At 60.6% G+C, this 56,054-nt stretch carries 57 protein-coding genes and 1 pseudogene (1 of these 58 running past the window's edge); 29 read left to right on the top strand and 29 right to left on the bottom strand.

Features of this window, described 5'->3' with window-relative positions; all coding sequences use genetic code 11:
* The 4 genes from mobF to ACZ9HU_RS20030 all read left to right on the top strand — a co-directional run.
* Positions 1-1,887, top strand: partial view of a MobF family relaxase gene (gene mobF, locus ACZ9HU_RS20045; RefSeq protein WP_476107613.1) — the 3' portion only. 1,194 nt of this gene lie to the left of the window's left edge; only the last 1,887 of its 3,081 coding nucleotides appear in the window; its start codon lies off the left edge, out of view; its stop codon occupies positions 1,885-1,887.
* A 296-nt stretch (positions 1,888-2,183) separates the two neighbouring features.
* Complete coding sequence (locus tag ACZ9HU_RS20040) at positions 2,184-3,098, top strand: hypothetical protein (RefSeq protein ID WP_476107612.1); 915 nt, start codon at positions 2,184-2,186, stop codon at positions 3,096-3,098.
* On the top strand, positions 3,095-3,742 hold the full coding sequence (locus ACZ9HU_RS20035; RefSeq protein ID WP_476107611.1) for an RES family NAD+ phosphorylase: 648 nt from the start codon (positions 3,095-3,097) through the stop codon (positions 3,740-3,742). Before ACZ9HU_RS20040 ends, ACZ9HU_RS20035 begins: the two co-directional genes overlap by 4 nt.
* Before the next feature lie 346 nt (positions 3,743-4,088).
* Positions 4,089-4,316: a hypothetical protein gene (locus tag ACZ9HU_RS20030; protein ID WP_476107610.1), complete on the top strand. Its 228-nt coding sequence runs from the start codon at positions 4,089-4,091 to the stop codon at positions 4,314-4,316.
* Between the two features lie 34 nt (positions 4,317-4,350).
* On the opposite strand, the gene ACZ9HU_RS20025 is transcribed toward ACZ9HU_RS20030, so the two are convergent.
* The 20 genes from ACZ9HU_RS20025 to ACZ9HU_RS19930 form a co-directional block, all read right to left on the bottom strand.
* Entirely contained in the window at positions 4,351-7,038 is a 2,688-nt protein-coding gene (locus ACZ9HU_RS20025; RefSeq protein WP_476107607.1) for a conjugal transfer protein TraG N-terminal domain-containing protein, read from the bottom strand.
* Positions 7,039-7,051: 13 nt separating this feature from the next.
* Entirely contained in the window at positions 7,052-8,431 is a 1,380-nt protein-coding gene (locus tag ACZ9HU_RS20020; RefSeq protein WP_476107633.1) for a conjugal transfer protein TraH, read from the bottom strand.
* A 110-nt stretch (positions 8,432-8,541) separates the two neighbouring features.
* The gene (gene traF, locus ACZ9HU_RS20015; RefSeq protein ID WP_476107605.1) at positions 8,542-9,414 is read right to left on the bottom strand and encodes a conjugal transfer protein TraF; all 873 of its coding nucleotides are present in this window, start codon (positions 9,412-9,414) and stop codon (positions 8,542-8,544) included.
* Between the two features lie 4 nt (positions 9,415-9,418).
* Entirely contained in the window at positions 9,419-12,532 is a 3,114-nt protein-coding gene (locus ACZ9HU_RS20010; protein WP_476107604.1) for a conjugal transfer protein TraN, read from the bottom strand.
* Entirely contained in the window at positions 12,529-13,275 is a 747-nt protein-coding gene (trbC, locus tag ACZ9HU_RS20005) for a type-F conjugative transfer system pilin assembly protein TrbC (protein WP_476107600.1), read from the bottom strand. The genes ACZ9HU_RS20010 and trbC overlap by 4 nt, the downstream gene beginning before the upstream one ends.
* Positions 13,276-13,283: 8 nt before the next feature.
* Complete coding sequence (gene traU / locus ACZ9HU_RS20000; RefSeq protein ID WP_476107597.1) at positions 13,284-14,321, bottom strand: conjugal transfer pilus assembly protein TraU; 1,038 nt, start codon at positions 14,319-14,321, stop codon at positions 13,284-13,286.
* The gene (locus ACZ9HU_RS19995) at positions 14,314-14,622 is read right to left on the bottom strand and encodes a hypothetical protein (protein WP_476107596.1); all 309 of its coding nucleotides are present in this window, start codon (positions 14,620-14,622) and stop codon (positions 14,314-14,316) included. Before ACZ9HU_RS19995 ends, traU begins: the two co-directional genes overlap by 8 nt.
* The gene (gene traW / locus ACZ9HU_RS19990) at positions 14,619-15,314 is read right to left on the bottom strand and encodes a type-F conjugative transfer system protein TraW (RefSeq protein ID WP_476107595.1); all 696 of its coding nucleotides are present in this window, start codon (positions 15,312-15,314) and stop codon (positions 14,619-14,621) included. The genes ACZ9HU_RS19995 and traW overlap by 4 nt, the downstream gene beginning before the upstream one ends.
* Positions 15,314-15,850 (bottom strand): S26 family signal peptidase, encoded by a 537-nt coding sequence (locus ACZ9HU_RS19985; RefSeq protein ID WP_476107592.1) that lies wholly within the window; start codon positions 15,848-15,850, stop codon positions 15,314-15,316. Before ACZ9HU_RS19985 ends, traW begins: the two co-directional genes overlap by 1 nt.
* The gene (locus ACZ9HU_RS19980) at positions 15,834-16,439 is read right to left on the bottom strand and encodes a TrbI F-type domain-containing protein (protein WP_476107591.1); all 606 of its coding nucleotides are present in this window, start codon (positions 16,437-16,439) and stop codon (positions 15,834-15,836) included. The genes ACZ9HU_RS19985 and ACZ9HU_RS19980 overlap by 17 nt, the downstream gene beginning before the upstream one ends.
* The gene (locus ACZ9HU_RS19975) at positions 16,436-16,777 is read right to left on the bottom strand and encodes a hypothetical protein (protein ID WP_476107590.1); all 342 of its coding nucleotides are present in this window, start codon (positions 16,775-16,777) and stop codon (positions 16,436-16,438) included. The genes ACZ9HU_RS19980 and ACZ9HU_RS19975 overlap by 4 nt, the downstream gene beginning before the upstream one ends.
* The gene (locus ACZ9HU_RS19970; RefSeq protein ID WP_476107588.1) at positions 16,774-19,386 is read right to left on the bottom strand and encodes a TraC family protein; all 2,613 of its coding nucleotides are present in this window, start codon (positions 19,384-19,386) and stop codon (positions 16,774-16,776) included. The genes ACZ9HU_RS19975 and ACZ9HU_RS19970 overlap by 4 nt, the downstream gene beginning before the upstream one ends.
* A gap of 6 nt (positions 19,387-19,392) precedes the next feature.
* Entirely contained in the window at positions 19,393-20,199 is an 807-nt protein-coding gene (locus ACZ9HU_RS19965; RefSeq protein WP_476107585.1) for a hypothetical protein, read from the bottom strand.
* Positions 20,196-21,134, bottom strand: a complete 939-nt coding sequence (locus tag ACZ9HU_RS19960) for a DsbC family protein (protein WP_476107582.1) — start codon at positions 21,132-21,134, stop codon at positions 20,196-20,198. Before ACZ9HU_RS19960 ends, ACZ9HU_RS19965 begins: the two co-directional genes overlap by 4 nt.
* 11 nt (positions 21,135-21,145) lie before the next feature.
* Entirely contained in the window at positions 21,146-22,540 is a 1,395-nt protein-coding gene (locus ACZ9HU_RS19955; RefSeq protein ID WP_476107580.1) for a TraB/TrbI/VirB10 family type IV secretion system protein, read from the bottom strand.
* The gene (locus ACZ9HU_RS19950) at positions 22,537-23,328 is read right to left on the bottom strand and encodes a type-F conjugative transfer system secretin TraK (RefSeq protein WP_476107578.1); all 792 of its coding nucleotides are present in this window, start codon (positions 23,326-23,328) and stop codon (positions 22,537-22,539) included. Before ACZ9HU_RS19950 ends, ACZ9HU_RS19955 begins: the two co-directional genes overlap by 4 nt.
* Positions 23,328-23,930: a type IV conjugative transfer system protein TraE gene (locus ACZ9HU_RS19945; RefSeq protein WP_476107577.1), complete on the bottom strand. Its 603-nt coding sequence runs from the start codon at positions 23,928-23,930 to the stop codon at positions 23,328-23,330. The genes ACZ9HU_RS19950 and ACZ9HU_RS19945 overlap by 1 nt, the downstream gene beginning before the upstream one ends.
* Positions 23,894-24,178 carry a type IV conjugative transfer system protein TraL gene (gene traL / locus ACZ9HU_RS19940; RefSeq protein ID WP_476107576.1) on the bottom strand — a complete coding sequence of 95 codons (285 nt, stop codon included), beginning with the start codon at positions 24,176-24,178 and terminating at the stop codon, positions 23,894-23,896. The genes ACZ9HU_RS19945 and traL overlap by 37 nt, the downstream gene beginning before the upstream one ends.
* Positions 24,179-24,373: 195 nt before the next feature.
* The gene (locus ACZ9HU_RS19935) at positions 24,374-24,784 is read right to left on the bottom strand and encodes a hypothetical protein (protein ID WP_476107574.1); all 411 of its coding nucleotides are present in this window, start codon (positions 24,782-24,784) and stop codon (positions 24,374-24,376) included.
* Between the two features lie 74 nt (positions 24,785-24,858).
* Positions 24,859-25,137 carry a hypothetical protein gene (locus ACZ9HU_RS19930; RefSeq protein ID WP_476107632.1) on the bottom strand — a complete coding sequence of 93 codons (279 nt, stop codon included), beginning with the start codon at positions 25,135-25,137 and terminating at the stop codon, positions 24,859-24,861.
* An 838-nt stretch (positions 25,138-25,975) separates the two neighbouring features.
* Between ACZ9HU_RS19930 and ACZ9HU_RS19925 the strand changes: the two genes are divergently transcribed.
* Both ACZ9HU_RS19925 and ACZ9HU_RS19920 read left to right on the top strand, forming a co-directional pair.
* Positions 25,976-26,518 (top strand): hypothetical protein, encoded by a 543-nt coding sequence (locus ACZ9HU_RS19925; protein WP_476107572.1) that lies wholly within the window; start codon positions 25,976-25,978, stop codon positions 26,516-26,518.
* 327 nt (positions 26,519-26,845) lie between these two features.
* On the top strand, positions 26,846-28,234 hold the full coding sequence (locus tag ACZ9HU_RS19920) for a hypothetical protein (RefSeq protein ID WP_476107569.1): 1,389 nt from the start codon (positions 26,846-26,848) through the stop codon (positions 28,232-28,234).
* Here the strand turns inward: ACZ9HU_RS19920 and ACZ9HU_RS19915 are convergent.
* A complete protein-coding gene (locus ACZ9HU_RS19915) occupies positions 28,201-28,623 on the bottom strand; it encodes a lytic transglycosylase domain-containing protein (RefSeq protein ID WP_476107630.1) in 423 nt (140 codons plus the stop codon). The genes ACZ9HU_RS19920 and ACZ9HU_RS19915 overlap by 34 nt on opposite strands.
* A 534-nt stretch (positions 28,624-29,157) precedes the next feature.
* Between ACZ9HU_RS19915 and ACZ9HU_RS19910 the strand changes: the two genes are divergently transcribed.
* Positions 29,158-29,508: an antitoxin Xre/MbcA/ParS toxin-binding domain-containing protein gene (locus ACZ9HU_RS19910; RefSeq protein WP_476107567.1), complete on the top strand. Its 351-nt coding sequence runs from the start codon at positions 29,158-29,160 to the stop codon at positions 29,506-29,508.
* A 9-nt stretch (positions 29,509-29,517) separates the two neighbouring features.
* The gene (locus ACZ9HU_RS19905) at positions 29,518-30,015 is read left to right on the top strand and encodes an RES family NAD+ phosphorylase (protein ID WP_476107564.1); all 498 of its coding nucleotides are present in this window, start codon (positions 29,518-29,520) and stop codon (positions 30,013-30,015) included.
* 864 nt (positions 30,016-30,879) lie between these two features.
* On the opposite strand, the gene ACZ9HU_RS19900 is transcribed toward ACZ9HU_RS19905, so the two are convergent.
* From ACZ9HU_RS19900 to ACZ9HU_RS19890, 3 genes are all read right to left on the bottom strand, one after another.
* The gene (locus ACZ9HU_RS19900; RefSeq protein WP_476107561.1) at positions 30,880-32,001 is read right to left on the bottom strand and encodes a replication initiator protein A; all 1,122 of its coding nucleotides are present in this window, start codon (positions 31,999-32,001) and stop codon (positions 30,880-30,882) included.
* Between the two features lie 82 nt (positions 32,002-32,083).
* Positions 32,084-33,187, bottom strand: coding sequence for a ParB/RepB/Spo0J family partition protein (locus tag ACZ9HU_RS19895; protein WP_476107560.1), 1,104 nt, complete (start codon positions 33,185-33,187; stop codon positions 32,084-32,086).
* 6 nt (positions 33,188-33,193) lie between these two features.
* Positions 33,194-34,390 (bottom strand): AAA family ATPase, encoded by a 1,197-nt coding sequence (locus ACZ9HU_RS19890; protein WP_476107559.1) that lies wholly within the window; start codon positions 34,388-34,390, stop codon positions 33,194-33,196.
* Between the two features lie 327 nt (positions 34,391-34,717).
* Here ACZ9HU_RS19890 and ACZ9HU_RS19885 point away from each other — a divergent pair, with 327 nt between their 5' ends.
* Positions 34,718-38,941, top strand: coding sequence for a strawberry notch-like NTP hydrolase domain-containing protein (locus ACZ9HU_RS19885; RefSeq protein WP_476107558.1), 4,224 nt, complete (start codon positions 34,718-34,720; stop codon positions 38,939-38,941).
* Positions 38,942-39,078: 137 nt separating this feature from the next.
* Here ACZ9HU_RS19885 and ACZ9HU_RS19880 read toward each other — a convergent pair whose 3' ends face one another.
* A complete protein-coding gene (locus ACZ9HU_RS19880) occupies positions 39,079-39,936 on the bottom strand; it encodes a nucleotidyl transferase AbiEii/AbiGii toxin family protein (RefSeq protein WP_476107557.1) in 858 nt (285 codons plus the stop codon).
* Between the two features lie 13 nt (positions 39,937-39,949).
* Positions 39,950-40,570 carry a type IV toxin-antitoxin system AbiEi family antitoxin domain-containing protein gene (locus ACZ9HU_RS19875; RefSeq protein WP_476107556.1) on the bottom strand — a complete coding sequence of 207 codons (621 nt, stop codon included), beginning with the start codon at positions 40,568-40,570 and terminating at the stop codon, positions 39,950-39,952.
* Between the two features lie 114 nt (positions 40,571-40,684).
* On the opposite strand from ACZ9HU_RS19875, the gene ACZ9HU_RS19870 reads away from it, so the two are divergent.
* The gene (locus ACZ9HU_RS19870; protein WP_476107554.1) at positions 40,685-41,302 is read left to right on the top strand and encodes a hypothetical protein; all 618 of its coding nucleotides are present in this window, start codon (positions 40,685-40,687) and stop codon (positions 41,300-41,302) included.
* A gap of 54 nt (positions 41,303-41,356) precedes the next feature.
* Here the strand turns inward: ACZ9HU_RS19870 and ACZ9HU_RS19865 are convergent, their stop codons facing one another.
* On the bottom strand, positions 41,357-41,983 hold the full coding sequence (locus ACZ9HU_RS19865) for an SOS response-associated peptidase (protein ID WP_476107629.1): 627 nt from the start codon (positions 41,981-41,983) through the stop codon (positions 41,357-41,359).
* Between the two features lie 179 nt (positions 41,984-42,162).
* On the opposite strand from ACZ9HU_RS19865, the gene ACZ9HU_RS19860 reads away from it, so the two are divergent.
* From ACZ9HU_RS19860 to ACZ9HU_RS19775, 18 genes are all read left to right on the top strand, one after another.
* Positions 42,163-42,423 carry a type II toxin-antitoxin system Phd/YefM family antitoxin gene (locus tag ACZ9HU_RS19860; RefSeq protein WP_476107553.1) on the top strand — a complete coding sequence of 87 codons (261 nt, stop codon included), beginning with the start codon at positions 42,163-42,165 and terminating at the stop codon, positions 42,421-42,423.
* A gap of 280 nt (positions 42,424-42,703) precedes the next feature.
* Positions 42,704-43,117 (top strand): MbcA/ParS/Xre antitoxin family protein, encoded by a 414-nt coding sequence (locus ACZ9HU_RS19855; RefSeq protein WP_476107551.1) that lies wholly within the window; start codon positions 42,704-42,706, stop codon positions 43,115-43,117.
* Positions 43,114-43,827 carry an RES family NAD+ phosphorylase gene (locus tag ACZ9HU_RS19850; RefSeq protein WP_476107628.1) on the top strand — a complete coding sequence of 238 codons (714 nt, stop codon included), beginning with the start codon at positions 43,114-43,116 and terminating at the stop codon, positions 43,825-43,827. Before ACZ9HU_RS19855 ends, ACZ9HU_RS19850 begins: the two co-directional genes overlap by 4 nt.
* Before the next feature lie 167 nt (positions 43,828-43,994).
* Entirely contained in the window at positions 43,995-46,142 is a 2,148-nt protein-coding gene (locus ACZ9HU_RS19845) for a ParB/RepB/Spo0J family partition protein (protein WP_476107550.1), read from the top strand.
* Positions 46,143-46,278: 136 nt separating this feature from the next.
* On the top strand, positions 46,279-47,187 hold the full coding sequence (locus ACZ9HU_RS19840) for an ArdC family protein (RefSeq protein ID WP_476107549.1): 909 nt from the start codon (positions 46,279-46,281) through the stop codon (positions 47,185-47,187).
* Positions 47,184-47,621 carry a hypothetical protein gene (locus ACZ9HU_RS19835; protein ID WP_476107548.1) on the top strand — a complete coding sequence of 146 codons (438 nt, stop codon included), beginning with the start codon at positions 47,184-47,186 and terminating at the stop codon, positions 47,619-47,621. Before ACZ9HU_RS19840 ends, ACZ9HU_RS19835 begins: the two co-directional genes overlap by 4 nt.
* A 28-nt stretch (positions 47,622-47,649) precedes the next feature.
* The gene (locus ACZ9HU_RS19830; RefSeq protein ID WP_476107546.1) at positions 47,650-48,063 is read left to right on the top strand and encodes a hypothetical protein; all 414 of its coding nucleotides are present in this window, start codon (positions 47,650-47,652) and stop codon (positions 48,061-48,063) included.
* 91 nt (positions 48,064-48,154) lie between these two features.
* Positions 48,155-48,844, top strand: a complete 690-nt coding sequence (locus ACZ9HU_RS19825; RefSeq protein WP_476107544.1) for a hypothetical protein — start codon at positions 48,155-48,157, stop codon at positions 48,842-48,844.
* Entirely contained in the window at positions 48,841-49,272 is a 432-nt protein-coding gene (locus ACZ9HU_RS19820) for a hypothetical protein (RefSeq protein WP_476107542.1), read from the top strand. Before ACZ9HU_RS19825 ends, ACZ9HU_RS19820 begins: the two co-directional genes overlap by 4 nt.
* Positions 49,269-49,535 (top strand): DUF5983 family protein, encoded by a 267-nt coding sequence (locus tag ACZ9HU_RS19815; RefSeq protein ID WP_476107539.1) that lies wholly within the window; start codon positions 49,269-49,271, stop codon positions 49,533-49,535. The genes ACZ9HU_RS19820 and ACZ9HU_RS19815 overlap by 4 nt, the downstream gene beginning before the upstream one ends.
* A gap of 105 nt (positions 49,536-49,640) precedes the next feature.
* Positions 49,641-50,597, top strand: a complete 957-nt coding sequence (locus tag ACZ9HU_RS19810) for a hypothetical protein (RefSeq protein ID WP_476107535.1) — start codon at positions 49,641-49,643, stop codon at positions 50,595-50,597.
* Positions 50,598-50,944: 347 nt separating this feature from the next.
* A complete protein-coding gene (locus ACZ9HU_RS19805; RefSeq protein WP_476107531.1) occupies positions 50,945-51,289 on the top strand; it encodes a hypothetical protein in 345 nt (114 codons plus the stop codon).
* Positions 51,290-51,315: 26 nt separating this feature from the next.
* A complete protein-coding gene (locus ACZ9HU_RS19800) occupies positions 51,316-51,693 on the top strand; it encodes a DUF3768 domain-containing protein (RefSeq protein ID WP_476107529.1) in 378 nt (125 codons plus the stop codon).
* Positions 51,694-51,724: 31 nt separating this feature from the next.
* Positions 51,725-51,922 carry a hypothetical protein gene (locus ACZ9HU_RS19795; RefSeq protein WP_476107527.1) on the top strand — a complete coding sequence of 66 codons (198 nt, stop codon included), beginning with the start codon at positions 51,725-51,727 and terminating at the stop codon, positions 51,920-51,922.
* Positions 51,923-52,050: 128 nt separating this feature from the next.
* On the top strand, positions 52,051-52,326 hold the full coding sequence (locus ACZ9HU_RS19790; protein ID WP_476107525.1) for an HU family DNA-binding protein: 276 nt from the start codon (positions 52,051-52,053) through the stop codon (positions 52,324-52,326).
* 125 nt (positions 52,327-52,451) lie between these two features.
* Positions 52,452-52,772, top strand: coding sequence for a WGR domain-containing protein (locus ACZ9HU_RS19785; RefSeq protein WP_476107524.1), 321 nt, complete (start codon positions 52,452-52,454; stop codon positions 52,770-52,772).
* A 55-nt stretch (positions 52,773-52,827) separates the two neighbouring features.
* Positions 52,828-53,100 (top strand): DUF4172 domain-containing protein, encoded by a 273-nt coding sequence (locus ACZ9HU_RS19780; RefSeq protein WP_476107523.1) that lies wholly within the window; start codon positions 52,828-52,830, stop codon positions 53,098-53,100.
* A gap of 161 nt (positions 53,101-53,261) precedes the next feature.
* Positions 53,262-55,058, top strand: a complete 1,797-nt coding sequence (locus tag ACZ9HU_RS19775; protein WP_476107522.1) for a hypothetical protein — start codon at positions 53,262-53,264, stop codon at positions 55,056-55,058.
* 331 nt (positions 55,059-55,389) lie between these two features.
* On the opposite strand, the gene ACZ9HU_RS19770 is transcribed toward ACZ9HU_RS19775, so the two are convergent.
* Both ACZ9HU_RS19770 and ACZ9HU_RS19765 read right to left on the bottom strand, forming a co-directional pair.
* Positions 55,390-55,581, bottom strand: a complete 192-nt coding sequence (locus ACZ9HU_RS19770; protein WP_476107521.1) for a hypothetical protein — start codon at positions 55,579-55,581, stop codon at positions 55,390-55,392.
* Positions 55,582-55,669: 88 nt separating this feature from the next.
* A complete protein-coding gene (locus ACZ9HU_RS19765) occupies positions 55,670-55,798 on the bottom strand; it encodes a cupin domain-containing protein (RefSeq protein ID WP_476107520.1) in 129 nt (42 codons plus the stop codon).
* Positions 55,799-55,865: 67 nt separating this feature from the next.
* On the opposite strand from ACZ9HU_RS19765, the pseudogene ACZ9HU_RS19760 reads away from it, so the two are divergent.
* A pseudogene (locus ACZ9HU_RS19760) lies at positions 55,866-55,961 on the top strand (transposase); the annotation flags it as partial.
* Positions 55,962-56,054 lie beyond the last annotated feature (93 nt).

The following is a 56,054-nucleotide window of genomic DNA, read 5'->3' as shown; positions in this document are numbered from 1 at the left end:
ATTCTAGGGCAGCGGGAGGCTGCCTTTGGCGTACAGGAGATCTCCAAGACCGCGCTCGATCTGGGCCTTGCCAATGTCACCATCACCCGCGCCGAGAGCCGGGTGCGCCAATTGCTCAAACTTGGGCAGTTAATCCCCGGCAAGAGCGAAAGGCTCGATGGGGTGGTGACGCAGGTGACCACACCGGAGCATTTGCAGCAGGAGCGTCAGCTGCTAGCCGCCATCGATGTTGGACGTGAGCAGGGTCATGCATTGTTTGACCCGCAGGAATCCTCGCACAAGCTGGCCTCGGTGGAACCAGAGTTGTTGCAGAACCCGGCACCGCTGACCGATGAGCAGATGCGGGCGGCAACTCTGGCGCTTTCCTCATCGGATCGCGTGGTTCTGGTGCAGGGTGTGGCTGGCGCCGGTAAATCGACCATGATCGACCGCGTAGCCCGTGTTGCGGAGAGCGAGGGGCGCGAGGTTCTTGGGCTGGCCTTTGCCAACAAGATGGTGAACCAGCTCCGTGATGATGCCGGGATCAAGGCGCAGACCGTTTCCTCCTTTATCCATGCGCATCTGGCCAATGCCCTGCGCGGGCAAGGGGCGGGCTTTGAGGCATCGCGCGAGGCTTTGGCGGGCAAGTTCCTGTTGCTCGATGAGGCTTCGCTGGTGGCCAATGAGGCGATGGTCCACCTCACCACGATCGCCAATGCCTTTGCGGTCGAGAAGCTGGTGATGGTGGGCGACCGGCATCAGCTTTTGCCGATTGATGCGGGCAAGGCCTTCGTGCTGCTGCAGAGCCATGCGCCCAGCATGGCCCAAATGCCCACCAGTCTGCGGCAGCGCAGTGAGGCGATGAAGCAAATTGCCAATCTCACGCGGCGTGGGGAAGTGGGCAAAGCGATGGAAGTCCTGCGCAAGCAGGAAGCGTTTCATGAGCATAAGGACGATTATCTCGAGCAGGCTGCGCAGGCATGGCTGGCCCTGTCTCCCGAACAGCGTGAGCGGACCGATATTTACACCTCGGGGCGCCTTTCGCGGGCAACCCTCAATAGGCTGGTTCAGGACGGGCTGCGCGCTGAGGGACGGCTGACCGGGCGAACGATCAGTCTTGAGGTTGCCGCCACAGTCCATGCTACCCGGGAGGAGTTACGCTATCCCCAGACCTATCGCGCGGGGCAGATCCTTAATGTCTCCCGTCACAATGCAGTGTCGGGTCTCGCACGCGGGACCTATGCTGTGGTGGGGCATGACAAGGGCGATAGAGTCCGCCTACGTCAGGAGAACGGCAAGATCGTCACGTTCACGCCCAGCACCATCGATCCCCATGATCGGCGCGAACTGATCCAATTGGCCACGCGCGAAAGCCTTTCGCTTCAGACCGGGGATCGCATCCGCTGGGCCGCCTCGGACAAGGTGCGGGGTATCTTCAATTCTGATGGCGCGCGGGTGCTGGCGGTGTCCGATGCCGGTGTTGAGGTGGAACTGGCCAACAAATCCACCTTGCTGCTCGCGCCGGGGGACCGCATCCTCGAGCGCCTTGGCCTTGGCTATGCGATCAACATGCATCAGGCGCAGGGGATGACGCAGGACTTTGCCATTGGCGCGATGCATTCGGCCGAGAAGTATCTTTCCAATGCCCGCCTCTTTCATGTGATGGCGACGCGTGTGCGGGAGGGGTTTGAGCTTTTCACCAATGATGTGGCGGCGCTTACTGGCGCTATTGCGCGCAATGCGGGGGACAAGGCCAGTGCGCTGGAGGTGATTGGCGAGAAGAACCTCAAGGCCCCGACTGCTGAGCCAAAGCAAGGCCTGTCAGAAGCCTCGTTCCGGGCCGAACCGGGGAGGCATGTTGGGCCGCAGCTTCCTCTCCCGGAAAAGTCCATCGAACTTGGGTTTTGATGAGCTGATTCGAATTTACGCGCAAGGATGCGGGATCGTGGGCATGGCATGATTCCTGGAAATTCGGCGCTTCCAGCCAATCTAGGCAAGATCTAATGGTTCTGTGCTCTGTCTTGAGGCTTTGCCAACCCACACCTGAAGCCATGGATCAGATCCATGCGCTCTTGCAAGAGGGCGACAATCGCCCGAGATTGATCGGCTCGGAATGATCGCGCCCGCTTGCCCGTCGGCCTTGAACGGGAAATTTGGTGAATTACGTTATTGGTTTGTCAAACTAACCATGCTAACGAAAACCTATGGCCATCGTAATTCAAACGCCCGAGTCTGCAGACAGCAGCAAAAGCGGTGATCTCGAGCAGGTTCTCGCCGCCACTCTCGTAGTTGCAATTTCCGAGCAGGCAGTTCAGCTTAACGCAGAGGTCAAAAAGCACCGTTTCGGCCATCTTCATACCAAGCATGTCTTAAAGCGCCGCGTTCACAAGCGGAAAGGAAACGCGCGCCATTTGACACACAAAACCGACCCTCAACTCGATAGATGGCTCCACAGTCATAAGCCGCTCGACGCGACCGAAAAAGACATCTGGTCAATTGAACTCCTGATGGCGGCAGAGGCGATGGAAGGCGCCGTGAAGCGTACAATCAAGGAGTTTCTTGCGGAAGTCGGAGCGAAACTCACCGTCATGGACCCGAGCGTGCTCCATATTGCAGAGATCGTCCATCGCTCGCTGCCATCGGCGCGCGCGCGCGCATCAGATGCAACCATCGAAAAGCTCGTCGAAGCGCTCGTCGAAACTCAGGACCCGTTGGCCGCAGTTGGCGCGCAGATCGATGCCGCCAATGCCGAAGCGCGGGTGCAGTTCATGCGCGAAATCCCGACATTGACCGGGGAACAGGTGACGACTGCCTCGGGAAGCACTGCGCGCAACCGCAGCCAGACTGCGAGCCGATGGAAAGCCGAGGGCAAGATCTTCTCGGTGGGTTGGCAGGGGCATGAGCGTTATCCCGCATTTCAATTCAAGGACGGTCGCCCACACGGCACAATTGCAAAAATCCTTTATGAATTACCGATCAGCATGTCGCAGTGGGAGGTGGCTTTCTGGTTCGTTTCTACCAATAGCTGGCTTGGCGACGACGCTCCCTGCGAGCGTTTGGATGACATTGACGCAGTCGTCATGGCAGCGCGCAATCTAGCCGGTGCCGTCGTTGGATGAGCGCCACCCCAGCGGCACTTGTGCCCCCACCCCCCTCGTCACTGGTGTGCGGCAGCTATCAGCTGCCGTCCGGTACAATTCTTCATCGCATTTATGATCAGCGTTTCACTGCATGCTCATTCAACCCTGGCATGGGCAATTCGCGCTTCGCGCCATTCGAGGTTGATGGGAAGAAGGTGCCGACGGCCTATTGCGCCACCAGCCTCGAATGTGCCGTTTTCGAGACGCTGTTCCACGACATCAAGGCGGATGCGCACTTCAAATCTGTGCCCGGGTCGTCACTTGAACCCCTGCGCTATTCGAAGATCGAGCTCACGCGGGACGTAACGCTTGCCCCATTGTTCTCTGCTGACCTAATGAAACTCGGACTTGAGCGCAATCAACTGATCGATACCCCGAAATCGACCTATGCAGCAACGCAGGTTTGGTCACAGGCAATCCATGCCAGCGAAGGCGCACCTGAAGGGCTCATCTGGACCTCGCGGCGTTACGATCAGGAAAAGGCCTTGATGTTCTTTGGTGATCGCGTCTCGGAGTCGAGCGACCTCAGGCTAGTAGAAACAGTCGGAGTGGCAACAGACGCCGCGACGCTACAAGTAGTCGCCGGATTGGCTCAGCGTGCAGGCATTCTCATCGCCAGATGACCAGAGGCAGCCACGCAGCAGGCCAAAACGGTCCCCTTTCCAGATCAAATCCAACAAATTGCGCACAAGTTTTCATCCACCATTCTCACTCGAGAGACCGTATATGCGCGGCCATTGAGGTTTTTTACCCCCGTTGAGAATTTTCTCCAATCAGTTTTCAAATTACTGAGCGGCAAGCTGATTGATTGAAAGTGACCCCGCCTCCCTGTAATCACTTTTGGACAAACATAGAGCCCCAAATTGCATTTGAGGCTCGGGCTCAGATCTTCAACGCACTTGTCTTTAAGCGTCTCATGCCCTTCACAAATTCCTTTCCTTCAGCCATAAGGCAGGAAAGGAATTTGTGATGGATATCCGCGCTAGAAATTTGGGATTGGCCCCGCTTACCGACACTGGTGATCCAGCGGATTGTTCGTGGCTGACCAAGGCCGCCGCCATGGGCGCATTTGACGATTGCCATGCTGCGAGCGAATTTCCTCTTGAGCATTATTCGCGGTCGCAACGTATTGCAGTTGCAATTGTCGGCGTGTCTGCACTTTCGACGCTGCTCTATCTCTTTTTTCGGCCCTTCTGAAACCCAATCAGCTAACCTGTCGAAAGGCTGAGCCTTAGCGCTGATGGGTCTCCCCATTCGCCAAATCATTAGCTTGACGAAGTTCGGCCCGCCCTTTCTGATGCTGTTCAGACAGGCGGGCCTTGCCGCCTACTACCCCACCTTCAGATCGAGCGATTTCAGCAGGCCGACCAACGCTTGCTTGCTGCCTCATTGGCCCGACTTGCTTCTCCACAACAGAACTGCGCAAGGACGCCTCGGTAAATGGCTTGGGCGGTGCAACAAAAGCCCCCATTTCGCTCCCCTTCTGCGGCGCCTCCATCCCTGCCATCCCGCTATAATCTTGCAGAATGTCTCCCACGATCGCGTTGCGAAGTTCTCGCTGCCTCGCCGTCAGATCCACCTGATTGAGCGAAGGTGCGCCAAGCCCGGCATAGCGGGAACTGGCCAGGGCATTATAACGACTGGCAATCACCTGGCTCATATCGTCCGTTAGCTGCCAGCCACGATGTTGCGCGTCGGACACCACATGATCGAGGCGATTGCCCTGCTCTTCACTTCGGGCGGCCTGCTTTTCCAGGGATTGTGCTTCGGAGAAACGTTTCTCCAATGAATCCCGCGTTTCACCAAAGGCGTCATATCGATAATAGCGGCCGTTGGAGGTGAAGCCTTCCTGCGAGAAGGTGACGGCCTCGCCATTGGCCGAATAGGTAGTGTTAGATTTACTTTCACCGCTCCGTGAGGTCGTGTGTGTACCCTGATCCTGCTGGTCAGTCTGAGCCCAACTGCGATCGGTGCCTGCGCTTACCCCGGCCTGTGCACTCATCGGTATGCCACCGCGTCCCGCGCCTGCAGAACCACCTACAGATGCGCTAACATTCCTGGCCGTCCGGTCACTCGCCGTCCGGGTCACCCCAACCCGCTGGCTCACATCATACCCGGAATTCGCCGTATCCCCGCTCTGCAGGGAATCCGTCTGCGAGGTCTGATGCTGCCCACTGGTCCGCGTCCCACTGGTGGTATCGCCACCCTCATGCGTCCCAAACCCACGCGTCAGCCCATGCACCCGCGAGAGCCCCGCAGAATAAGTCTCGCTCGCCGCCTGCCTGTAGGAGGTTGCCTGATTGTGATACTTGGCCGCGCTATCGGAAACATTGCGCATCGCGCCCTCAACTTCGCTCGGCGTAAAGCCCAAACGGCTGATCCCAGGCGTATTGTTGTAAATGACCGAACCATCGGCCGACCGCGCGAACTCGGTCCCATTGGCCGCCACAAAACTCGAGATCCCCGCCCCATCGCGATGGGTGGCCGCCGTATTCCACTGATTGCCCGTCACATTGCCATAGGAATAATTGCCCGTGGTGCGCTCCACCGCCGCGGCATCGGCTCCTTGCTGGACCGGCGCCAACATCGCGCCCGCACTATGGGCCAGCGACATCGCCCCCCTCGCCATCCCGCCTGCCAGAACCGGCACCGACATCAACAAGAACCCGGCGAGCATCGCACTGTTCTGATTGATCGCATCGATCATCGGCATCGCTGCCATGGTCATGCCATTGCCGCTCGCCGCCGCCGTCAATTGGGCTGCTGCTTCGGCGGTCACGAACATATGCAGGACCGCAGAAAGCGGCCCCCAGGAGGACAGGTAAAAGAACCCGGCAAGATAGGCCTTCAAGGCCGGGATCCCACTTTGCGGCAACAGAAACAACGGAAAAATCACCGGGAACATTGCGTAAAAGACGATCGTGAGCACCAGATTGAGCACCGGTACCCATGTCATGGCCTGGCGCGCCGAAGCGATCATCACATTCTGTGCCTGAAGCTGAGCATGCATGGTGGCAAAGGTGTCGCCATCGCCGGCGCCCAGATTGGCGCGGGCTTCCATAAAGGCATCGACGAGCGAGCGCTGCTGGAAGACCTGCTGCGCGCTCATCGCGCTGCCATAAAGGCCCTGCGTCACGCCCGGCAAATCGGACTGCAATTTGCTGACCGCCTGGGCAGCCGGAAGATAGGGATAGAAGGAAGGCGCGATCTGGGCAAAACTCTCGCTCGCTAGGGCCCCATAGGCTGCCCTGATCCTGGCATAGGCGTCCGAGCAAAGGATCACCTCGCTGCCAGCCTCGCTCCCATAGGCCACCATCCGCGCCGAGGATCCCGGCCCCAGCGCGGCAAGCAGATCAGGCGAGGCGGCAAGCTGCTGGAGACTGGTCGCAGCGCTTGAATGGATCATCACCCCATAGAGGTAGCACTGGGTAATATAGGCTTCGACATTCTGCTTGAGGACCGGATTGGCAATCACGAACTGGCGCGAGAGCTCATTGATCCGTGTGGGATAAAGCATGCCATATTGGGTCAGCGTCAAGGCGCCCGGCTCAACAAAGACGGCTTCAGCCGTGCGGGTGAGCCAATAGCTCACCTGACTGGAAAAGGAGGCCATGGCCGCAAGCCCGATCGGCACATTGGACACGCTGCCATTGCCGACCGCAGGATTGACCTTGTCGATCACCACGACATTGGTCGTCGGCACGATGAGGCACATATACATGGCCGTGGCGGTCAGGAACCAGTGCAGCGCTGCTTTCCAATTGAGCGCCAGAGCCATGATGAGCAGGGCATAGATCAGCCCCATCACCATCACGACCTGCAGCATCGAGCGAAAGCCACCGCCCCCGCACCAGGCCGAGACGGCATTGAGCACATTGACGATATGCTGCCCGCCGCCGAGCGTCACGATTTCCAGCATGGTGGGGTGGCTCCTAGCGGCTCATTGAGGTGCGCAGCGAGCGGTCGAACTGGAGCGCGGCTGACATTTGCGGCGCCATCTGGTTGCGCAAGGTTGCCTCGATCCTTTGCGCGCGCTCGACCAAAATTTGCGCCCGCTGCACCCGCGCGCCATTGGCCTGCGACTGCTCCTCGAGTCTGCGGGCCACCGCATCGAGCTGGGCGCGCCACTGCGCCATCGACTTATCGTCGGCATTCTGGAAGCTGCCTTGGGCGGCCACCACCTGCTGAATGAATTTGCGCGTCACGGTTTCGAGGAGATCGGTCGCCACCGCTTCGGAGAGCGCGTAGAGGTCGGCCTGCAGCAGATTGCCGTAGCTGGCCGCAGCATCGACGATGAGGATCTTGTATAGCGGGATTGAGGTGGCCCCAAGCAGACCGACCTCCTCGCTGGTCAGGGTCTGCTCAGCCAGCATGCGGGCGCGAATATCGCTCACCAGCGCATAAACCCGGGGCTTGAGGGCCACGGAAGCCGCAATCGTCACCGTCTGCAGGCTCGGCGTCAGACAGTCGGCATCACCCCCGCAGCTATAGACCTTGGCGCCCGAGCCGCCATCGAGCAATGCTGTGATCAGCGCATCGTCCCCGCCGCCCATAAAGGCAAAGCTGCCGGTTGAAGTGTCATTGCCCGGCGCGGTGTAGATGACCGTGCCGACGAGCGACATCAGGTACTCTTTGAAGCTGCCATCAAAATGGGGGTAGGACTGCGTCAGGCTCGCCCAGGTGTAATTGTAGCTTTTGGACGGGATGCTGATGTCACTGTTGCGCCGCAAGGTGCCCGCCGTCTGCCCGCCATTGCCGCAATCCTGCTCGCCCTTGGCCCAGTCGGCAAAGAAGCCTTGGGCATTGCCGATCATCTTGCACATTTGCGAATTGCGGATGCCGACGCTGCCCATCAGCCCGGCCGCCGCCGTGGCGCCCAGTTCACACGAACTCTTGCTTTGCTGGATCATCTGCTGAAGCTTTTGCAGATTGTCCATGAGCGTTGAATCGATGAGCGAGCTGATGGATTTGAGCGCCAGCTGGAACACAAACATCAGCGCGCCATTGGCGACCGCCTTGCCCGCCGCGACCAGTTGATCGGAATTGATGAAGGAAAAGCCGCCGGTGAACAGATCGATCCCGCCGCAGCCCGCCTTGACGCTGGGCAATTGCAAGGAACCCAGCGTGAGATCACTTTGCGGCACGCGCGCCCAGATATGGCCGCCGGTGTAATAGCCGCCCATCTGGCCATTATAGGCAGCCGGGCCGCTGGCATTGGCAGCGCCCCCCAGCCCGTTGAAGAAGCCATTGAGTTCGGAATTGACATCGGCCTGCGCAACATCGATCCCGATGAGGTTGAGGGCCGCGAGCATCGCCAGCACGGCGCCAAAGCGCCTGCCTCGTGCCCGCCGCTGTGTCAGTCCCGAAGTCCGCCCCCGGTTCCGCCACCGTCCCCTGAGATTCTGCCAAAGCGCGCGCAGCATCAATAGTCGCTCCCGACCTTGACGCTGGTGAGAGTAAAGATGCGCTGCATCACCTCATCGGCGGCCATCACGCCGTAGCCCACCGGGATCGGCTTCTTGGTCAGTGTGTCGAAGAGGACGAGCGCGGGCACCTGCCCGCCCTGCAGCCCCATGCGCTGATACTGGCCATGGTCGACGACATAATTGCGGAAGGACGCGATCGGCCCGCCATCCATCGAGACGGGCAGGACCGAGAGGTTGTACTGCTCGGACAGGCTCTTCAAGACCGGAGAGAAGGCCTCGCAGGCGCCGCAGCTGGAGGAATAGAAGAAGAACAGCCCATAGCGGCGCGAGAGCGCGGCCATGGTCGCGGCCTGATCGCTCTTGCGCTGTTCAAGCCAGGCATTTTTGCCGAGCGTGTTGACCGGGCGCTGGAGCGTATAGTCCAGCGTTGGATCCTGCCAGATCGCGCGCTGCCAGACATCGGCAAAGGTCGAGGCCCGGTCGAGCTGTTCGCGCTGATAGCGGATATAGGCCGCAACATTCTCGGTGGTGGGTTCCAGGATCGCCTTGGCGCGCAGTTCATCGAGCGCCTTGGTGATCAGCGCGAGGCGGTCCATGGCTTTAGCTGGAGGCGCGGATGCCTCTGGCTGTTTGGGCCCAGATTTGGGCTTTGGACTCTCGCAATAGAACCAGGTGCCCAGCTTGCGCTCGCCGCAGTAGAAAGGGTCCTGCCCGGCGGAAGGCGGGATTTCCGGCGCGGCGATGGTTTGGGTATCAGTTTCGAGGTCAGGTTGTGCGCTGACACTCTCCTGCGCAAAGGCAGGGGCTACCGCGTGAACTGAAAGCGCAAGGACCAGCGCGGCACGGGTGATTGGGGCGGCAAATGTCATGGGCCTAGTTTCCCTGATGGGCCTGATAAAAGGCCTCGATCCGGCTTTGGATCAGAAGTGAATTGGAGATAGAGGCGGGAACGGAGACCGCGCTGGTAAAATCGGCATAGATTTCCGAGAAATCCATTTTGGAAAGATCAAGCCGGGAGAACTCCTCGACCGTAAAGCCGCCGCACGAGGGCGATTTGGCACTGCCCCAGCCCTTGCCAAGCTGGGCGCGGCCCTGCTCCTGGATCAGCCGGGCAAGCTTGCTCTCGTAGCAGCAATAGTTTTTGCGGATCGAGCCGCAGACAAAGAGCAGCTTTTGCGAGCAATATTCCCCGACATAGTGGCACTGACCCATACGATCCTTCACATCGAGCAGCTTTTCTTCCGAAGCGCAGAGGAACTGGGTGAGGAGCGGGGTCACAAGGCCGGCAAACAGCGCCGAGCCGGGGCCTGCGGCCAGCGCCGCTGCGCCGCTGGCGGCCGCGATCAGGCCCGTGCTTTTGCCCGCGCAGCAATTGACCAGCCCGAAGAGCGGCTTGTGGCAGCCCTGTGCCTGCCCGCCGAACAGCTTGAGATTGCTCGCATCCAATTGCTCCGCTGCATCGCCCATCGCATGGATGGCGGTCAACGCCTGGGCAAAGTCGGGCGAAGCCTCGCGGGTCACCTGCGTGCAATCGCCGTTGAGGCAATAGATATCGCCGCTGCAGGCATAGGTCTCGCCGGTCGAGGGCGCGGCGGGCGTGGTGCATTGATAAACCCGGCTTGTGGTCCGGCAGGGCGCACCCTGCGGATCTTCATCCAGACAGACCTCATGGTCGAAATGGCAATTGGGCTTGGCCTCCAGTTCCGCGCAATCATTGGCGCTGGTGAGGCGCCCGCATTGGTAACTGCGCTGCCAGGCCCAGCAGGCATGGGTGACCGGTATGCCGCCCACCATCCGCGTTTCGGGCGCGCTATCGATGCAGGTCTCGACCGGCGTGGTGCAGCTCATCCCCTGCGTGCCGATCGGTGGGGTGGCGGTCAGGCAAGTGGATCCCGAGAGCACCTGGCCCGCCGCGCAGGTGTAGGTGATGATTGCCTCCATGCTACCACCCTGCAGGCAGGTGCTGCCGGAAAGCGAGGTGCCGTTGGGGCAGTTGTAGGCCGATGGCGTGGCAGGACTGGTGGTCAGGCACTGGTTACCGCTGAGCACCGCGCCCTCACCGCAGGTATAGGTCGGGTTGGCCGGCACGCTCTCGCTCGCAGTGCAGGTCTGACCGCTCAGCGCCCAGCCTGCCGGGCAGGACCAGCTGATCGCAGCCGGTTCGCTCACAGTCTGCCAGCACAGATTGCCATCAAAGCTTGTGCCCTCGGGGCAGGTCTGAATTACCGCCGCACTTTGGGTTGCGCTGGTGTTGCAGGTGCTGCCCGAGAGCGTCCCACCCGAGGGGCAGCCATAGGAGGCGCTGGCCGGGCTGCTTGTGGGGACCAGACATTGATCACCCGACAGGCTCCCGGCGCTGCAGCTGTACGTCACATGGGGCTGGAAATAGCAGAACCAGAGATTGACGGTGAAGCCGGAGAGCGAGGTGACAAACTCTTTGTGGTCGAGGGTCAGATTACCGGCAATCGCCGAGCAGTTGGAAAAACTCGCGACGCTACCGACGCAGAAACCACCCGCCATCTGCAAGGAGGTGGTGCCACAGTCACTGCTTTGTGTCGCCGGGCTTGCTGCAGTCCCCACGCAATCTGTACCTGAGAGCGCGGCGCCATTGGGGCAACTATAGGTGAGCGCAGCGGCATAGGAGGAGGCCTGGCTGCAGAGTGTGCCTTCCAGAGTCCATCCAGATGGGCAACTATAACTGGTCACCGGTGCCGAGGAGGAGGCGCGCAGGCACTGGTCACCCGAGAGTGTCTGACTGCTGGGGCATGAGTAGCCGCCAATCCCGGCGGGCATGCTGGTTACCCGTGTGCACTGCGTACCGCTGAGCGTGTAGCCGGGATCGCAGGTATAGGCGGCGACGGCGGCAGGCGAGGCCGTGATGCAATCGGTGCCCGACAAGGTGGCATCGCCCTCGCAAGCGTAAGCCGCGACCGCCGCATCGCTCCCGGTGGTGATCTGGCAGGTGGTTCCGGCCAAGGTCCAGCCCGCCGGGCAGGTGTAGCGGATGCTTGCCGGGCTTGAGGCAATGCAGCTGCCATCGCTCAGCACCGAACCGTCAAGACAGGTCGCGCTGCCGATTTTCGCATCACAATCGCTGGTGTCGATAGTGCTGCCAGTAGCCGCCTGGCTTTCTCCCAGCAGAATGGCGCCCGGCACACCCGTAACGCCCAGAGGCCTTTCCATCTGATAGGCGGTGTTGTTGATGGCAAACATGTCGGAGGCGCTGGTGCCCAGATTGCCCGGCGCCGTGCAGCGATAGGTGTCATCGCTTTGCCGCACCGTCCAGAACAGTCCCCAGCCGCTCGCCTCGCCGGCCTGGCCCAGCGGATTGTCCTGCGTCGCGATTTTGGTGCAGGTGGAGACGAAAGGAAAATCGCCGCAATCGCTCGCCTGCGCAAAGGCCATCGTGTTGAGGGTCAGATATCTGGTGTGGCACTGATAATCGTAGCTCGTCGCCATCTGCGCCTTCCAGGCGACGTTGCAGGAAAACGAGACATCGCTTTCCGCCTGCCCGACCTGACAGGAATCGTAATAGGTGCTGCTGCTCCCGCTGGTGGCAGGCAGCGGTTCGCATTTGCCCGCGCTGCCCCCGGCGCCCGTCCCGCCGGTGTAATTGCCCGGCGCGGCCTCAACCGCTTTGGCATTGGTAAGATCGATGGTGGCGGGATCAAAGCTCGGGCGATTGGGATTGGTGGTGAGCGCAACGGCAAGACTGCTGCTCGACGCCGCCGCGCCGGCACTGGCCATATTCTCTGGCGCATTGAAATAGGAGCCCTGCGGCAGATCGCTGCCCTGATAGGCGGGCACGGCAGCAGGTGCTGCGGCACTGGTCACGCCTGCCGTAATCGAGCCCTGCAGATTTTGTCCCAAGGCGCTCGCCGCCTCTTTGGCCGCGCTGACATTCTGCGATTGCCCTTGTGCCTGTCCTTGCGCGCTCAGCCATGCTGTAAGCGCGACAAAGGCGATGGCCCGCCTCCCCCACATCATCGCTCACCTGTCAGCAATTGGAGCGCGCGGACCGCGCCTTGCGCGCCCGGGCCCTTGCCGGCAACGAAAGTCTCGAGCGCATAGCGGGTTGTGACATTGCCCGCGATCCGGTCATGGGGCGTGGGCGCCGAGGTGCAATCGAGCCCATCGCAAAGCGGAAAGCTTGACGAGGCTGCGACATAGGTCGGCACCTCTTCGATCCCATAGGCGCGGAACAGCCGCGGATCGATCATCACCCGCGCGCCGCTGCCCTCGGGCACCGCCTTGCGCAAAGCCTCAAGGAAGCCCTTGCTACCCTCAGGCGCAAAACCGCGGAACACCACGGTGCCGCCCGCCTTGGTGACATCGGCGATCAGCCGCTCGAGCGCCTCAGATGGCATTGAGGTGCTGGCAAAGGCGAGCAGCGCGGGTCCGCCCGCCTTGCCGGGCTTTGCATCCTCCTCGCCGACACCCGGTAAGCCCGGCGCCTGCATCGCCTCGGCCAGATCGTCACCCAGTCCGGCGGCAAGCAAAGCCTTGGGCACACCCGCCTGATGAGCCTGTGCCTGCTCGGCCACCTCTTTGGCTGGACCAAAGTCGTTGGGGATCCGCTCGAGCAATTGCCGCACAAAGGCCTGCGTTGCGCCATCGACCGCTTCGGCCTGCCGGGCGATATGGGAAAGATCGAGATCAGGCAGGGTCTGGGCCGCAAGCGCGCCAAAACTGCCGACAAGGACGATACCGCCCAATAACCAATGTTTCATCGGGGGCCTCACAGCGCGCAACAATTGCGTTTGCGCCACAAAAGGTAGCCAACATCCTCCCCGATCACCGGGTAGGTATGGCCCGATTTGGGCAGAGCGGTCGACGCGCCGATCGGCGAGCAGGCTTCACGGCCCGAGACGGTCGGATTGGGGTTGACCATCTGCAGCCTATATTGCTGCTTCTTGAGCATCGGCATCACATATTTGCCGCACAGCCCCTGCGTGCCCATCGTGCCCCACGCCAGCGCGGTACGGTGCATCTTGTAGATCATGCGCTCGGCGGCCAGTCGCATGGTCTGCTCCATCGTCACCGCATTGCCGATGTTGCCCGAGAGCGGGTACATCGCGCCATTGCAGCCAGCGCACCAGAAAAGCTGGTCGAGAGGAAGCTGGGCGGTCGCCGCCACGCAATCGGCAGCGCAGGCCGCCTGCGCTACGGACAAAGCAAAAAGCGCGCCTTCAGGATAGACAAGCGCGGCCAGTGCATCATCGCTCCAGGTCGGGTCGATCTCGGAGAGATAGGCGACATCAAACGAGGCCTGCTCGAAGCAGAGAAAGTCATTGAGGAGTTCAAGCAGATAGAAGAGCGGGAAGACGTAATAATGGACATTCAGGCTGGCCGAGAATTGCCCGCTGCCGCCTTTCAATTGCGAATGCTTCACCTGCCCATTGCCGAGCGAGAGCCCCGGATTGAGCTTGAGCCCGCCAAGATTCGGAAAGCAGAAGGGCTTGGTCGTGACATCGATCATCCGCACCGGCTCCCAGAACCCGAAGGCAAGGCCAATGCGCGGGATCGGCGAACCGCACAGGCAGATCGGCAAGACAGGATTGTCTGAAGCGTCAGCACGCTCGGAACCCCAGAGCGTTGCCGGACCGATCGTCAGCGGGAAAAAGCAGCCCCAGCACACGTCGGTGATCGGGTTGGGAAAGTGGCCATGGCAGGTGGCATTCTCCTGCGCCTGGGCACTTTGCGCGCAGGCGAGCAGCAGCAAAGCGAGGATTGCGCCGAAGATTCTGGTCATCCGCCCCATCAACGAGTTAGTCATGCTCGCGCTCCCGCATCAGCCAGGCATGGTCGGCCCGCAGCTTGGCGCGGAGCCAGAGCGGGATCTGGATTGCGAGAAAGACCAGCAAGGCAAGCGCCAGGACGGCGGGGAGCAGCGGGCTGACGGCGCTGAGCACACCGGCGCCCAGACAGGTCAGGGCCAAGAGCAGCAGTGCGCCAATCACCCGCCGCCGCGCGGCCGCCAGCGCCACGCTTTCGGGCGCGGCCAGCGGCACCGGGAGATGGCGGGCGATGCGGCCGTGGACGGACGCGAACCATGCCACCATGCGAAACCGCCTCATGGCTTGACCTCCTCAGACAAAGCCATCTCGCTCACCGCTAGCACCCTGCCCTGCTGGCGCACTAGGGCTGGCACATGCTCGATCCCGAAACGCGAGGTCAGTTCGCCCGCCTGATCGAAATAGAAGCGGCGCTTGAGCACCTTCATGCGCTCGATCGGCGAGCCCTTGACCATCACGATCAGGCGGCGATCAGCGGAAGCCCCCTGCCCTGTCGCTTTCGCGGCCGCGACGCTGGGGCCAGAATTCCCCCCCAGCGCCCAACGCAGCTGCGCCTCGCTGTCGCCGTCGATAAAGGCCAGCTCATGGCCAAGCGGCAGATGGTCGAGCGGGTTGAAGAGCTGGCCCTTGGCGGCCATCAGCCGCCCGCGCGCATCGCGAATATCCTCGGCTATCGTGATGGTGGGATCATAATCCCATTGCCGGTTCTCACGCGCGGCGGTGATGCCCGCCACCGGCTTGGGCCGCGAAACCTGCTGCTCGGCCAAAGCTGCATATTTCCGGTTAAGCCGCGCCAATTCACCCGAACTTTGCGCGGCGTTAAGGCGCGCGCGGATTACCTCAAGCAAGTCGGGCTCGGCGATCCGCCAGGTCGGACCTGCCTTGCCATAATCCTTGGCCAGCGCCATCGGCGCACCGAAGCAAAGTGCGAAGGCGCTAAACCCCACGACCAAAGGCCATGTCGAACGCGCCATCACAGGATCGCCTTTCCGGTGCCAAGCAACCGGTCGCGGCAGACAAAACCGATCGCGGCGTAGCGGCTGTCCAAGCCGTCGCGATGTGGGCTGCCGGCAAAGACGCATGCCTTTGGCACGATCCCGAGCGGGCCAGGGACCAACACCTCGCCCTGCCGGGTAAGGGGCTTCAACTGGGCCACCACCGCGCCATTGACCGCCACCGAATTGCCGATGCGCGTAATCCGGTCGCCCGGCAGCCCAAAGGCGATCTTGGCAAACGGTCGAGGCGAGGCGCTAAAATGGCGGAGCACCAGCGGATCGCGGCCCGGATCGAACAGCACATAATCGCCGCGCGCCGGGAAACGGCCGAGCTCGACCAGAAAGGCCCAGTTGGGCAAAGACTGGCTGGCGTTGATGAAGAGAGCGTGCTGGTCGCGCCAGGTTTTGAGGCCCTGCCATGCCGTCAGGCTGCCCGCCACCAGCGCGAGCGCCAGCAGGCGGCGGGGCCAGCGTTTGCCGCTCAGTTTGGTCGTGGCCTCAGGGGTGCTCAGCACTGTCACCCCCAGCCGCCACCGGTGCCTGCTCGCTGCCCATAAACTGGCGCATCTGGCCCGCGACATCGCCCGCAGGGGGCGGCGCTGTCATAGCAGGTGAGCCAAGCGCAGGGATAGGCCGCGACACACGCGAATAGACCTGCGCGCGCACCTCCGCCGTGATATCGGGAAGCTCGCCGCTCACCACCGCATGGCTGAGCAGGACGATGCGCCCGCCCACCCCTTGCGCGCTCACCACATCGTTGAGGGCTTTGAGAAAACGCGCCGTCTGGCGGCTTACCTCGTCAGCCGGCAGGCTCGAGCGCGCCGCATCGCGGACATAGTCGCCGACGATCTCCGAGAGACGGACCTGGACGAGGGATTGGCGCTCGCGCGAGAGATCCACCAGCGTTCTAGTCGCCCAGGCACCCCACACCGCCAAAGCCCCGGCGCTCGCCAGCAGCAGCCAACGCCGCAGCGGTTGCCCGGCCATACGGCGGGCCAGCAAGCCCGGAGGTGCGGCTGTCGGCACGGTGACAACAGGCACCTTGGGTTCAGCCATCAGGGGATCGATGCGATCGGCGGGACCATCCTTGCGGGGCTCGCTCACGCCCGGCCTCCCCTGCTCGCTGTAGCCCCACGCGGCTCGATCAACGCCAGCACGCTGCTGCAACGCAGCAGGCAGAGGATAAGAAAGGTAACACCAAAGGCCACCGCGACGACCAGGTTGAACTGCTCCTGCCGCGCAGCAGAGGCTGCAACATAGCGCGCCGACAGATTAGCCAGCTGCAGCATCAGCCCCTCAAAACGGAAATTGCCGATCGCCAGCACAAGGATTGCGAGGGCCCCTGAGGCCGCCAGCAGATTGAGCATAAGCCATCCGATGAGACGCAAGGCCAGCGCGAGCGGGCCGCCCCAGCGCGGGGGCGTGATCGGCGCGAGCCTCATGCCGCTTCCTCCGCATCTGTTAGATTATGGCTAGGGCTGTGGCCGTGACTGGGGCCGTGACTGCTCCCCGCACTGCTGCCGGGCAGATCGCGGTCAAAGGCGACGATCTCGATCGCATCAGCCATCGCGTGGCCCGCTTCCACCGCCTCCTCGATCCGCTGGAAGGTTTTGGGGCTCGAAGAATAGAGCGTCGCCGAGTAGCGATCAAGCACCAGCCGCCCGACAAATTCGCCATCTGGGCCGCGCACCAGAATGTCGGAATATTCCGAGCCCTGTCGTTTGAGGCTGCGCAGCAAGGTCTCGGTGTAAGCGCTCATGTCGAAGCGCGAGGTCTTGCGCACATCGGCAATGCTTTCGGCCTTCTGCTGAAGCAGCAGCGCCCAGTCGGAGTTTTCAAAAGCAGCCTGCGATCCAGCGGATTTGTAAAAGTCATTGATCGACTGCGTGGCGGTGATGAGCGAGGCACCATATTTGCGGCAGGTGCGCGCATAGGCCTCGACAAAATCGGCCATCGCACCGCCCACCAGCATCTGCCAGGCCTCATCGATGATGAGCGCCTTGGGGATTTGCCGGTCGAGTTTGCGCATCACCTGCGAGGCCACAAACATGATCGCGGTGAGCACCACGCTGCGCAGTTCCCGGCGTGAGGCCAGATCAGAGAGCTCAAAGACCGTCAGATCGGCCGAGAGATCAAGATTGGCCTCGCCCAGAAAAAAGCGGCCATAGGTCCCTTCGGCGGAAAAAGGATGCAGCCCGAGCGCCAGATCGCGCGCCAGCGGATGATCGCCTTCTTCGCTCAGAACCTTGATGATGGCATCAATCGTCCCGTCGCGCGCCGATGCGGCCCAAACCGTGTTGACCGCCTTGTCGATCAGGCCCCGCTCGGTGTCATTGAGACGGTCCTCAAAGCGCGCCATCTGGGCGATGATGGCTTTGAGCATCGCGAGGCAATCGACGAGATAGTCCTCATCCTTAGCCGCCAGATCGGCATCGATCATCCGGAACGGGTTGATCGAGATGCCCGCCGCGATGTTGAACTCGGTGAAACGCCCGCCCAGCGCATGAGCCATATGTTCAAACGAACGCCCATCGTCGATCACAATGACTTTGGCGCGCACCCCGGCAAGGCTGGCAGTCAGATCCTGGAGCAGCACCGATTTGCCCGAACCCGACTTACCGGCAATCGCGACATTGTGGTTGCCCGAAGCGTTCTGAAAGGGCGACCAATATTGCGGCTGCCCGCGCCGTCCGATGAGCAGCAGATGCGGGATCAGCCCGCCATTATATTCGCCTTGCAAGGGGGCGAGCGCGGCGATGTTTTCTGACAGGACCTTGCGCAGCCGTTTGAAGCGCTTGAGGTCGGAGGAAAGCCCATCGGCCAGCATCAGGGGCATGGCGGCGAAGAGGCCGAGCAGATGAAGATAGGTCTCGTCGGTGAGATCCCAGCCGCAGGCCTTATAGAGGGCTTTGAGGGTCCGGGCATTGGTGTCGCCCTTGCCCATCGGCGCAATCATCGTGACGCAATAGTAGATCTGCACCAGCTTTTGCCCGAGCAGCACTTGCTGCTGGACATGCTCCCATTCGGCCGCTGCCGTGCGGATGCTGGGCACGAGTTTGGCGCCCGTGCCATCGGCGAGCGAGCGGGTCCGGGCAAATTTATAGCCCGCTGTCGTTTCGGAAGTTTCGAGTGAGGGCATGATGCCAGAGAGGCACTGGACCACCGGGCAAGGCAGGCACATCTTGGCGTTGAAGAGATCGCCGACCACGCGGGTCGCGTCCCAAGGCGTCCAGACGCGCGGCCAGTGGCGCACGGCAAAGGTGCGCAGGTCAAAGCGGGCGGGCGAATAATCGGCCATTTGCGGGACGCCATCGATCGCAATGCCTGACGGGCGCAGCGAGGGCGCCTCAAGGCAGATCCTGTCCTTGCCGATGACCGTCACCAGATCGCGCCTTACGCATTGCTCATTGATCGGATCGCGCGGCGACCAGTCAGGCGCATCATCGCCCGCCCCGCTTGAGGGGCAGAGCAAATCGTCGATATAGCGGATGAGATCGGTGGGATCGAAGATCCGGCTTGCGACATGGATCGAGTCCAGCGCCGAGACCAGTCCCTCGCGCATTTGCGTCAGGGCTTCACTGGTCACCCCCGCCCCCTCACGCGCGCCGACGGCTATGAGCACGCGGAAATTGCGCAAAACAAAGGGCCCATCGCTGGCCAGGCTCTGCCAGGCCCCGCCGCGCAGCAGGTCGAGGCGGTAGCGCGCAAGGCGGTCGAACACGCCGCCTGCCTTGACCCGCTCCCACGCCCAGCCCTGAAGGCTTTCTGCCACGCGGGGCGAAGCAAAATTGATCACCTGAAACTCGGTGCCCGGCTGCAAAAGGTCAGCAAAGATGGTGGTGAGGATATCGCCCACCCGTTCATCCGCGCCGTTCAAGGGGCAGATTTCGAGGATGAAACCCTTGGATTGCGTCAGGTGGAAGAGTTGCTTGTCGGGATCATAGGCGCGGTAGCCGATGCGATCGGCGAGCATCGGCACATCAGACAGCGAAGCTTTGCGTTCGGGCAGACGCGCATCGCCCGTGATGAGTTCGAAGAGGCGTGAGAACATGGGTGCTTATTCCACCTTGCCGGAAAATGTGCCCGCGCCCGCCGGCTTGCGCTTGGCGAGCATGGCCGAAACCTCCGCCTCGATCCGAGCGGTCGGATTGGCGGTTGCATGGGCAGTTGCTTGGGCTGGCGAGTTGGCCAGTTTGTCGGATACTGCCGGCGCGCGATTAGTCGACGCACGCGCGGCGGGTCCGCCGTCCTGCCCCTGCTCTTGCGCCATAGCGAGCGGCGGGATCCCCGATGCTTGCTCCTCGCCTCGCGCCAGCGCCAAGACACCCAGTGGGGGCGCATTGAGCGCGGCGCCGAGCAGGCCTTCGCTCAGAAGGGGCTGGTTGGCGGGAACAGCAACATGGCCGCGCCCTCTGAGCGCGGCGGCCCAGGCGGAGGTATCGACCGGCGCATAGGCAAGGCGGCGCGGGTGGGCATGGCCGTCAGAATCGCGATAGGCGGGATAGACAATCCTTAGCGCATGGACTGGAGCTGCCTCAGATTGCTCCCCTCGGCCAACATGGCGCCCGGCGGGTTGACCACCCTGGACAAGAATGGGCGCGTGCGCAGCCGCATCCCCCTCGCCCAGCACAAGATCTGGCCCGTCGGACTTACCACGCACAGCTTCGTCGCCTTGACCTGCGCCGGGAATGGCGCTGAGCGCCGCATCATCGATCACCGTCGATGGCGCGCAGGTTCCACCCGGCGCCGAGCAGGCAAAGCCGCCGCGCACATTGGACTGGACCGCCGAGCAGCCCGACGAGAGCGCCATCACAAGGACCGCCGCCAGCAGGCCAAACCCGCGAGTATCGCGCACCACCATCATGGCCGCGCCGCCTTGAGCCAGGCCGCGAGAAACTCACGCGGGCGGTAGCCGCGCAGCACCGCGCCATCGCTGCGCACGAGTACCGGCGTTCCTGAAAACCCGTGTTTGGTGGCAAATGCCTCATTGGCATCGAGACCAGACGTGTCGCAAGGCTTGGCGCTCACCGCCTCACCCGCATAAGCACGCTCAAGCGCTGCGGGCTTGTCAGGCGAACACAGCACGCCCTCAGAAAGCGCCCGCGTGCCCAGGATCGATATCGGGCGTTCCTCGACCCGGACACTCAGGTCTTTGAGCTCCTGATGCAGCAAGCGGCAGTAGGAGCAATGGAAGTCGGAAAAGACCGTCACCGTCTCGCCGCGGCCGCCCCAGACAATGGCGCCGCCGGCCGAAAGGCCTGTGAACGAGACCTTTTCGGGGGCTTTATCCTCAGGCTTATGCGCCGGATTATCCTCTGCCTTGTCCACAGCACCCATGCGCCCCACGGCAGGAACGCCATTTCGCTCAGCTTTGGCCGTATAGCCGGCGTCCGCGTCGCTCGCGCCGCTTTCACTGCGTATGACGCTATTGGCCATCAGCACCTGGGGTCCCAGCGCCATCTGGCTCGCGGCGGTCAGATCGAGCCGCTTTTCCATGTCATAGACCCGACCGATCACCAGATAACGTGCGCTGCGGTCGACATAGAAGATATTGGCGCCCGCGCGCACTTCGCACAGACCCGCGACAAGCTTGCAATCGACCTTGGCGATATGCGTCTGCGGAAAGCGCTGGTGAAGCGCTCGCGTCACCGCGCCATTGGGCCCGACTTTGGGCGCACCATGGGCTGAAACGACATTGGCTGAAACATTGGCGGCAGCCTTCGCCTGCACCGCCGGCACACCCAACAAGCCAAGGAGAGCAGGCACAGCTAACGCCCGCGCCAGAGTCAATTTACGCATCACAAGCTCCATCAATTGCGGATGAACGTGCCCTCGAGGAACACCACCTCGACCCTGATCCCGGTCGGCATTTCGACGACCGGCTGATATTGTTCGGCTCGTTCGATCAGATATTTCGAGACCATATCGGCACTCGAGGCCAGCCCCTGCCCGAGACCGCCGGTGGCGATATCGCCTGCTGACAGCGTCGAGCGGGTGCCGCTCACGCTCACCGAGGGCGAGGTCAGGAAAGCCTGCGCATTGGTTGAAGCGCCGCGCCCAACCCCGCCGAAGATCCCGGCGATAAAGGCCTTGCTGACCAGATTGCCCGCGCGGCTCACCACATGGCCGCGCACCCCGGTCTTGCCGCCAAAGGCAATGAAACCCTTGACCTCGGAAACCGCGATCCGCCCACCCGGCTGCGGGCAGGTCATGCGCTGCAATTTCACATAGACCTTTTCTGAAGAAAGGTCGGCCATCGCCGCACCGTTGACCATGCAGCCGGTCAGATTTGTGCGCAGCAATTTGCCCTCGGCATAGACCGAACGCGCGGGGCCCGTGATGCGCAGCACCACCGGCAGAGGATCGTTCTGGCTCTTGACCGCGGTCGTTGCATCGACGCCCACCACGACCGTTGCGGGTGCGATCGAATTGGGCGGCAGGTAGTTCTCGCTATCGGTGAACTGGGTCTTGCCCTTCTCGATCCGCGCCGCCGTTCCGCCGGCGCTCTCGCCAAAGGCGATCATCTTGATCTCATGGCCTGCTGCGGGGCTGACTGCCGGGCCACCAGAGACGGCAGCTCCATTGGCCCCGGCTGCGCTGGCCTGTTGCGCGCCGGGCGCGGCCAAGGGTGAGCCCGGCGCGCGCTGATAGGTTGCGGGACCGCCGGCGCCATAGAACTGGTTGGGACCGGCACTCGCCATGCGCTGCTGTTGGACTTTGAGTTCGTCTAGCTCAGCCTTCAAGTTGCGGTTCTCAGCCGAATAGGCTTGCAGCACCTGCGTGCCATCCTGCTTGAGCCCGGAATTTTCCGCCGAGAGCGCTTCGACCTGCTTTTGCAGCTGGTCGAGACGGCTGGTCTGGCTTTCAAGGCTCTTGATCTGCTGGCCCTGGCTGTCGATCTGGCCTTGCGAGAGGCCCATCCATTCCTTTTCCGAAAGACCGCGCCCGACCATATCGTCGGTCGAGATCTGGGTCCTGGTCTGCTGGAGCTTGGCGACCTTGTCCTTTTCCGCCTCGCTCGAGCCGAGGACATAATACATGCCGCCCGCAGCCATGACCCCAAGCGCGGCATAGAGCGCGAGCGCCTGATGCTTTTGGGTCTGGCTGTTGCGCGCCAGATCCTGATTGTCGGTAGCCCCCGCGCCGCCCTGCGCGGCAGGATCGGCGGCGGCATTCTCGCCGCGCTTTTTGCCAAAGAGCTTCATGGCTGCGCACCTCCCACAGCTTCCACGACAAAGACCGTGGTCGCCTCCTGTGGGGCGAGGCGAGGCTGGACGATTGAGACCGCGAGCGCGCCTTGGGGCGCAATCTGCTCTTCGATGAGTTCTGCCGCCTTCTCGCCCCGGTTCTCGATGCGCAGCATTTCGCCGACCAGCACCGCGCCGCGATAAAGGCCGATCAGCTGGACGCTGAAAGGCCCGACCTGGACCGGGGTGAGCGGGCGCCAGTCCTGCTCAAAACCCTCGACATTGGCCTGCTCATACATCGCGGTGATCAGTCGCGCGGCCTTGTCGCCCAAATCCAAGGTGGTGGGCAGCCTGACCGGTGCGACCCGCTCGCCCTGCTCGGCATCGGCATTGGCGACAAAGACCTGTTTCGCCTCATCGCCGCCGACTGCGCAGAGGAATTTATAGACATTGCCCTTCTGCGTGACGCCAAAGAAGGAAAGCGTGGGCTTTTTGAAACCGTCACCGACCGAGAGATAGATATCGCCCCGGATCGGCTCATTGACCACCTGGAACTCCTCGCCCGGATTGCCGGTCTGGACTTTGGAGACCGAGGCGAATTTGTCACCCTTAAGCGAAATGCGGGTCAGATCCTTAAGGGAAGCCTCGCAGCGCACCGTGCCATTGTCCTGCGCCAGCAGGTTCTGATCGGCAGCGCGGGCCGTCGGTCCGGCCAGCAGGGCCAAAACAATGAGGGCCGCGCCGCCGAACTGCCGCAAAGCGGGCAGCACTTGGCGGGCCACCGGCAGGCCTTTGCGCAGGACCATCACGAGGCAGGCCCGGCTTTGACGACCGCGCCAAAGCTGCGCAGCTTCAGGGAAATGCCATTATAGGACCAGGCAAAGCGGAAAGTCCGGTGTTGCACGCTCACTTCCTTATTGGCCGCCATCGTGTGGACCGTGCCGCCGATTTCGCTGCTCAGCGTCTCGGGGTGAACTTCCATCCAGTCGGGGCTAAAAAATTGAGAAATCTGCGAGCCTGCCTGCTCCTGATAGATCTTGAGCAGGGCAACCTTGAGCGCGCCCCGGCTTTGCGGGTCAGCAATCTCAAGCAGGCTGTTCATCCAATATTGCAGGCCTTCGGGCGACCGGTTAAGCGCGAGCAGCGCTGTGTCCCGGGTCACCATTTCGAGATAGTCGCGCGGCACGCCTTTGGAGGAGAGCGCAAAGCTCTGCCGCCCGATCGGCATCAGCACGACTTCACGCTCGCGCGTGCTGGCAACCGAAAAGGTCGCGACCAGCAGGACGATCAGCACCAGCACGCCAATCGCGAGCGCATTGCGCTGTTTGAGGATCTGCTGGGCCTGACGGTGGTGGAGATTGAGATCCATCTTCAGCCCGCCATGATGCGCAGATGGGATGGTGGACACACTTTGAGACCGAAAATCGGCCCGGGAAGATGCCAGTAGGCCGCGTGGATTATCCAGGACATGGAACGTCCGGCTTTAAGTTTGCGATACCCAAACCACGTTGATACGCTTGCGGATAAACCAATCACGATATGCCCGCTGATCACCCCCCAGCCAAAGGGCGCCACCATCACCAGGAACTCATCGAGCGTCCAAAAGCCGATGAGTTCGGGATCATCGAGATGCCGGGCGATTTCATATTTGATCATGAGAAGGTTCCGGCGTCCCGCTGATACGAAAAGAGGTTGGCCTGCCGGCCGGGTGGGATGGGAAAGACCGGCAGGCCGACTGTGGGAGACGGGTCAACACCCCCACAGGAAGAGATCAGGCAGAGAAATCAGGCAGACATGGCGCGGGGAGACTGACCATCAGGCCGCGCATGCCTTCCTGCTTGACGGCCTCAATCACACCACAGCCGTGACGGTGGAGGTGACAATCGGAATACCGGTGCCTGCCCCCACTCCGACGCCAACGGGGATAGCGACCTGCCCGAGCGAGAAGCGCCCCGAGGCAAGTCCGACGATGCCGCCTGCCAGGCTGAGCACCGTGATGATCTTGCCGCCCGAGCCTTCGAGAAAGCCGGTGAACTGGGTGAGCGCGGTCGAGAAGGTTGTGTCGGTTCCGGCCAGCGCCGGTTCGCAGCTCACCGCCAGCAGGCCAAGGCCCGCAAAGCCGAGCGCAGCAATGCTTCTGACACGAGAGCTGGCCGGGCCAGTAACGGCCTGAACGGCCAGACGCGCTGCAGGCCGAAAACCTGCGGCAAAACGAGCTCGCTGCGCATTTCTGCGCGGGCGAGAAGGAGAGAAAGCAGGCATAGATCACCTTTCAAAACATGGGGCGCGCTTGCGGAGCAGAAGGAGCATTTCCTCCTGCCGGGCAGTCGAGCGCTTCAGATCGTGGCGGTGACCGTCGAGGTGACAATGGGAATGCCGGTGCCTGCCCCCACCCCGACGCCAACAGGAATGGCGACCTGCCCGAGCGAGAAACGCCCCGAGGCAAGGCCCACGATGCCGCCGGCGAGGCTCAGCACCGTGATGATCTTGCCGCCCGAGCCTTGCAGGAAATTGGTGAACTGGGTGAGCGCCGTCGTGAAGGTCGTGTCCGTACCGGCCATCGCAGCATCGGCGCCCAGCACCGCCGCGCCCACCAGAACCGCCGCCGTGACCATCGCCTTGTCACTGACCATGGCACTTACCTTGCCCCGTACCTTGCCAGTTACCTTGCTACTGGGCCGCCCAATCAAAGCGGCGATCTTCTTTCTGTTCATCGATGAGCCTCACACTTGAGCCTGACGCTCAAACCAAGCGTCCTCATCGTTGAAGGCTGAATTGGCGGGGCGGCCAAGGCAGGAAAAACAGCCAACGAATCAAAAACATACTGATTCGGCGAAAATCTGAAGACCAGGTGCCAGGGTGGCTCCCTGGAGGGAGCCACTTTGCAACCCTTTGGTAACCACAGTGGGCATTTTCTGTCACCACCTCGGGTCTTATCGAGATTTTTGGTCCACTTTCCTGTGGATATATTTCAGAAATATTACAGCGCTATTTTTTAGACATAAGTTGGAGTTTGTTGAGAATTTTGCATGGGCTTCGATAACCAAACTGGGACCTGTTTCGGCCTTTGGTGGGCAAAGCGTTCATTGTCGATGCTGTCTTTCTGACACAGCCAGCAACTGGAGCTGGAGGCTTATCTATATCCTAATAGATATAGATAAGCTATTCAATTATGGCTGAAAACAGGCGCAATGCAGCGCATCGGACGTGTGCGGTTTCTATCCGGCCCCGCGGTTCGATGGCAGGTCAGACGCACCAGAGAACAGCGAAACAAACGGTTGTTGAAGGTTAAAACAGCGTAATCGGCGTAGAGTCCGGTTCACCTTGTTTTAGCGTTCAGTAGCTCTGCAGCGCCGCGCCCGCCACGAAAATTGTCTCTTGAATCGCCAAGGCGCCGTCTTCTAACGACCCGGTCCAAGCTTAATTTACAGACACTTATCAATGTGGGGAATTATGAACGTTGAGCCTGTCTCGCTCATCGGTGCGGAGCCGTGTGCGCCTGAAACGCTGCCTGAAGATGTCCTGGCCCTGAGCCTGCCCAAGGAACCGCTGTTCGATCTCGACACGCTCAAACGCCATTGCGCCGGCATCATCGCGGCTGAAATTGACCGGCGCGATCTTACGGCCCGTGCCCTCTATCGTGGCGGCATTATCCGCAAGCGCACGGGGTTCCGTGAGCGGTTGGAGAACGGTGCGCTCAGCTACGGCGAGGTCGAGCGCCTGCTCAACTATCTCGAGATCGACGCGCATCGCCTCTTTGCCACCTATGGCCTCCAACATGGCGCAGAGGCCTACCGAAGCGCGATCTTTGCCAACATGGCGAATATCCTCAAATCCTTTGCCGCCATCTGGAAATCTCGGGGGCGTCAGCTTTACGACATCATCGAGCCCATGCGCCCGGTCGTGTGCGATACCGTGGCCGAGCGCCTCTTTGAAAAGATGCTCATCCATTATCAGCGCGTCGAAATGGCCCGCGAGAATTTTCGCGACTTCTAGGATGGTCTTGAGGTCGCTGGCGGCGGGGCGCCGCTGGTGACCAACTCCGAGACCATATTTATGCCGGGGAGTGCGGCGCTGCCCCCTCCCCTTCCCAAACATGACACTGGATTGAAGGACGCGGAGCTGCAGGGCAAAAGAAAACCCGGCCAGGGGCCGGGCTTATCGGGATCGTTTCAGACGTAGCTTTGGCCGTGAACGGTTTTGATCGCACGGATCAAAACCGGGGGCGTTCCCTCCTTTTTACAACCCATGCCGGCGTCTCCTCGGCGCTGAGCGATGGCGTTCGCCCTCTCCCCGTTCCTTGTCCCATCAAGGAGCGAATGAATGACTGCTGTCCAAAGACAGCCTGTCGGCGACCTCGTCGGCGGGATGGCCCCTCTGTGCCTGAAAGAGGCCCCTACCCTGCCTCTCCAACTCGCGAGCCGCGCTGAGCAGGTGGATTATGGCAGCGAGGTCGAAGAGGCCCTGCAGCGCCTCCCCTGCCCTTCCTTGCTGGAAGAGCGCAAGGCGGTGGGCTCTGTGCTCAGGAAGCGCGTGCTGCGCGTGCTCGAACAATTGGCGATACGGGGAACGGTCAATACAACGGTAACACGCTCGCAATGGTTACGACTGCTGGCGCTCGCCAAATTCTGCGCGCGGCCACAGGACTGGGCCAGTCCGACCGGGCCGATCCTGGGCGCGTCGCTGGGCTGTCTTGCTGAATATCTGGGGGTCGTTGATGTCGCCGAGGCCATCGCCCCACTAATTCGCCATGGGCTGATGGCATTGCACCGTCCCCGTCCCAATGGGCGGCGATCCTTCCGGGTGCTGTGTGCCGGCACCGATGATGAACGAGCCGTTGGCAGCGGCTGGAGTCTGGCGCCGCTCATCCTTGGCATCGACGCGCTCGAGGCTTTGCTCGACACCGAGATCGCTCAGCAGCGTGACCGGCGCCAACTCGTCGGCGAAATCCGCGAACTCCTGACCGAGGCGAATATCATGATCGAAACTGCCCTCCCCTGCCCCGCTATAACGGCCTTCAAAGAACAAGCTGAAGATCTGGCACAGGTCTTTGCTGCGACCTCCGTGAGCAAGGTTGCCGCTTTGGCGCAGTTGCGGGGCCAGTGCCGCAATCTTCATGACTGCCTCTGCGCCTGGCGGGCTGTGGAAAACGACAGCCAAGAGGGGGATACTTCCCCCCTCCAACAGGGTGAAATCCCCCTCCCCATATACAATCCAGAATCAAACCAGATTGTAAGTAGCGGCTCGGCAGAGCGTGAAAGCGGCCAGGGCGGCCCATCTCCGGCGAGGTCCGCGCATTTGCCAGACCTTGCCGAAATCCACGATGCGTTTGGAATTGAACTGGTGGGTTTTAGCGTGCTCGAGATCCCTGCCCTCTTCCCGGCCTCCGTCCGGCTCTCCGGGAACCGGCAAAGCGATTTGCCTGCCATGATCCGGGTGCTGTGTCCGGCGATTGGGCTGCCATTACGGCATTTTGAGCAGGCGGTGGGCGCCTTTGGCGGGCTGGCTGCGCTGCTCATGTTGCTGCTCACAGCCGAGCGATCGCTCGATGGCAAGATCAAGGCGAGCCCGACGGCCTATTTTGCCGGGCTTTGCCGCAAGGCTCGGACAGGGGATCTCAATCTTGGACACACGATCTTTGCGATGCGCAGGGCGCCCGAGCTGTCAGCAGCGCAGTGTCAGAAGGCGATCACGTGGAGGCGGTCATTCTGACGCTCGGCAAAGGCCACATTCTCCCGATGGATTGCATTGCGTTCGAGGCGGGAGAGGATTGCGGAAACGTAGGCCTGAGTTTCTGCAATGGCGGGGACGGAATGCCGAGGCCGCACGCGGCCGGGGCCGGCGTTATAGGCCGCCAGAGCAAGATCGTAGCGGCCGAATTCGGCGAGGTGGGCTCTGAGGACGCGCGCGCCGCCAGCCAAGTTCTGCTCGGCGTTCCATACGTTGGTGATGCTTTGCGACTTGGCGGTGTCGGGCATGAGCTGGGTGAGACCGGCAGCGCCTTTGATGCTGCGGGCGAGGGGGTTATAGCCGCTCTCCTGGATGATCAGCGCGTCGAAGAGGTTCACCGGGATGCCATACCTGCAAGCAGCGCGAGCCATGGCAGGGAAATATCGTGCGCGGCGCAGTTCGATGACTGGCTGCAAGCTTAGGGGTTTCCAGTGGGATACGGAACAGGGAGCTCTAGCGGAAAGGGCTGTGCTGTCGTTCACCGCTAAGCGTTCAAAAGCATTCAGCAGGGCGTGAACGGACGGAGATACTGAGCCCAAGTCAGATCGGCTATGCAGGTCTTGGCTTGAGGCCTCATCGGTCACGAGTAGCTTTGGATTTGGCTGCGTGAAATCGAAGCGAGCGATTTCTCGGGCATATGTGCCGGTTGATGACAGGGACAGGACGGCCAAAGCTGTCAGGAGGGCGTTCTTCATTGCAGCTCACTTTTCTGGATGAGTGGCTGGGTATCGCAATATGCGCGATTAGCTTGAATTGCCCATGCAGGACAAGACAGCGGAAACTCTGCATTTCAAACGAAGACGCTAGATCCTACCATAGCATCGCCAGCGATTTAGGATCACCAAAGATTGACGCCAACAGATTTGACGCTATATACCGTCAAACCTATCGGGATCTGGAGTGCCATGAGCCTTGAAGCTTATATCAGTGATGGAATGTTCGATCCTCGCCGCATTGCTGCGTCGCTTCTGACCAATGCAGATGATCTGGCGCGAACCGCTGGCTTGGGTAAAGATTCCATCCAGCGTGCAGTTCGAATGCGCCAGCCCAGGATACAAAAGCGACTGCGCGAGCTGGTGGAGGTTCTCAACAAGGTCGAACCAAGATTTGGCACTTCCCTTGTCGCTTATGCATGGTTTCGTTCGGAGCCCCTCCCCGGTTTTTCGGGGCAAACCGCGATGCAATTGGTGCAGGCCGGGCGTGCCCATGATGTTCTAGACTATATCGATGCTGTCGATGCTGGCATTCACGCCTGAAATTGATCCATGGACTATCTAGGCACGCTTTTTCGAGCGCTTAACCCAATATGGGCGCGAAGCCCGCTCTCTGGCGAGGGTGCTGCCCAATTTGGCGGTCGCTTTAATCCCAAAGGCATGGCCGCGCTTTACACCAGCCTGAAACCGGAAACCGCCATAAGAGAGGCCAATCAGGTTGGTGCTTTCCAGCCTATTACTCTGGTCGCGTATCGCGCCGAGATTAGGCATATTTTTGATGCAACCGATCCCGCTTGTCTGGAGGCTATCGGGATGACGCTATCGCAGATCAGCGATCCATGTTGGCGTGATGTGATGCTCTCGGGCGGCCTTGCCCCTACCCAACGTTTGGCATTGGATCTGACATCTCAAGGCTATGCGGGAATATTGGTGCCCAGCTTTGCACCTCATGCGCAGGCTGGCGCTCAAAATCTGGTTTTGTGGCGGTGGGGAAATGAACCCCCTGCCTTGTTGCAACTGATTGATGACCAAGGTCGTCTTTCGCATTGAAGCAATTTTGACCCTTACCGCGATCGCCTCGCGGGAAAATTGTCATTCACTCTTAAAAGAAGAAAGGCGGCGATAGCCGTCTTACTAAGTTATAGAGAGTTATAGAAGTTAAGGTTCCGCTTTGTGCGTGCGACTCGGCCAAATTCAACGAGTCGGTGAAATGCTGTGTTCCTGGAAACCCGATTAGCCGTTCCTGATACCCCGACTCTGCGTTCCTTTAGCCCCGATGATATGTTCCTAGACCTCCGAGAGCCATGGTGATGAGGAGGAGAGATACACTTTTGCGGCCTCGAGGCGCGTTCCTCAAACCCCGTATCTGTTTGTACGCAATTGTGGGATTACGCCTGCAGCGCCCAGAAACACGCCGTGACACGCGATGTAAGCTTGAGATTTGAAGGTAGATTGGGCTGAAATCGGGTCATTCGCGGTGGGTGAACATAATTTTCCCTGACACTTACAATCAGCAGGAGCTTTGCGCTTTGAGATCTTACTCGGGGTTTCAGGAACGCCAGCGCCTTCCGCCGAGCCGGTCAGCCAATATTCGGGCAAGGTGCACTCGCAGCTCAGTATCGGGGTTTCAGGAACACTCTAACATTTTCGCTTGCTGCAGGCAGGGCGGGGATACTTCGGCGTGCTTTGGTCGCTACCAACTTGGTAATTCGAGCCTAAGCCGATGAAAATACGAGCATATTTTGCAAATCGCAATTTTCATTGTGCAACGACTATGCGGAGGAGGGGGCGCAAAAGTGTTGGCCCCCGAAAATGTTCCTCAAACCCCGAAACGAGCATGCTCAAATGCTTTGCACTTGTTCTCAGTCCGAAGGTCAGGCGCTCGAACTAAGTGTCATCGCTTGCCGAAGGTGGTCAGTTAGCGGGACTCTGTCGTGAACAGAAGGTTGCGAAGATTTGGGCGATGTTAATTGCGTCTGCCGGAATCTTGCGCGCGGCAATAAAGCGGCGAAATTCGTCTGCAATCAACCCGAGGTCTCGCTGGGGGTGAGGAAGTGCCTCCCGGGCAATCGGACCAAAAGGGGTATAGCCGATATGACCATCGGCCGGAAACTCGGGCCGGCTTTCGCGACTCTCAGTCTTCTTTTTAACGGGGCGCTTGAGGGCAGGGGGGAGCACCTCCTCTTCTCCTGAGGAATATGTGAGCGCACCTCGCCGTACCATCTTGATCGACGGCTCTTTGCCCGCCTGTTCGACAATTTCGAGTGAGTAGCCCGGAAGCCCATTTTCGCGAGCAAGTTTGAGCATCTCAAACTTGAAGCGTCGATAAGGTGATTCTGAGCCGGACTTTTCGTAGAGGGTCGGCATCGAGATGGTGAAGCCATCCGCGCCATTGCCTCCGGCATGTTTGCGGGCCACCCGATAGAGCCAACGCATCACGCCACCCTTGATTTCGAAATATGCAGGGTCAATGGCCAGCACACCACCGTCCATCAGCACACCATCGTAAAACCATTTCGCAAGGGTAATGCGCATGCCCCGGATCTTGCCATTCGGGTCGACAACCTGGCTGTAACTATCGATCCATGAAAATGTGTGCTCTCGGCGCCCATGGGTCCGAATGTTGGTTTTCACAGTCGTCGATTGCAGGCGGTTGAGAGCATTGGCAAGCCCTTCATACTCTCCACCGCCAGTATCGCGCCTCAACGTCCTGAGCATGTCATAGGGAACCACGCCAAGCGTCTGAGGGATGTCGTTCACTCCCCGCCGTTTATGTTCCATCAGAACCGACGCGCAATAGATCAGGATATCCAGATCGTAGATCGTGGCTATGCCATATTCACTGTTGCCCGTGACGTGGACGGATACCTTTCCATCGGGGCTGGTATAGTCGATCGGTTTGACACGCTTGCGTTTGTGCAACGAGAAAAACGGGCGCTCCATCGTATCCCTCTGATCCCGGATGGGCAGGGACGTAATCTGCGGCAGAAAGAGATCTGCTTGCAAATCGCGATCAGGGCCTTTGGTGCGTGTCATTCATCGCCTTATGATGATCTACCAATCGCTCGAATTACCAAGTTGGTAGAATGGCATCATCCATTTGAAAAATAAGTGATAATTACGGTTTCTTTGCGAACTTTGCCGCCTCGATTGCGGGGCGTAGAGCGGCAAGGATCTCATCCACCGACAACAATTCCGAGGGGTTGATCGTGATGGTCATACCCTTCTTTGCCGAGTCCGCAACAACATGGCCCAGCAAATCACCCTCGCTTGAAAACAGGGGAGGGGGGGCCTTGGTCTCTTTCCGCTTCGGGCGCCCGTTGCGGTCTTTTGCCGCTGCGATCAAGCGATCACAAACCTTTGCCGCATCGATCAGCTTTTCGCCCTTTGAACGCAGGTCCGCTTGTTCATCTGCAATGATGAGGGCTTCCGCAAGAATACGGTCGCGCTCGATCTCTACCTTCCAATGCGGCGCCAACCTGTTTGCGTGGGCGGCTTTTACACTTGCGGTATCAGGGAAGGCCGCGATCACATCGTCACTCAATTCCCCCAGTCGGATGAAATTATACAGGCTGGTTGGCGCAATCGCCAACCTCTCGGCCATCCGCGCGCGCACGCCGCCATAATAGGCTTCGACGGCGTGCAGGTAATTTCGGGCGCGCTCCAGATCGGTAACGTCCTCGCGCTCGCGATTTTCCAGATCGGCAAGCCGGAAAGCGCCCTCGTCGTCGAGCGTCTCGATCCGGGCGATAAATTCAACCTCGGAATGGTTGTTGGCATGCAGCCACGAGACAGACCAGTGACGGCGTGTGCCGACCAGCAGTTCATAGGGCAGGGGGCCATCATTGGTGCGGCGCACCACAACGGCTTCGCGATTGCGGCCTTCTTCCTTGATGGAATTGATCAGGCTTTCGCAACGCGGATAGCTCAAATCATTGTAATTACGCGCATTACCGGGCCAAATTGAACATTCGCTGGGCTTCAGACGAATGGTGGGCCGCTTGACTGTACGGCTGACTTCGCCCAGCGATTGCGCACGGCGGGCAAGGAAAGAGGGATGGGTCGGACCGACTTCGACCGCCCCAACCTCCGCATCCTCGATCAAAGCCAGATCCTCGACGCGCTCGTCAGGCTCTGGCTCGGTAGCGGGTGTTGCAGGCGTAGAGGGGTTGCCGAGGCTCTCAATCGCGTTTGCCAGCAAGCTGCGGCGTTTGCCACCCATTGCCATTTATGCCGCCTCCGTCAGCTTGTCTGTGCCAATCTGCGTCATGCGCGACGGCCATTGCTTGCAAATCTCGCGCTCAACCTCTTTGAACACCATGTTCAGATTGTCGCGGCATCGGGTAAAGGTCTGATGCGAGCCATAGGGCTTGTTGACCTCATAGATCGAGGACATCAGAACGCCCGCATTCTTGATTTCCTCAGACAGCAGGATCGGCGTCTTAATCATCTGGCCTGCATAGGTTTTTTCCATGACCTGAAGCATTTGTGCCTCGTTGGTCCGGTTGGGCTGAAACATCGTACAGACCACCCTAATGAAACCATAGTCGATCGTCGGATCGAACTTGCTGATCAGATCTAGCGCTTCGCGGCAGGTCTGCATGAAATGGATGGTCGAGAGATAATCGAGCTGGCGTGCCGGGACTGGGATCAGCAGCCCATCGGCCGCTGTCAGCGTGTTGATGCCAAGAAACCCCATGGCCGGCGGCGGATCGAGAATGATCACGTCATAATCGGCCCGAACTTCTTCCAGACCATCGCGCAACCGGCGGAAGGCATCAGCAATTGCGCCGGCACCATCTTCAATCGTGGCGGTCAATTCCCATTCGGTATCCTGCAACCCAAGATTGGCCGGGCAGATGTCAATATTGGGCCATGCCGTGCGGCGCACCGTCTTGCGGAATGAATCAGCCCCATCCATTTGGGGCGAAAGGAAATTGGAAAGCGTATGCGTGTCGTCGATCAGTTCTTCGAGGTTGACGTCGAACATCACCGACATAGATGCTTGGGGATCGCAATCAACCACCAGCACACGATAGCCGCGCAGCGCCAGATAATCGGCCAGATGCTTTGATGTGGTCGATTTGCTTACCCCGCCTTTGAAGTTCTGCACGGCCACAACCACAGCCCGTTCATCCTCGGCCTTGCCAACTTTGATGCCCAGCGCTTCGCGGATCGCGATCAGATCCTCGACCGTGTAAAAGCGCCGACCGTTCGTGGCCGTTTTGGGCGAGGGGAGGCGACCGCGCGTTTCGGCTTTTGCCAGTCCTTCGGGGGTTCGGTTAAGAAACTCAGCAGCAACCGATGCCGACAAGGTGATGTTCAGAGTTTTCCGCTCGGAAGGATCAATCGCCGCTTTGCGAAGTACGCTTTTGGCATTCTCACAGGCCGTGATCATGGCATCAAGGGTCTGACCTGACAGCACGCGATATCTCCGATTCTGATTCGGGAAAGAGTTCGTTAAAAAATCCACTTTTTAGCTATCAAATCCCGACAGGTGGCGCAATAGGCGCTTTGAGGCAAACTTGTCGAAGTTGCGGGAGGCTTTGGCGTACAACCGGCGCAATTGCGGTATTTTGCTCAAACAAGCTGTATCCGAGGGAGATATCGACTTCGAGCTAACAGTCAGGAATTTCGAGGTTTAAGACCTACGCGAGCTTACAGATTTCCCCCTTGCTCTGAAAGCAAGGGGGGCGGAGGAGAGGGGGAAGGGAGGTTTTCGATCAATTTCCAGATCGAAAGGACCTTCACCTTGACTCACTCCGTTCTTCCGCAACCCGTCATTGGCTCGTTGCTGGCTGCTGCCAGCGGAATTGCACCGCTGATCGCATCGGGCGAAGCCGTTTCCAGATCGGCCCTCAATCAAGCCATGACGGAAGCCTTCGGTGCAAGCTCCGCCAACGGTGCATGGAGCCAGCGCGACAGTTTCCAGATGCTGGAAGTCGCCACCATCCTCGCGCTGCGAGAAATGAACTGCCCCGCAGGTGCCGGCGCTGCCACCGAATCCCTCATGCAACCGGAAGCACGCCTTCCAACCCAGACCGTTCGTTCCGAAGAGCAGGTCGCCCTCCAGCATTTCTCGACACCGCTGGCCCTCAGTTGGATCATGGGCCATCTGGCCGCTATTGAAGAGCATGATGTAGTCCTAGAACCCAGCGCCGGGACCGGAATGTTGGCCCAATGGCTTGGCGCCGGGAAGGAACTGCATCTCAACGAAATCGATCCTCTGCGCGCCGAGGTGCTTGCCGCTTTGTTCCCGCAAGCCACCGTGACCAGCTTCGACGCCGCACGGATCGCCAGCCACGTCACTGATCGTCCGAGCGTCATCGTGATGAACCCGCCGTTTGCCCGCTCGGCATCGGGTCATGCCGACAGCGACGCAGCAGCGCGTCATCTCTTGTCCGCGCTCGCGGCGCTTCGCCCCGGCGGCCGATTGGTCGCCGTGATGCCCGACGGATTTTCGCAGCATGGCCGAGGCCGCGAGACCTTCACGCGTGTTCTGCAAGGCAGCCATGTCCGCCTGCACCTGCGTGTGGAGGGGGCCTTCACCAAGCATGGCACGTCGATCCCGATCCGCCTGCTCGTGGTGGATAAAGTGCCGGGAACCCTCGAGACATCGGTGATCAACAGGCATTCGCTGCGCGATATTCTGCCCCACATCGCCCAGGCCCCGGCGCGCTGCGCAGAGGTGACCACCGAAGTTACGCGAACCGTCGCCCCCAAACCCGCTAAGTCGGGTGGATTGTTCAAGGCCTTCAGCGCGCCTCGCATCGTTGCTAGCCCAATTACGCGACCCGATGCCGGAGCGATGGAAGCCATGGACCTTCCCTATACGCTGCGCGAGGATATTGCCGGGATCGGACAGGATGTCGGCATCTACACCGATTTCCGCCCGCAAAGACTGATCTTCCCGACCGGCTCAGCCCATCCGAGCCCCTTGGTGGAATCCGCCGCCATGGCCTCGGTCGCTCTGCCCGCGCCCAACATCATTCCTAAGCTGCCAAGGAAGGTCATCGAACAAAGCCTGCTCAGCACCGCTCAGCTTGAAACACTGGTCCATGCGCTCGATGCAACATCGCAGGATCTGCCGGGGCGCTATATTGTCCCCGAGAAGGGCGTTGAACTTCAACCGCATGCCGAAGGCAAGATCTACCGGCGCGGCTTCTTCCTTGGCGATGGCACCGGGGCAGGGAAGGGGCGTCAACTGGCCGCAATCCTGATGGATCAATGGCTGCGTGGGTCTAGGCGCCATATCTGGATCAGCGATTCCAGCGCTTTGATCGAGGATGCGCGCCGCGACTGGCAGGCACTGGGCGGCATGGCGCTCGACATCCAGCCTCTGTCGAAGATCAAGCCGGAACGCCCCATCGCGGCAGGGAATACGATCCTCTTCGCATCCTATGCGACCTTGCGCAGCGCATCGGGCGCGAAGACGCGGTTGCAACAGATCCTCGACTGGTGCGGCGAGGATTTTGAAGGGCTGATCCTGTTTGACGAGGCCCATGCGATGGGCGGCGTCGCGGGCGGGGAAGGGCGGTTTGGCGCCACCAAGGGATCGCAGCAAGGCATCACCGGCGTGGAACTGCAAAATCGCCTGCCGCGCGCGCGGGTGATCTACGCCTCGGCCACCGGTGCCTCCGACATCAACAATCTGGCCTATGCCGTCCGGCTCGGTCTGTGGGGCGAGGGGACCGCGTTTTCTGATCGCACCGCCTTTATCACCCGCATCCGCGAAGGTGGTATCGCCGCCATGGAACTGGTCGCCCGCGAACTCAAAGCGATGGGCGTCTACACCGCCAGAGCCCTTTCCTACGCGGGCGTCGAATATGATATTCTCGAGCACGCGCTGTCCGTCGATCAGATCGCGGATTTCGACGCCTATGCTGATGCATGGAGCGTGGTGAACCAGAATATGGAGGCCGCGCTGGGAGCAGCTGGCGTCACCGATCCGGTCGATGGCCGGACGCTCAATGGACAGGCGCTGAGCGCGGCGCGCTCGCGCTTTGAAAGCTCCAAACAACGGTTTTTCGGGCAATTGCTGCTCTCGATGAAATTGCCGACCCTGCTGCCCGCCATCGCCGGAGCGCTGGAGGCAGGCCAAAGCGCCGTGGTACAACTGGTCTCAACCTCGGAAGCTCTGCTGGGCCGCCGCCTGGCCGAACTCGATGCCGAGGACCGGGCCGAACTAAGCGTTGACCTATCGCCCAAGGAGCTGCTTCTCGACTATTTGAACAGCGCCTTTCCCACGCGGGCGATGGAAAGCTATTGGGACGATGAGGGCAATGAGCGTTCGCGCCCAATGTCGGATGCCATTGGCAATCCCGTCCATTCGCAGGAAGCCCTGCGCATCAAGGATGACCTGATCGAATTGCTCGGCGCGCTGCCGCCGATTGTACCGGCGCTCGATGCGATCATTACGCGCTTTGGCGCCGATGCCGTGGCCGAAGTGACCGGACGTACCCGTCGTCTGCTGTCTCTGCCCGATGGCAGCCAGAAGCTGGAATCGCGCTCGCCCGGCAATGCCATGGCCGATGCCAATGCCTTTATGGCGGGCAAGAAGCGGGTGCTGGTCTTCTCGGATGCCGGGGGCACGGGTCGATCCTATCATGCCTCGCTCGATTGCCAGAATCAGCAGCGCCGCGTCCATTTCCTGCTCGAACCGGGCTGGCGCGCGGATCGCGCCATTCAAGGGCTTGGCCGCACCAACCGCACCCATCAGGCCAGCGCGCCGATCTTCCGTCCTGTCACCACCGATTGCCGCGGCGAGCGCCGCTTCATTTCGACGATTGCGCGGCGGCTCGACAGTCTGGGGGCGCTGACCCGTGGCCAGAGGCAGACGGGCGGGCAGAATCTCTTCGATCCGGCCGATAATCTCGAAAGCGATTACGCCCGAGAAGCCCTGATGAGCTGGTATCGTCTGTTGCACGGCGGCAAACTGGCCAGCGTCAGTTTCGTAGACTTCTGCCACCGCACCGGTCTGCGATTGGAGGACCGCGAGGAAGGTGGGCTGATCCAGAACCTGCCGCCGATTCAGCGTTGGCTGAACCGCATTTTGGCCCTGCCGATCCATCTCCAGAACGCGATTTTCGACGAGTTTCTTGGGCTGGTCGAGGCGCGGATCGATGCGGCCCGCAAGGCGGGAACCTTTGATGCCGGTGTCGAAACCATTCGTGCCGACAGACTGACGGTGGTCGAGGAGCGTATCCTGCGCGAGGATCCGGGCTCACCCACGCGATTGCTGACCATCGAAGCCCAATGGGCGGCCGAGATCACCTCGCTGGCCGATATCCGTGAACGGATGCGCAGGGCACGGGGCAAGGCGCGCAGCATGCGCAACGGTCGTTCGGGCCGTGTGGCCTTGCTGGTGCCTGATCGCACCTGGCTTGATGAAGAAGGCAAGGCTTTGCCGACCTACCGGCTCTATCGCCCGAATGGCCACACCACGATCACCGAAGCGGAACTGGCCGAAAGCCATTGGGATGATTTCTCCCTTGAGGCCTTCGAGGCGCTGTGGGAGCAGGAGGCCGAGGAAGCGGCGCAGCGACCCCATGTCGAACGGCTGTTCCTTGCCACTGGCCGCCTGCTGCCCATCTGGAACCTGCTGGGCGATGAAGCGCAGGTGCGTCGCCTCGTGACGCAGGATGGGCGGAGCCTTCTGGGCCGTATCGTTCCGACCGATAGCGTCAATCACCTGCTGACGAAGCTGGGGCTGGATGATCGTATCGCCATGGCGCCGGACGAATTGGTTGGAGCCGCGATGTCGGGCAAGATCGTGCCGATCGATGCCGCGCGCGGTCTCAATCTCAAACGCTCGCGGGTCAACGGCGAGCAGCGCCTTGAGATTACGGGCTTTGAAGCGCGCTCACTGCCGCATTGGAAGGCCAGGGGCTGTTTCACCGAGATTATCCAGTACCAGACACGGCTTTTCGTGCCTGTCAGCCGGGCGGTGGAGATTGTCGAGGCAATTGCGGCGTGAGCCGGGGACGTTGCCAGATCTGTGGGCGCGCAAGACCTTTGCGCGCCGATGGATCGCAGTGTGCGCTGAAAGCCATTCGCCCGGGAGGTCTTTTCCTAAGCCTTGCTGGCTTGGATACTTGTATTGACGAACGGACGCTATGCCTCATCACCGGTTGTTGCTGCCAATCGCCCGCATGAGGGGCCAACCAGATCCCAAACCGCGTCGATGATTGTTTCGAGCGACACATTGGCGAGTTCGAGCGATGCCGCATAGGCACGCCACTGTTGTTGCTTGCCTTGGTCGCCGATCATCTCGGCGGAAAGACCTGGGGGCCGTTCACTCGGGATTGGCGTTGCGCGGCGTTCGAACGTTGCGCGAATGGCCGCGTCCAGATCGTCATCGGGAATGCTTATCGCGCGCGGGATTGCCCAGAGATCGTAATAGTCTTTCATGCGCCCGTTGAGGACGCCGAGCGCCACCATCGCCTGGAATTTCTCGGCGATCACCGTTGCGGGCGGATAGGACCGGACCTGCGGAGCGGGAAGATCCAATAAGGTTGGATAGTTGAGCCGTTGCGTCGCATCGGCCAAGGCATCGCCGAAGCCGATGTCGATTGTGACGGGGATGCGCGTCTTTTCGAGATAGGCCGCCGTCTTCAAACGGACGCCGCCATATTCCATGTCCTCTCGGATGATTGTCGCGGTTAGCGTGTCGATATCGAAGATGAGACCATCGCTGCTCTCGATTCCCATGATCTCGCGGAAGTCGGAGACCAGGCGGTCGGGATTGGAATCCCCATGCCCGAGAAAATCCGCATCTCGAGTGACCCTATTGTCGTCGGCGACCCATATTGTGACGAGCATGCCTCCCTTCAGGACGAAGCGATCGCGATGCGACGATATGGACAGACGGTAGAGCAACCGTTCGAGCGCGAAGCGCACCAACAGGACGTCAAAAACGCGGCCTTCCCTACGGGCAATTCTGAGCAGCCGATCCTTGACTGACTTTGCCATGTTGGTTGGTGCTTTAGCCATTGGAAGTGAGCGCCTCGAGATAAGGTTGCATGACCTTCCAGGCACCGCCCGCCTTTGCGCCTTGAGCAAGCGCGCTGGGGGTCACCTTGCGTTGCTGGAGCGCGGCGCGCAGGCCTTCTACCGCGACGGATCGATCGACAAGTTTGGGGTTCCGAAAGAGATCGGCGAGGGTTTTGGGGATCGCATAGATCGGCACCTGGACACCAGCAATCGTATGATGCTCGATGCCCTGGCGCAGATAAGCTTCAGAGAAGCGGACGATGCGCAGCGGGGGATAGGATTGCACGGGCGCCCAATCACTTGCCCCGATTGCCATCCAGACGCGCCGCGGCATTTGGTCGGTCAGGCCGTGAAAGGCGAGTGCCGACACGAGAGCGATCACGCCCTTGGGCGCGCGCATGGCGGCTTCGGCAAGGATTTGGCTTTCCTCGATTTGTGCGCCATGCTTTTGATAAACCCCGCGCGAGATCCGTTCGATCTCGCCACTCTCCACGGCGCGTGCGATGGTTTGCGCACTGATGCCGGCATCGCGCAGGTCCTGCGCGCGCATCAAGTTGCGTGCGTCGAGCAGGTTGCTGAGCTTCGCCTTTTGTGAGTTTCGTGCCGAAAGCATGTGACAAATCCTCAATCTGATTGCGATCCTATCAGAGGTTTTGTAACAAGTCATCCATACAGGTGGCTGGGCCTGATGCTTGAGGAAAGACGGGCACTGGCTAGCTCTGCTGACATGTCGGGGCAGCTTATGATGCGGTCTTTTGGGCGGTTAGACCCAACCAATTTGATTGTTTTAATAATTGACTTGGCTCGGAAATCTGCGATGCGCCGCTCCCTTTTGAATGGGGGAATTATGAAGAAACTGGCTTTCCATCTGCTCGCCGTCGCCGCATTTGTCGGCTTGGCATCGGGCGCAGAGGCGAAGGGATGGGGCGGAGAACTCACGGCGGCGAAGTCAAAGGATCAGTGGGGGGCAGAATTGGGCGTGGGATACGGCGCTGCGATTGGGCCGATCACCATTCGACCGGTTGCCGGTGCGTTTTTGTATCGGGGCGACAATACCCGCTATTATGAGCAGACCTTCTCCAACGGCCAATCCCGTTGTCGCGACCGTTCGAATGGTCAGTTTGCCTCGAGCGGCAATTGCAACAATACGGCCGTGTCCTTCTACGGCAAGATTGAGGCGACCGTTGCCATTCCGGCCTTTGCCGAGATTGGCATTGGCGGGCGCTATGCGAATGAGACGATCAAACCTTATGGGCTGATCTCCGTGCCCGTCGCACCCAACATCAAGGTGACAGGGCAAGGCGGTGACCGCTATTTCTCGGCGGGTCTTCGCGTCGGTTTCTAAGGGCGCTTCGGGGCAAGCACCGCTTGCCCCTTTCCATGAGGTCCATCCCTGCGCTTACCCGAATAGCGAGCCCATCAGGCTCGGCCCGCCTGCCCAGCGTTCCTCGGTACGATTGGGCAAGAGATCGCCCTGCCAGGTCAGACACAAATCAAAAGCTTCGCGCGGCGTTCCAGTGAGCCATCGCTGATAATCTTCTGGCGCAAGAATGACAGGCATGCGGTCGTGCACCTCCTGCATCTGGGGCGAACTCTCGACCATGACCATCGTATAAACATCGCCCCATTCCTCGCTCGCGCGCCATAGGCCTGCGACCGCAAAGATGTCGCACTCTGGCAGACGATACCAGGTGCGGGTCATCTGCCCGCTTTCGCCTTCTGGTTCAGCCCAGGCCGTCACGGGGATCAAACAGCGACGCTGCTCAAAGCTCTGCCGCCAAAACGGGGTGTGCAATTTGTCATTGCGGGCATTGGTCACTGGCTTGGGCTTGAGCTTCTGGCCCTTCTTGCCCGTCATCACCAGGGGGAAGCCCCAGTTCATGGTGCGGGCAAAGCCGCCGGCCACAACCAGTCCGGGATAGCCGGGATAGACGTCATCGGATCGATTGCTGCTCACACCCTCGCGGACCTCGAACATCCTGGCGATTTCAGCATTCTTGCTGTTCAGGCGATACAAGTTACAGATTTTCGGTTCTCCGGACTTTGAGCGCTCTGCGCCTCAAACGGTGGGCGGGTGCGGACCCGATGTCCCTTACCCTACATCCTGTGAGATTGTCGTGAACCTTCGTGCCTGCAGCCGCGCGGTCATACTCGCTCCTTGCAATTTATCCGGAAACTCCGGAGTTCCCGGCCAGGAGAATCATCATGCCCCAGACTGTCAGTTCCGTTGAGGCTTCCAAGGCCTTCGGCCGTATCAGCCGACAGGCGCTTTTTGCGCCCGTAACCATCGCGCACCATGGCCACGATTGCCTCGTGTTGATGTCGGTGGCTGAATATCAGCGGCTCAAGAGCCGCGATCGTCAGGCCTACACTCTGGAGGACGTACCGGACGAGATCGCGGATGCCGTTCGGACTGCGCGGGCACCAGTGGGCTCGACGGAGTTCGACGTTGAGGGCGAGTCCTGACGAGTACAAATCCCTGAACCGGTTCTCGGCCTCGTGATCCGCTATTTTTATCTCCGGAGCCACGAAGCAAAAGCAGGCCACGAAGGTGACAGCAAGGAACGTCCCTGCGCGGTGCTATTGACGACCACCACAAAGGCTGGTGGCAAGGTTGTCACTGGCCTTCCGGTGCTCCACGATCATTTCCTGACGTTAGCGCGGGAGGCCATCATGCCCGGCTCTTATAGAATATTGCCATTTTGTAGAAAATGGCATATATTGCGCCATATGGCATGGAGGCCTTATGACGACACTGACCCGCATCGCGACGGAGCCTGCGCCCTTCTCCCCCGATCCGATTACGGATCAGGAGGCAAGTGCGATGCTGCGTGCCATTTTCAACCTCTTCCGCCTATGGGGCGTGACTGAGGATCAGGCCTCGATCATGCTCGACGTGCCAAGGCGTACGCTTGCGCGTTGGAAAGCCGGAGCGTCCGCTCGCTTCAGTCGCGATGGCAAGGCCCGCCTTTCGAATCTTCTGGGCATTCATAAGGCTCTGCGGATTATCTTCCACGAACCTGCGCGTGGCTATGCCTGGATCAAAGCTCCCAACGAGATTTTTGGAGGGCGTTCGGCGCTGGAGGTCATGTTGGGCGGTGAACTCACTGATCTGATGCGGGTGCGTCGCTATCTTGACGCGGAGCGCAGTGGGTGGTGATTGATCCGGGTTCGCTTCCTGTTACGCATGTTGTTTGGTCTGGAGCGCGGCGGATCATCCGCAGCCTCTATCCTCCTATCGATCTCTTCGACGACATCGCCGATCCTGAAGATTGGCCCTTGTTGATCGCCGCCGAGCAAAAGACCAATCCCCGATTGATGGAAACGATCGGCAATATCGACCTCGTTCCGGTGGGACGCCGTGTCGCTGGACCGGGTGCCAGCTATGTAATGGCGCCCTTCACCCACGCCAGTCCAGATCGTGCCGGGCGCTTTCACGATGGATATTTCGGTGCGCTCTATATCGCCCGAACCTTTGAAACGGCGCTCATTGAAACGGTGCACCATCATGCCGCCTTTATGGCCCGCACTCAGGAAGCACCTGGTTGGACATCGCAATTCCGGGAACTGGTGCTCGACCTCGATGCATTTCTGCATGATCTGCGAGGTGGAGACGTTGCATGGGCGGAAGCGCTGAACCCTAGGTCTTACACGGCCTCTCACCCTCTTGCCGAGCGCTTGCGCGCACAGGCCAGCGAAGGCGTGGTCTATCCAAGCACGCGCTACGCGCAGGGTGAATGTGCAGCCTTGTTCTATCCAGATCGGGTTACCATCCCGATCCAGGGTCGACATTTCGACTATCACTGGGATGGCGAACGGGTTGATCTCTATCGGGTTGCGGGGACCGGTGAGGTCTATCGAATAGACTGACTCAGGAGGCCATGGTGGTAAGGGCGGTCACTCGGGTGGCTACCTACAAGCGCCGTTCCGGCGCCCAATATGAAGAAAAAGGAGAGGGGGAAGAGCGGGGATTGAGACCCCTTGAGTGTTGAAGCGCTTTGGATCCGGGTCTCGTTCCAGAATGAAAGACCTGAATCATGGACATGATCTCGCTCCCCCATGGCAAGCTGCGCCTCTCGGATGCCAATGTTCGCAAGAGCAACGCGCAAAGCGGACTGGAGGCATTGGCGGCCAGCATCGCCGAACACGGGCTTCTCCAACCGCTGATCATCAGCCCCAGCGCGGGGAAGAAGACACTTTACGATGTCCATGCCGGTGGTCGTCGCTGGCGCGCGATCGGATTGCTGATCGAGCGCGGCACGCTGCCAAAGGATTATGCCGTCGATGTGCGCCTTTGCGAGAATGAGGCCGCTGCCGCTCGGGAAATCAGCCTTGCCGAGAACCTGCTGCGCGAAGCGATGACTCCGGCGGATGAAGCGCAGGCCTATCGTGACATCATCGCCCAGGGTGCCGGCGTCGAAGACGTGGCCCGCCGCTTTGGCGTGACCATGCGCCATGTGCAGGGACGGTTGCGCCTCGCCGATCTTGCCGAGCCGATCTTCAACGCCCTGGCCGAGGGCACGATCACGCTGGATGTGGCGATGGCTTACGGTGTCACCGGCGACCGGGAGCGTCAGCTTGCCGCATGGGAACGTCTGTCCCAGAACTGGCAGAGCAACAATGCGCAGGCGATCCGCCGCGCGATTGCGGAAAGCGCGCTTTCCGCAGGCCACCCAGTGGCGCTCTTTCTGACAGAAACAGAATATACCGGGGCGGGCGGGTGCGTCGAAGGCGACCTGTTCACCGGGGAAGGCCAGGGCATGTGGCTCGACGGCGAACTGGCGCTGGAACTTGCGCAGGCCAAGCTGCAGCATGAGGCCGAGGTCGCAGCCCTCGCTACCAAGCTCGGCTGGGTCAAGCCGCTGCTCGCGACCCATGTTCCCTATAGCGAGAGCGAGGATCTTCAGACCTATTGGCCGACCTATGCCGAACCCGCCGCCGAAGCCAGGGAACGCATCGCGGCCATTGAGGCGCGCCTTGTCGATATTGAATTCGCGCTGGAGGATGCCGAAGAAGGCGAGGCTGAGGACGCGCTCTACACTGAACAGGAAAATCTCACCGCCGAGAACGATCGGCTGAGCAAGACCGATCCGATCATTCCCGATGAGGATCGCCCGCATGTCGGCACATTCCTGATCCTCGACCGTGCCGGTCAGCCCTGCCTCGCGCCGACCTATTACACCACCCAGAAGAAGCGGCGCAGCGGTAAGGCCGCTGTTGAGGGCGGGGACGGCGAGGCCCAGACCGGTGAGGCACCCATCGCGAACGATCCGATGAAGCCTGACGAGACCAATCCCCGTTCGCTCGAAGAGCAACTGGCCAAGGATCGCCGCGATGTGCTGGCGCTGCATATTGCCAATGATCCGGGGCTGGCGCTCGACATTACGATCTTCGAACTGGCCCGGCCGTTCGCGGGGCATTTCGGTTATAGCGATACGGGCTGCGCCATCACCATCAGCGATCGCTTCGAACCGGCCGGGATTAAGGCGATCCCCGAGAGCGAGGCGCAGGTCCAGCTTGGCAGCATCAAAGCCGCGCTGCCCTGCGACTGGGGGCAGGAACATAACAGCTTTTCCTCCTTCCTCGCCTTCCGCGCGCTCGACGAGGAAGCCAAGGCCGGTTGGCTGGCTTTCGCCGTCTGCCAGAGCCTGAAAGCCAGTCTGGCGCAGGGGCAGTATAGCAATGCCTTCCAGACCGGCCTTGGCGCGCTGCTCGACATCGAGGTGGCCCAGCACTGGCGCCCGAGCGCGGAGCGCTATTTCGACCGCAAGAAGAAGGGGCAGATCCTGACCATTCTGGGCGGCATCGATCCTGAGGCAGCGGGGCGCTATGCGACGGCCAAGAAGAGCGAACTGGCCAGCGCTGCGGCAAGGCTGTGTGCCGGTGAGACGATTGTCCAGCCCAGCGTCAAGGAGCGCGCTTTGGCCTGGGTTCCCGACGAAATGCGGTTCGAGGTGGCGGTGCAGCCCCACGGGGAAGGGGCGCGGGACGAGAGCGATCAGGTCGCCCCGCAAGATGCGGCTGAAGATTTTGCCCTGAGCGACGGGGCGGATGGTGCCGAGGATGACGAAGCCGAGGCCGAGCTGGAAGACATGCCTGAGGCCGAATTCGAACCTGTCGAGGGCGCTCCTTCCAACGACATTTCGGGAACGCTGGCGGAGCCGCTGCTCGCTCAAGCCGCCTGAGCATCGAGCGGGCAGAGGACAAGCCTCTGCCCGCTATTCCCCAACATATCCGGCCATGTCTGGCCCCGCCTTTCCAAAGCGAGAGGGGGTGAGGGGAGGATGCGCCCTGTGGCGCTCAAAGGAAGGAAGAACCTCGATGAAACCCCGTTCCGACATCTACCAGACCGTCACTGACCAGCTTGTCGCCGCCATTGAGGCCGGGGCAGGGACGTGGCGAATGCCGTGGCACAATTCGACCGCGCCTGTGATGCGCCCAACCAGTGCGGTAGGCCGTCGCTATACGGGCATCAACCGCGTGATCCTTTGGGCAACTGCTGACGCGCTCGGTTTTCAGTCGGGTATCTGGGCGACCTATCGGCAATGGAAAGCCCACGGTGCGCAGGTCCGCAAAGGGGAATGCGGCACCCATGTCGTGCTCTGGAAAAAGATCGAGCGGCAGAACGGCGCGGGCAATGCCGAGGATGGCGCCGAAGGCGAAGGCCGTGCCCGCTTCTTCGCGCGCGGCTTTGTCGTGTTCAACCGCGATCAGGTCGATGGGGCGGAAGGCGCAGAACTGACCGAAGCCGCGCCCATGGCGGCCGATGTTGCCGAAGCGCAGGCGTTCCTCGAAAGCGTCGGTGTTCCAGTGGAATACGGGCTTTATGATGCCCATTATCGTCCGGATCAGGATCGCATTTACCTGCCCGAACGGGTGGCTTTCGACAGTGACCTCGATCTGGTTTCGACGCTGGCGCATGAGCTGGTGCATGCGACCGGTTCAGCCTCGCGCCTCGCCCGCGAAAGCCTGCGCGAATATCACAAGGATCGCTCCTGGCGCGGGCGCGAAGAGCTCGTGGCTGAAATTGGCGCCGCTATGGTCATGGCGGATCTTGGCCTTGCCAGCACACCGCGTCCCGATCACGCCGCTTACCTGTCCAGTTGGCTCACCGTGCTGCGCCATGATCCGCGCGCGATCTTCAAGGCGGCTGCCCAGGCGCAGGCCGCGCTCGATTGGATCCATGCCCATGCGGGCGTGGCGGCAAGCCCGCTGGCGCTGGCGGCATGAGCGGCGCCATGGTTCCCTCTGTCAGCTATCCGGTCGGCGCTCATGTCGGCTTCTGCCTGCTCACCCCGAGCGATCCGCGTGAATGGTCGAGCGCCTATAACAGGCTGATCGCCGATATCCGCCGCCAGATCCGCAGCCTGCTGCCCAATTTCGAGACCCATGTCGCATGGCGCGGTTGCAGCGACCGTGTGCTGGCGCGCAATCCCTATGCCGATATCGGTCTGTCGGTGGCCCACGGCATGGCCGCAGTCTGGATGGCCGAGCGCGAGGACAGCCTGTTTCGGGCGAGGGCCAGCTGGGGCGATCTGCGTGGCGAGGCGCGCAACTGGATGACCCATATCGGTCCCCGCTTCGATGAAATGCTGATGCGGCTTGGTTGTATCCAGCATTTGCCCGCCGACGATCCTGCGATCCTCTGGCCGCTCGCGGCCTGAACTCCCCCTTCTTCTGAAAGGACGATCCATGTCCTATATTCTTACCGCCGGTCTCTGGCGGACCAATGCCCTGCGGCGCTGCGGCTGCGACTGGCCGTTCAACTGGACCTGCGAGGTCACGGCCTTCGATCCCGCGACCCGCAGCCATCACTATGTTGCCACCATCCACCAGAGCGGTGCGCGCAGGCTGGATGAGGCCGCTGCCAATGCCCGGGCGATGACCGAGGCTGCCGCCATGGCGCGGGTTATGCGCTGTCTCGGCTTGATCCTCGATCAGAGCGATCCGGACCATGAGGCTTTTGTCGACAGCGCGGCCGATTGCCTGGATGGCCTGCTGGCGCAGATGGAGGAGATCCGCCGGATTCTGGCCTCGCTCGATGGTGTTTCGGTGAAGCCCGCGCCCAGGCTGCGCATCGCACACGAACCCTGTCACCACGACTGATGATTTGGCTCTCTGCGTCGCTGGCAGGTCTTTCTCGGCTGTCCCCGGCCAGCGTGCCAATCCCATTCTCATATTTCTGAAAGGATCGACGATGGTCGATTATTACACCAGTGCCTGTTTCGGCATTGCTGTCACACCTGCCGAAGCTGCCTTGCTCGAAGAAGCGAGCAGAGTCTGCGATGTGCTGTGCCATGACTTGACCAGCCCTGAGGAAGAGCAGGCGTTCTACGCCGAGTGCAGCGAGCCCTTTCGGGCGCGCTTTCCGATTACGGCCCCCGATGCTCCGTTTGCCGGATTTCGGGCGATGTTTGATGATCCGACCTATCCTCGCTGTCCTGCCAATTGGATCACACTCGCAGCGAACGAAGAGGGCCGCGTGCCTGTCAGCATCACGGGCGATGATGTCGAACCCTACTCTTTGGCCAGTCTCTTGCGCAATCTTTGCACATCGGCGCTCCCGCTGTGTTTTGGCTGGGCGAATACGGCATCGCGTGCCTGCCATGATGCTTATAGCGGCGGCTATTACGAGGTCCGTGCCGACGGCATTTTCCGGGTGCTGGATGATTGTGAGGACATCGATGCCGGGCATTTGGTCATCGCAATGTTCGATCCGGAGGAAGGGCTGTTGTTTTGGAACAAGGACGATGGCTTTGGCTCGCTGGAGCAGGCATCCGTTTTTGCCGAAAAGGAGGCGGATCGCTACGATCTGCCGATCGCCAACGCCCAGCCCGAGTGGATTGCGCTGCCGCCGCGCAAGGCCTTTGTGCAGGTCGTTTCATGAACTCGTTCAGCTCCACAGGCTATCTGGCCTATCGCTGTCCCCTTTGCGGCGGCGACAATTGCGGCAATGATGCCAACGGAGGCTGGGACGTCATAACCCAGCAAAGCGTCCTACTTGGCGAATTCGACAGTGTGTGGTGCTCGCAATGCGGAGACCTCAGGCATCTTGAGGAATATGAGATCACCGATCCTGACGAGATTGCCGCCATTGATGCCGCCCGCGCAAAGTTACGTCAGCGCGATGCTGCCGAGGCCTTGGTCGAAGCCGCCCGTTGGGCCTTGAGCGTACTCAATGATGGGGAGGGGGCTCGCAGCCGGGGGCATGACGCGATCGCCCGGCGCAAATTGCTCGACGCGCTGGCGCTGGCGCAGGGCGGGGCAGCGCCCGCAGGGCAAACCTTGCCCGAAGCGCAGGAGCCGCTCCAATGATCGAAAGCCTGTTGGCGCTTTCCACCGGCCACCTCACGGAGCAGACCTGTAACGTCTATCTGCCGACCGCGCCCTTCAGCGCCATTGAAAAGGGCGAAGTCGGTTGGTTCATCTATGCCACCGATGATCCCCCGGAAGATATTCCTGCCGATCTGGCGCAATGCATCCTCCATGCTCGTCAGCTCGGTTGCGCCTGGCTGATGTTCGACTGCCATTATGATCTGATCGAGGAACTGGCCGATTATACCGGGCAATGGGGGTAAGGTGTCGCTGACGAGAAATGTCCCGCCTTAACTCAGGCGCCTTCGCCTCCCGGAAAAGGAGAGGGGGAGGGGGCTTGGTGAACCTTCAAGTTAGGAGAAGTCGCCATGTTCGCTGTCCCCCCGCTCCCTGCTTCGTGCCAACCCGATCAAATTGCCGATTTCCTGAACAGCGCCCAAGGGGAGCAATGGCTCGGCGCGTTGACCGAGAATTACCCGCACCGGCGATATGATCGCTGTTCGTCAGATCGCTGGGATCTCAAGACGCTCAATTCCATCGCTGCGCGGATTATCGACGCTAAATATGCGGACGCCGATGTCGATGAAGCCGTGCAAGGCCAACTGCCGCCTGCCTGTTTTCAGGAAACCTGGATTCACACGGTCGCTCCGGCTGTGCGCTGTTCCTTGCACCAGTTCACCGGCCGCGCGCCGGACGATGGGCTGATGGATGCCATTTGCTATGCGTGGGAAGATGGCGCTGCAGACCGGGATACCAGTTCGCCGCAGGATCTGTTCTCCAGCCACGAACGTGTGGAACTGTTGTTCCGGTTCAATACGCAACCCTGGCTCGACGATGCCCTTGTTCAGTCGCGCCGGCCATGGGCGGATTTCGGGGATCTGGAGATCGATGGAAACTTGTGTTTCGCGCTGGCGCAAATGGGTTACACGCTGGGGGAATATCGCAAGGCTTCGGGCAATCGGAACCGGGCGCAGGGTGGACGCATGCATCGCCGGCCACGCCAACGCGCACCGTTGCTCGGCATGGAGAAGCTCAAGGAGCTGGTGGAAAACGCCTGTTCGACCTCATTCCTGTTTTGTCTCTATGCTCTGGTTCCCATTGATCAGCTTTTCACAATCGATCTGGCCCGGCCGGTCATCTTCGAGGCTTGCCGGGTTGCGACGATGGATCCAATCAATGGCACGTTCTTTGATGTTGCCACCAACGCGCCGGTCACCGTGAAACCGCAGGATGGGCGCTTCCTGTCTGGTGGCCACCTGCGCTGGTCACCGGAGGATATCTGCGGCCTCGTTCCATCCTTCTATCATGGCGCGATCCGTAACTGACGACGGATTGACATGGTGTCACCCGATATCCGGCAGGGGATCGGGAAAGCATCATCTGCGGCGGATTGCGCGTTGCGTTCCGGGGCCATCGAAACTCGTTCGGTCCAGTTCACCAGACATGATAAATTGGTGAAGCTTCCCTGCCGATAACAATAGCTTGGCGTCGTTCAGCCCAATGGCAGTTGGCCAGTGGCGTGTGCTGTGGCCATTTCCCACTGGCGACTGGCCACACTCGCTTTGCGACCATGCACATTGGAAGGCGTCTCAACAACGGCGCCACAGCGCCGGACCAAGCAGAGGGGGAAGGGGAGAGACGAGCAATTCCGCTCGTTTTGAAAGTTCTTCCGATGATGTCCGATAGCGACCGTTTCGCCTTCACCGCCCGCCGCTACCATGGCTTTGCCACGACCGGGAATGCCTATGATGCCACGCAGGTCGATGTGGCGATCGGCAGCGGCGACACGCTGCTGATCCTGGCCGAACAAGTGGTGGGCGTTGCCCATTTCTGGCCCTTTGCGGTCACCGAGGCGCACGGCAAGCTGCATGGCGTCAGCCCCAAACCTGGGGAGAGCGCTGCCGAATTCGCGGCGGGTCTTGGCATGCGGCTGGAGCAGATAGAGGCGGCCATCGAACTGGCAAAGGCCTTGGGTTTCGCGATCGACCCGGTGCTGACCGCACTGCTTGCCGCCTGATTTTCCCTCCATCGCGAAAGACACCCATGCCCATCACCGCCCAGCCTGCGGCCGAAATAGCGCGCCACGAGCAGATTGCTCGCCTCAATGACCGTGTGCGCCTTGGCCTCGATCCCCAAGCGCAGATCGTCATCACCCGCAATTGCCTCGAACAACTCGCCGATGCGCCCAGCGCGCCAGAGGAGGGCTTCGTGCTTCAGGCGAAGCTCCTGGCCGCCTTTCGGGACTGTACCTTTGGTGAGGACAGTCCCGAGCACGACTTTGCCGCGATCACCTTTCTCGGCCTCAAGGTCTGGATGAAGCTCGATTATTATGCCCCCGGCCTCGAATTCGGGTCGGAGGATCCTGCCGATTCGACCAAGACGGTGCGGGTGATGACCATCCTGCTCCCGGAGGACTATTGAATGTGCGGGCAGCTTGTCGTCGACCGCGCCCATGAAAAGTTCGGCGCGGCGGTCATCTCTAAGCCATGCCAGTTTTGCCAATGCCTGGCGGCTTGCCGCTACCATGGCCGAGCAGGAGGGCAGGGACCTGCTGGTCATCGACACCGGCGATCCGCAGCGCCCCTATGTGGTGGACCAGCGTCCGGGACGCGGCGCGGTGGTGGCCATCATCACTGCCCATGCGGAATAGCAGGGCCGAGGTGCACAAGACTGTGGATGCCTGATCTCCGGCCACGAAATCCCCGTGTTTCCTCGATAGACCCGCGCCGAAGCGCGCGTTAGCAAGGCGGTCCAATTTCCCTTCAAGGATATGACCCCATGAATAACAGCGATCTTGCCGACAAGCTGGCGGCGGCACAGGGCCTGACCAAGGCTGATGCCCGCACCTATGTCGATACGCTCTTTGGTGTGATTGCCGATGCGGCGGCGGCAGGCGAAGAAGTTTCGCTCAACGGCTTTGGCAAGTTCAAGGTCAAGGAAAGCCCGGCGCGTGAAGGTCGCAATCCTTCGACCGGTGCCACGATCCAGATTGCCGCGTCCAAAAAGCTCGGCTTCTCGGCTGCCAAGGCGGTCAAGGACAAGCTGAACGGCTGATCCGCGCAACAGGGAAGGGGGCGCAAGGCGTCGTCCTTCCCTGATCGCCAACGTGAATCAGTTGGCGGCTCCTGATTCAAATTCCTCGTTGGACGTGGGAAAGCAGGCGCGCGATCATCCGTGCCATGCCGAATGACAGTCTGCCTTGGCCATCCTCGATCAGCCTGCGGGCCTTGGATCCGGCGCGCAACATTGCCCGGCATTATCAGATTGACGTCAGCACGGATCTCTTCGGCTTGTGGATTGTCGAATACCGCTGGGGCCGGATTGGCACGGCGGGGCAGGTGCGTCAGGCGTCATTTCCGGTAGCGAGTGATGCTCAGAATTTTGTGCGTGGGTTGATCCGGCGGAGGGCCGGGGCCAAGCGGCGGATTGGGGTGCCTTACCAGTTGGCATCAAGGCCTTTTCCTTCTCCATCGGGAGAGAAGGTGATTGATAGGTGCTAGTTCTATAGATCATATCTTGCATTTAGTTGATGGATAGAGTTAGGCTTCATCCATCATGCGCTGGAACTGGCAACAACCCGATTGGCCTGCATTTCGCTACAATGCCGCCGCGTTGCGGCCTCTTGAGGATCATTTCCTCAAAGGAGCAGGGGTGGCGGTTGGTTCTCTGGCTCATCTGGATGAGGAAGAGCGGCAGGGCTTGACCCTCTCTCTCATGGCGCAGGAAGCGGTCGACAGTTCGGCCATTGAAGGTGAAATTCTCGATCGCGCCAGTGTCCAGTCATCGGTGGCCCTTGCGCCATTTATGATCGCCGCCCAGTTAGCGTAATATGCGTGCTGTGAAATGCGCGTTTACGATCTTCCTCAGGCACGCTGCCGCTTCATCGTGGCAGGCTGCGGTGTGTCTTCATCATCACATTTGGTAAAGCATTTAGTGTCCCTTGGTCGAGCAATAAAGCTATCGTAATGCTTCTCTGCTACCCCCCTCTTATGACTGACATGGACAAAGAGCTAGAACTTGCGACGGTGGAAGCACTGCGCGGCGCCGACAGCGTCAGAAAGCGCCTGCTGCTCGAAATGAACACGGGTACGCCGGCGATCTCGGATCTGGCCTACGCCGTGAAGGTTCGCGTCAAGGAAGATTTCAAGATCGTAGAAAAGGTCCAGCGCAAGAGACGGGGCGACAAACCTGATTACCAGGTTTCCAGCTTGCGTGACCTCGTCGGCCTACGCATTGTCACCCTCTACCGGCTCGATACCTTGGACATCCTGCCAATCCTACTCGAGCGGATCGAAGCCGGGATGCGGGACATGGACAATGTGTTTAGCAATCGTGGGGTGGAAGAGGTCATAATCTACTCCACCAATCCTACCGGTGACGCACAGGACCTGCCCGGACGGGTCCGCGCACTCTGCCACGCCTTCGGCCTTTCAGAACGGACGAAGGTCGAGCAGACGCCCCAGAACTATACCTCGATCCACATCGTGGCCTGGTGTCGTGGAAAATATCGCTCAGCGTATCGAGACATCCCCGTCGAGATACAGGTGCGGACGGCATTCGAGGACGTGTGGGGAGAGATCGATCACAGTCTCAAGTACAAGCGCGAGGGCGAGGCGGCGACCCTCGACAAGTCCGAAGCAGCGCGCCTAGAATTGAACGAGGCCCATCTCAATGTCATGAAGACGCTGATCGATGGCCTTGCCCAGTACGGCGATCAGATCAAGCTTCAGATGGAGGGCGACGGCCGTATCCGGGCGATTAGCCCACGCCCCACTGATCAGGCCGTCGACAGGCTCGAGCAAATTGCCGGCCTAGACGAGAACGCGAAGCATCTCGCCGACGCGGCGGTTCGCCAAGCGCATGCTGCCGTGCAGACGCCTCGCACACCGGAAGTCGCACGCCGTACTGCGTGCCGCCGAGCGGCAGGAGACCTGATCCGCTCCGCGGAGAAACTTCGAGCTATGAATCTGACCACGGCCCACGAGAACGAGATACTCTACGTTCTCGAAATGGAACGGGCGCTGCTTCTGTTCGAGATCGGCAATGAGCTCGGAGGCACCGGCGGTAACGTCGCATTCGTTGAGGCTAGCCGCATTTATACGCACATGCTTGAGCTATTTCCACAACGAGTGATGCCGAAATACCGCCTTGCCAGAACCCTGGATGAGCTCGGCGACCAAAGGGCATCGCGCAGCATGTACGAAGAGGCTGTATCCGGTCTCGACGGATCTGAGCTTCCGGAAGACCATTGGCTTCGGTCTGCATCACGCAGGCTTCTAGCCTTCTCATTCTGGGAAAATGCTATACGGCGCCTGCAGAGCCCACATCCGGCCGAAGACAGTGCCGGAGCTCTTGACGACATCCATCACGCGATCGTTCTAACCGCGGAGGCGTTAGATGTTGCTGCGGGCGACGCTGCGCAAAGCAGCAAGTCCCTCAACAACCTGCTCTACTTCATACTCGATTTCCTTCGTAATGGAGGAGAGCAGATACGCCTCACCGAGCTTGGGTTCGACGAGGGAAAAATCCGCAGTTCCCTTGCAGAGCTCACGGCTGAAGCGGGCGAGGACGTCTCGCGCTGGGACACGGTCAGGGCGTTGCGGGGCATGCTGGGCGACCAGCCTGGAGCTCGCGAGGCCGCGGAGCGGATCGTCGCCATCCTGAGCGCCCCGCAGCGACGGGAGGTCTGGTCGACCAACGACGCGATTGTTCTGCGAGATGCCGAACGGACTTTGGAAGCACTCGGTACGCCGCAGAGACCCAACGAAGAGGGAGAAAGCGCTTGATTGTTTAATCGTTACACCCCACACAAAGAGCATAGCGACAGACGTTGGACCGTTTCGAACAAGCTGGAGGACCTATCATGAAGCTTTGTCTGCCAATCAAGGACGACTGAACTCCACTAGGAGTCGAACAGGCAACGTGAAGGGCTTGAACTCTCGTTCAAGCCTTTTTTCGTTAAATCATTCTTTTTGACCAAAATTAAAGCGAGTGTACGATAAGGCCTGAGCCTAGCAAGGGGCTCAAGACGGATCCGCACCTGCTTCGGGAACTCGAGACTGAGGCAGATGTGGAATCGTGGAAATGCCTTCCCGTCACTGGATTAGCCACTGCTGGCTAACTAGCGAACTGGCGATTCTTCGGGCTAATCGTCTCAACATCGATGGCCACGCCAACACGCATGTCGCCCTGGATCGAGCCGTTATAGAGCCGGTCGACAGCGCGTAAACGTCGCAGCATCCGAAAATTGGGATGCGCTTCGAGCAGTCGTGCGGCGTGTTCCAAGTCGGCTAGGGAAGGGAGGGTCATAGCGCGCGCCTGATAGACAGCCTGTTACCGTTGGAAAAGCGCAAAGCAGGTCTCGCAGGTGAGTTTGCCGACAATCATCTCCAATAGCTCAGCCCTCTCCAATATGGACCGCAAGCCAGATTGTCGGATCGGCGGTATAGGTGACCCAGTGTGGCGTACCGGCCAGGATCAGCAGGCATGTGCCTGCGCCCAATTCCTGCTCGGCGGCGCCTTCCATGAGTGACCTGCCCCCCGAAAGATCCCTCATTCTGATGTAGAGTCTGCCTACGAGAAGGAGCAGACGCATGAGGAAGAGCCGTTTCACCGAGGCGCAGATTATCGGGATGATCAAAGAGCAGGAGGCGGGGCTTCCGACCGTGGAGGTTTGCCGCAAGCACGGTACGCCTCCGATAGCGGCCGCCTTGTGGATGCCCATCCGGTGTGGATTTAGGCCCCGGTGCTAGCTCTGGTGTTAGCACTGGTGCGAAGGATCA

This window comes from Novosphingobium sp. Sphag1I, from assembly GCF_056279125.1.
Note: the sequence above shows the minus strand (reverse complement) of the source record. Positions and strands in the feature narration are given on the sequence as shown.

Coding starts and splice junctions, on each gene's coding strand:
- ACZ9HU_RS20035 (WP_476107611.1), top strand. CDS start 3,095: ATGAGCGCCACCCCAGCGGCACTTGTGCCCCCACCCCCCTCGTCACTG.
- ACZ9HU_RS19915 (WP_476107630.1), bottom strand. CDS start 28,623: ATGGCTCGCGCTGCTTGCAGGTATGGCATCCCGGTGAACCTCTTCGAC.
- ACZ9HU_RS19765 (WP_476107520.1), bottom strand. CDS start 55,798: ATGGAAGGCGCCGCCGAGCAGGAATTGGGCGCAGGCACATGCCTGCTG.
- ACZ9HU_RS19955 (WP_476107580.1), bottom strand. CDS start 22,540: ATGAAGCTCTTTGGCAAAAAGCGCGGCGAGAATGCCGCCGCCGATCCT.
- ACZ9HU_RS19910 (WP_476107567.1), top strand. CDS start 29,158: ATGAGCCTTGAAGCTTATATCAGTGATGGAATGTTCGATCCTCGCCGC.
- ACZ9HU_RS19895 (WP_476107560.1), bottom strand. CDS start 33,187: ATGGGTGGCAAACGCCGCAGCTTGCTGGCAAACGCGATTGAGAGCCTC.
- ACZ9HU_RS19845 (WP_476107550.1), top strand. CDS start 43,995: ATGGACATGATCTCGCTCCCCCATGGCAAGCTGCGCCTCTCGGATGCC.
- ACZ9HU_RS19875 (WP_476107556.1), bottom strand. CDS start 40,570: ATGCTTTCGGCACGAAACTCACAAAAGGCGAAGCTCAGCAACCTGCTC.
- ACZ9HU_RS20020 (WP_476107633.1), bottom strand. CDS start 8,431: ATGCTCGCGGCCCTCAACCTCATCGGGATCGATGTTGCGCAGGCCGAT.
- ACZ9HU_RS19815 (WP_476107539.1), top strand. CDS start 49,269: ATGATCGAAAGCCTGTTGGCGCTTTCCACCGGCCACCTCACGGAGCAG.
- ACZ9HU_RS19775 (WP_476107522.1), top strand. CDS start 53,262: ATGACTGACATGGACAAAGAGCTAGAACTTGCGACGGTGGAAGCACTG.
- ACZ9HU_RS19800 (WP_476107529.1), top strand. CDS start 51,316: ATGCCCATCACCGCCCAGCCTGCGGCCGAAATAGCGCGCCACGAGCAG.
- ACZ9HU_RS19930 (WP_476107632.1), bottom strand. CDS start 25,137: ATGGTCACGGCGGCGGTTCTGGTGGGCGCGGCGGTGCTGGGCGCCGAT.
- ACZ9HU_RS19805 (WP_476107531.1), top strand. CDS start 50,945: ATGATGTCCGATAGCGACCGTTTCGCCTTCACCGCCCGCCGCTACCAT.
- ACZ9HU_RS19835 (WP_476107548.1), top strand. CDS start 47,184: ATGAGCGGCGCCATGGTTCCCTCTGTCAGCTATCCGGTCGGCGCTCAT.
- ACZ9HU_RS19860 (WP_476107553.1), top strand. CDS start 42,163: ATGCCCCAGACTGTCAGTTCCGTTGAGGCTTCCAAGGCCTTCGGCCGT.
- ACZ9HU_RS19920 (WP_476107569.1), top strand. CDS start 26,846: ATGACTGCTGTCCAAAGACAGCCTGTCGGCGACCTCGTCGGCGGGATG.
- traW (WP_476107595.1), bottom strand. CDS start 15,314: ATGGCGCGTTCGACATGGCCTTTGGTCGTGGGGTTTAGCGCCTTCGCA.
- traU (WP_476107597.1), bottom strand. CDS start 14,321: ATGACTAACTCGTTGATGGGGCGGATGACCAGAATCTTCGGCGCAATC.
- ACZ9HU_RS19925 (WP_476107572.1), top strand. CDS start 25,976: ATGAACGTTGAGCCTGTCTCGCTCATCGGTGCGGAGCCGTGTGCGCCT.
- ACZ9HU_RS19965 (WP_476107585.1), bottom strand. CDS start 20,199: ATGATGGTGGTGCGCGATACTCGCGGGTTTGGCCTGCTGGCGGCGGTC.
- ACZ9HU_RS19855 (WP_476107551.1), top strand. CDS start 42,704: ATGACGACACTGACCCGCATCGCGACGGAGCCTGCGCCCTTCTCCCCC.
- ACZ9HU_RS20010 (WP_476107604.1), bottom strand. CDS start 12,532: ATGATGTGGGGGAGGCGGGCCATCGCCTTTGTCGCGCTTACAGCATGG.
- ACZ9HU_RS19950 (WP_476107578.1), bottom strand. CDS start 23,328: ATGGTCCTGCGCAAAGGCCTGCCGGTGGCCCGCCAAGTGCTGCCCGCT.
- ACZ9HU_RS19790 (WP_476107525.1), top strand. CDS start 52,051: ATGAATAACAGCGATCTTGCCGACAAGCTGGCGGCGGCACAGGGCCTG.
- traF (WP_476107605.1), bottom strand. CDS start 9,414: ATGACATTTGCCGCCCCAATCACCCGTGCCGCGCTGGTCCTTGCGCTT.
- ACZ9HU_RS19935 (WP_476107574.1), bottom strand. CDS start 24,784: ATGCCTGCTTTCTCTCCTTCTCGCCCGCGCAGAAATGCGCAGCGAGCT.
- ACZ9HU_RS19905 (WP_476107564.1), top strand. CDS start 29,518: ATGGACTATCTAGGCACGCTTTTTCGAGCGCTTAACCCAATATGGGCG.
- ACZ9HU_RS19825 (WP_476107544.1), top strand. CDS start 48,155: ATGGTCGATTATTACACCAGTGCCTGTTTCGGCATTGCTGTCACACCT.
- ACZ9HU_RS19870 (WP_476107554.1), top strand. CDS start 40,685: ATGTCGGGGCAGCTTATGATGCGGTCTTTTGGGCGGTTAGACCCAACC.
- trbC (WP_476107600.1), bottom strand. CDS start 13,275: ATGAAACATTGGTTATTGGGCGGTATCGTCCTTGTCGGCAGTTTTGGC.
- ACZ9HU_RS19770 (WP_476107521.1), bottom strand. CDS start 55,581: ATGACCCTCCCTTCCCTAGCCGACTTGGAACACGCCGCACGACTGCTC.
- ACZ9HU_RS19830 (WP_476107546.1), top strand. CDS start 47,650: ATGTCCTATATTCTTACCGCCGGTCTCTGGCGGACCAATGCCCTGCGG.
- ACZ9HU_RS19960 (WP_476107582.1), bottom strand. CDS start 21,134: ATGCGTAAATTGACTCTGGCGCGGGCGTTAGCTGTGCCTGCTCTCCTT.
- ACZ9HU_RS19840 (WP_476107549.1), top strand. CDS start 46,279: ATGAAACCCCGTTCCGACATCTACCAGACCGTCACTGACCAGCTTGTC.
- traL (WP_476107576.1), bottom strand. CDS start 24,178: ATGATCAAATATGAAATCGCCCGGCATCTCGATGATCCCGAACTCATC.
- ACZ9HU_RS19970 (WP_476107588.1), bottom strand. CDS start 19,386: ATGTTCTCACGCCTCTTCGAACTCATCACGGGCGATGCGCGTCTGCCC.
- ACZ9HU_RS19900 (WP_476107561.1), bottom strand. CDS start 32,001: ATGACACGCACCAAAGGCCCTGATCGCGATTTGCAAGCAGATCTCTTT.
- ACZ9HU_RS19995 (WP_476107596.1), bottom strand. CDS start 14,622: ATGAGGCGGTTTCGCATGGTGGCATGGTTCGCGTCCGTCCACGGCCGC.
- ACZ9HU_RS20030 (WP_476107610.1), top strand. CDS start 4,089: ATGGATATCCGCGCTAGAAATTTGGGATTGGCCCCGCTTACCGACACT.
- ACZ9HU_RS19785 (WP_476107524.1), top strand. CDS start 52,452: ATGCCGAATGACAGTCTGCCTTGGCCATCCTCGATCAGCCTGCGGGCC.
- ACZ9HU_RS19780 (WP_476107523.1), top strand. CDS start 52,828: ATGCGCTGGAACTGGCAACAACCCGATTGGCCTGCATTTCGCTACAAT.
- ACZ9HU_RS19880 (WP_476107557.1), bottom strand. CDS start 39,936: ATGGCAAAGTCAGTCAAGGATCGGCTGCTCAGAATTGCCCGTAGGGAA.
- ACZ9HU_RS19820 (WP_476107542.1), top strand. CDS start 48,841: ATGAACTCGTTCAGCTCCACAGGCTATCTGGCCTATCGCTGTCCCCTT.
- ACZ9HU_RS19795 (WP_476107527.1), top strand. CDS start 51,725: ATGAAAAGTTCGGCGCGGCGGTCATCTCTAAGCCATGCCAGTTTTGCC.
- ACZ9HU_RS20025 (WP_476107607.1), bottom strand. CDS start 7,038: ATGCTGGAAATCGTGACGCTCGGCGGCGGGCAGCATATCGTCAATGTG.
- ACZ9HU_RS19975 (WP_476107590.1), bottom strand. CDS start 16,777: ATGAGGCTCGCGCCGATCACGCCCCCGCGCTGGGGCGGCCCGCTCGCG.
- ACZ9HU_RS20040 (WP_476107612.1), top strand. CDS start 2,184: ATGGCCATCGTAATTCAAACGCCCGAGTCTGCAGACAGCAGCAAAAGC.
- ACZ9HU_RS19810 (WP_476107535.1), top strand. CDS start 49,641: ATGTTCGCTGTCCCCCCGCTCCCTGCTTCGTGCCAACCCGATCAAATT.